The sequence below is a fragment of the Nocardia sp. NPDC058499 genome (genome assembly GCF_042719915.1).
Classification (GTDB): domain Bacteria; phylum Actinomycetota; class Actinomycetes; order Mycobacteriales; family Mycobacteriaceae; genus Nocardia.
The window spans coordinates 680,230-737,900 of sequence record NZ_JBHXMZ010000002.1 but is presented as its reverse complement, the minus strand read 5'-3'; the positions used below and the strand labels follow the sequence as shown (position 1 = coordinate 737,900).

The 57,671-nt window shown below is 68.8% G+C and carries 47 protein-coding genes; 28 read left to right on the top strand and 19 right to left on the bottom strand.

What is annotated here, in order from left to right; genetic code table 11:
- The first annotated feature begins 47 nt into the window (after positions 1 to 47).
- Together ACFWPH_RS08475 and ACFWPH_RS08470 are read left to right on the top strand one after the other, a co-directional pair.
- A complete protein-coding gene (locus tag ACFWPH_RS08475; RefSeq protein WP_378748914.1) occupies positions 48 to 884 on the top strand; it encodes a carbon-nitrogen hydrolase family protein in 837 nt (278 codons plus the stop codon).
- Between the two features lie 359 nt (positions 885 to 1,243).
- Complete coding sequence (locus ACFWPH_RS08470; RefSeq protein WP_378748913.1) at positions 1,244 to 1,882, top strand: phosphoribosyltransferase; 639 nt, start codon at positions 1,244 to 1,246, stop codon at positions 1,880 to 1,882.
- Between the two features lie 266 nt (positions 1,883 to 2,148).
- Here the strand turns inward: ACFWPH_RS08470 and ACFWPH_RS08465 are convergent, their stop codons facing one another.
- Together ACFWPH_RS08465 and ACFWPH_RS08460 are read right to left on the bottom strand one after the other, a co-directional pair.
- A complete protein-coding gene (locus ACFWPH_RS08465) occupies positions 2,149 to 3,270 on the bottom strand; it encodes an acyl-CoA dehydrogenase family protein (RefSeq protein WP_378748912.1) in 1,122 nt (373 codons plus the stop codon).
- Between the two features lie 9 nt (positions 3,271 to 3,279).
- A complete protein-coding gene (locus ACFWPH_RS08460; protein ID WP_378748911.1) occupies positions 3,280 to 4,452 on the bottom strand; it encodes an acyl-CoA dehydrogenase family protein in 1,173 nt (390 codons plus the stop codon).
- Between the two features lie 228 nt (positions 4,453 to 4,680).
- On the opposite strand from ACFWPH_RS08460, the gene ACFWPH_RS08455 reads away from it, so the two are divergent.
- The 5 genes from ACFWPH_RS08455 (at position 4,681) to ACFWPH_RS08435 (ending at position 9,060) form a co-directional block, all read left to right on the top strand.
- Complete coding sequence (locus ACFWPH_RS08455; protein ID WP_378748910.1) at positions 4,681 to 5,436, top strand: hypothetical protein; 756 nt, start codon at positions 4,681 to 4,683, stop codon at positions 5,434 to 5,436.
- A 497-nt stretch (positions 5,437 to 5,933) separates the two neighbouring features.
- Complete coding sequence (locus tag ACFWPH_RS08450) at positions 5,934 to 6,635, top strand: alpha/beta hydrolase (RefSeq protein ID WP_378748909.1); 702 nt, start codon at positions 5,934 to 5,936, stop codon at positions 6,633 to 6,635.
- Positions 6,636 to 6,675: 40 nt separating this feature from the next.
- On the top strand, positions 6,676 to 7,056 hold the full coding sequence (locus tag ACFWPH_RS08445; RefSeq protein WP_378749461.1) for a hypothetical protein: 381 nt from the start codon (positions 6,676 to 6,678) through the stop codon (positions 7,054 to 7,056).
- Complete coding sequence (locus ACFWPH_RS08440) at positions 7,049 to 8,317, top strand: hypothetical protein (RefSeq protein WP_378748908.1); 1,269 nt, start codon at positions 7,049 to 7,051, stop codon at positions 8,315 to 8,317. The genes ACFWPH_RS08445 and ACFWPH_RS08440 overlap by 8 nt, the downstream gene beginning before the upstream one ends.
- Positions 8,314 to 9,060 carry an ESX secretion-associated protein EspG gene (locus ACFWPH_RS08435; RefSeq protein ID WP_378748907.1) on the top strand — a complete coding sequence of 249 codons (747 nt, stop codon included), beginning with the start codon at positions 8,314 to 8,316 and terminating at the stop codon, positions 9,058 to 9,060. Before ACFWPH_RS08440 ends, ACFWPH_RS08435 begins: the two co-directional genes overlap by 4 nt.
- A 33-nt stretch (positions 9,061 to 9,093) precedes the next feature.
- Here the strand turns inward: ACFWPH_RS08435 and ACFWPH_RS08430 are convergent, their stop codons facing one another.
- Positions 9,094 to 9,864 carry a hypothetical protein gene (locus ACFWPH_RS08430; protein WP_378748906.1) on the bottom strand — a complete coding sequence of 257 codons (771 nt, stop codon included), beginning with the start codon at positions 9,862 to 9,864 and terminating at the stop codon, positions 9,094 to 9,096.
- 299 nt (positions 9,865 to 10,163) lie between these two features.
- On the opposite strand from ACFWPH_RS08430, the gene ACFWPH_RS08425 reads away from it, so the two are divergent.
- From ACFWPH_RS08425 to ACFWPH_RS08415, 3 genes are all read left to right on the top strand, one after another.
- Positions 10,164 to 10,457, top strand: a complete 294-nt coding sequence (locus ACFWPH_RS08425) for a hypothetical protein (RefSeq protein WP_378748905.1) — start codon at positions 10,164 to 10,166, stop codon at positions 10,455 to 10,457.
- Between the two features lie 546 nt (positions 10,458 to 11,003).
- Positions 11,004 to 12,089, top strand: a complete 1,086-nt coding sequence (locus ACFWPH_RS08420; protein ID WP_378748904.1) for an S-(hydroxymethyl)mycothiol dehydrogenase — start codon at positions 11,004 to 11,006, stop codon at positions 12,087 to 12,089.
- Complete coding sequence (locus ACFWPH_RS08415) at positions 12,086 to 12,700, top strand: MBL fold metallo-hydrolase (RefSeq protein ID WP_378748903.1); 615 nt, start codon at positions 12,086 to 12,088, stop codon at positions 12,698 to 12,700. Before ACFWPH_RS08420 ends, ACFWPH_RS08415 begins: the two co-directional genes overlap by 4 nt.
- Positions 12,701 to 12,884: 184 nt before the next feature.
- Here the strand turns inward: ACFWPH_RS08415 and ACFWPH_RS08410 are convergent, their stop codons facing one another.
- From ACFWPH_RS08410 to ACFWPH_RS08385, 6 genes are all read right to left on the bottom strand, one after another.
- Positions 12,885 to 13,358: a nitroreductase family deazaflavin-dependent oxidoreductase gene (locus ACFWPH_RS08410; RefSeq protein ID WP_378748902.1), complete on the bottom strand. Its 474-nt coding sequence runs from the start codon at positions 13,356 to 13,358 to the stop codon at positions 12,885 to 12,887.
- A 29-nt stretch (positions 13,359 to 13,387) separates the two neighbouring features.
- Positions 13,388 to 13,966, bottom strand: a complete 579-nt coding sequence (locus ACFWPH_RS08405) for a TetR/AcrR family transcriptional regulator (protein ID WP_280417084.1) — start codon at positions 13,964 to 13,966, stop codon at positions 13,388 to 13,390.
- A gap of 18 nt (positions 13,967 to 13,984) precedes the next feature.
- Positions 13,985 to 15,451, bottom strand: a complete 1,467-nt coding sequence (locus ACFWPH_RS08400) for an FAD-dependent oxidoreductase (protein WP_378748901.1) — start codon at positions 15,449 to 15,451, stop codon at positions 13,985 to 13,987.
- Positions 15,451 to 16,473: an NAD(P)-dependent oxidoreductase gene (locus ACFWPH_RS08395; RefSeq protein WP_378748900.1), complete on the bottom strand. Its 1,023-nt coding sequence runs from the start codon at positions 16,471 to 16,473 to the stop codon at positions 15,451 to 15,453. Before ACFWPH_RS08395 ends, ACFWPH_RS08400 begins: the two co-directional genes overlap by 1 nt.
- Positions 16,473 to 17,222 (bottom strand): SDR family oxidoreductase, encoded by a 750-nt coding sequence (locus ACFWPH_RS08390; RefSeq protein WP_378748899.1) that lies wholly within the window; start codon positions 17,220 to 17,222, stop codon positions 16,473 to 16,475. Before ACFWPH_RS08390 ends, ACFWPH_RS08395 begins: the two co-directional genes overlap by 1 nt.
- A gap of 76 nt (positions 17,223 to 17,298) precedes the next feature.
- The gene (locus tag ACFWPH_RS08385) at positions 17,299 to 18,768 is read right to left on the bottom strand and encodes an aldehyde dehydrogenase (protein WP_378748898.1); all 1,470 of its coding nucleotides are present in this window, start codon (positions 18,766 to 18,768) and stop codon (positions 17,299 to 17,301) included.
- Between the two features lie 197 nt (positions 18,769 to 18,965).
- On the opposite strand from ACFWPH_RS08385, the gene ACFWPH_RS08380 reads away from it, so the two are divergent.
- The 5 genes from ACFWPH_RS08380 (at position 18,966) to ACFWPH_RS08360 (ending at position 24,114) form a co-directional block, all read left to right on the top strand.
- Positions 18,966 to 20,171 (top strand): cytochrome P450, encoded by a 1,206-nt coding sequence (locus ACFWPH_RS08380; RefSeq protein WP_378748897.1) that lies wholly within the window; start codon positions 18,966 to 18,968, stop codon positions 20,169 to 20,171.
- Positions 20,171 to 20,971: an SDR family oxidoreductase gene (locus ACFWPH_RS08375; protein ID WP_378748896.1), complete on the top strand. Its 801-nt coding sequence runs from the start codon at positions 20,171 to 20,173 to the stop codon at positions 20,969 to 20,971. Before ACFWPH_RS08380 ends, ACFWPH_RS08375 begins: the two co-directional genes overlap by 1 nt.
- Positions 20,971 to 22,194, top strand: a complete 1,224-nt coding sequence (locus ACFWPH_RS08370) for a cytochrome P450 (RefSeq protein WP_378748895.1) — start codon at positions 20,971 to 20,973, stop codon at positions 22,192 to 22,194. Before ACFWPH_RS08375 ends, ACFWPH_RS08370 begins: the two co-directional genes overlap by 1 nt.
- A complete protein-coding gene (locus tag ACFWPH_RS08365; protein ID WP_378748894.1) occupies positions 22,191 to 22,676 on the top strand; it encodes a glutathione peroxidase in 486 nt (161 codons plus the stop codon). Before ACFWPH_RS08370 ends, ACFWPH_RS08365 begins: the two co-directional genes overlap by 4 nt.
- Positions 22,677 to 22,989: 313 nt before the next feature.
- Positions 22,990 to 24,114, top strand: a complete 1,125-nt coding sequence (locus tag ACFWPH_RS08360) for an MCE family protein (protein ID WP_378749459.1) — start codon at positions 22,990 to 22,992, stop codon at positions 24,112 to 24,114.
- Between the two features lie 754 nt (positions 24,115 to 24,868).
- Here the strand turns inward: ACFWPH_RS08360 and ACFWPH_RS08355 are convergent.
- On the bottom strand, positions 24,869 to 25,639 hold the full coding sequence (locus ACFWPH_RS08355; protein ID WP_378748893.1) for a deoxyribonuclease IV: 771 nt from the start codon (positions 25,637 to 25,639) through the stop codon (positions 24,869 to 24,871).
- Between the two features lie 111 nt (positions 25,640 to 25,750).
- Here ACFWPH_RS08355 and ACFWPH_RS08350 point away from each other — a divergent pair, with 111 nt between their 5' ends.
- From ACFWPH_RS08350 to ACFWPH_RS08335, 4 genes are all read left to right on the top strand, one after another.
- Positions 25,751 to 27,085 (top strand): serine/threonine-protein kinase, encoded by a 1,335-nt coding sequence (locus ACFWPH_RS08350; protein WP_378748892.1) that lies wholly within the window; start codon positions 25,751 to 25,753, stop codon positions 27,083 to 27,085.
- Positions 27,086 to 27,404: 319 nt separating this feature from the next.
- Complete coding sequence (locus ACFWPH_RS08345) at positions 27,405 to 29,261, top strand: protein kinase (protein WP_378748891.1); 1,857 nt, start codon at positions 27,405 to 27,407, stop codon at positions 29,259 to 29,261.
- Positions 29,262 to 29,864: 603 nt separating this feature from the next.
- Complete coding sequence (locus tag ACFWPH_RS08340; protein WP_378748890.1) at positions 29,865 to 30,635, top strand: ABC transporter ATP-binding protein; 771 nt, start codon at positions 29,865 to 29,867, stop codon at positions 30,633 to 30,635.
- 85 nt (positions 30,636 to 30,720) lie between these two features.
- The gene (locus tag ACFWPH_RS08335; protein WP_378749457.1) at positions 30,721 to 33,234 is read left to right on the top strand and encodes an ABC transporter permease; all 2,514 of its coding nucleotides are present in this window, start codon (positions 30,721 to 30,723) and stop codon (positions 33,232 to 33,234) included.
- A gap of 220 nt (positions 33,235 to 33,454) precedes the next feature.
- Here the strand turns inward: ACFWPH_RS08335 and ACFWPH_RS08330 are convergent, their stop codons facing one another.
- Genes ACFWPH_RS08330 through ACFWPH_RS08315 form a run of 4 tightly spaced genes read right to left on the bottom strand, consistent with a single transcriptional unit; the run spans position 33,455 to position 41,023 of the window.
- A complete protein-coding gene (locus ACFWPH_RS08330; protein WP_378748889.1) occupies positions 33,455 to 34,633 on the bottom strand; it encodes a VWA domain-containing protein in 1,179 nt (392 codons plus the stop codon).
- Entirely contained in the window at positions 34,630 to 37,062 is a 2,433-nt protein-coding gene (locus tag ACFWPH_RS08325) for a DUF5682 family protein (RefSeq protein ID WP_378748888.1), read from the bottom strand. The genes ACFWPH_RS08330 and ACFWPH_RS08325 overlap by 4 nt, the downstream gene beginning before the upstream one ends.
- Positions 37,059 to 38,165, bottom strand: a complete 1,107-nt coding sequence (locus ACFWPH_RS08320; protein WP_378748887.1) for an AAA family ATPase — start codon at positions 38,163 to 38,165, stop codon at positions 37,059 to 37,061. Before ACFWPH_RS08320 ends, ACFWPH_RS08325 begins: the two co-directional genes overlap by 4 nt.
- Complete coding sequence (locus tag ACFWPH_RS08315; protein WP_378748886.1) at positions 38,162 to 41,023, bottom strand: DUF5691 domain-containing protein; 2,862 nt, start codon at positions 41,021 to 41,023, stop codon at positions 38,162 to 38,164. Before ACFWPH_RS08315 ends, ACFWPH_RS08320 begins: the two co-directional genes overlap by 4 nt.
- A 482-nt stretch (positions 41,024 to 41,505) precedes the next feature.
- Between ACFWPH_RS08315 and ACFWPH_RS08310 the strand changes: the two genes are divergently transcribed.
- The 4 genes from ACFWPH_RS08310 (at position 41,506) to ACFWPH_RS08295 (ending at position 45,628) form a co-directional block, all read left to right on the top strand.
- Positions 41,506 to 44,082 carry an AAA family ATPase gene (locus tag ACFWPH_RS08310; protein WP_378748885.1) on the top strand — a complete coding sequence of 859 codons (2,577 nt, stop codon included), beginning with the start codon at positions 41,506 to 41,508 and terminating at the stop codon, positions 44,080 to 44,082.
- A gap of 383 nt (positions 44,083 to 44,465) precedes the next feature.
- Positions 44,466 to 44,822, top strand: coding sequence for a hypothetical protein (locus tag ACFWPH_RS08305; protein WP_378748884.1), 357 nt, complete (start codon positions 44,466 to 44,468; stop codon positions 44,820 to 44,822).
- 59 nt (positions 44,823 to 44,881) lie between these two features.
- A complete protein-coding gene (locus tag ACFWPH_RS08300; protein WP_378748883.1) occupies positions 44,882 to 45,268 on the top strand; it encodes a YchJ family protein in 387 nt (128 codons plus the stop codon).
- A gap of 57 nt (positions 45,269 to 45,325) precedes the next feature.
- Entirely contained in the window at positions 45,326 to 45,628 is a 303-nt protein-coding gene (locus ACFWPH_RS08295) for a SelT/SelW/SelH family protein (RefSeq protein WP_378748882.1), read from the top strand.
- 277 nt (positions 45,629 to 45,905) lie between these two features.
- Here the strand turns inward: ACFWPH_RS08295 and ACFWPH_RS08290 are convergent, their stop codons facing one another.
- Positions 45,906 to 46,127, bottom strand: coding sequence for a zinc ribbon domain-containing protein (locus ACFWPH_RS08290; RefSeq protein WP_378748881.1), 222 nt, complete (start codon positions 46,125 to 46,127; stop codon positions 45,906 to 45,908).
- 115 nt (positions 46,128 to 46,242) lie between these two features.
- Here ACFWPH_RS08290 and ACFWPH_RS08285 point away from each other — a divergent pair, with 115 nt between their 5' ends.
- The gene (locus ACFWPH_RS08285) at positions 46,243 to 47,811 is read left to right on the top strand and encodes a carboxylesterase/lipase family protein (RefSeq protein WP_378748880.1); all 1,569 of its coding nucleotides are present in this window, start codon (positions 46,243 to 46,245) and stop codon (positions 47,809 to 47,811) included.
- A gap of 302 nt (positions 47,812 to 48,113) precedes the next feature.
- Here the strand turns inward: ACFWPH_RS08285 and ACFWPH_RS08280 are convergent, their stop codons facing one another.
- Genes ACFWPH_RS08280 through rfbD form a run of 3 tightly spaced genes read right to left on the bottom strand, consistent with a single transcriptional unit; the run spans position 48,114 to position 51,033 of the window.
- The gene (locus tag ACFWPH_RS08280; protein WP_378748879.1) at positions 48,114 to 49,187 is read right to left on the bottom strand and encodes a sugar phosphate nucleotidyltransferase; all 1,074 of its coding nucleotides are present in this window, start codon (positions 49,185 to 49,187) and stop codon (positions 48,114 to 48,116) included.
- Positions 49,188 to 49,240: 53 nt separating this feature from the next.
- Complete coding sequence (locus ACFWPH_RS08275) at positions 49,241 to 50,152, bottom strand: glycosyltransferase family 2 protein (RefSeq protein WP_378748878.1); 912 nt, start codon at positions 50,150 to 50,152, stop codon at positions 49,241 to 49,243.
- An 11-nt stretch (positions 50,153 to 50,163) separates the two neighbouring features.
- On the bottom strand, positions 50,164 to 51,033 hold the full coding sequence (rfbD, locus tag ACFWPH_RS08270; protein WP_378748877.1) for a dTDP-4-dehydrorhamnose reductase: 870 nt from the start codon (positions 51,031 to 51,033) through the stop codon (positions 50,164 to 50,166).
- Positions 51,034 to 51,182: 149 nt separating this feature from the next.
- Here rfbD and ACFWPH_RS08265 point away from each other — a divergent pair, with 149 nt between their 5' ends.
- From ACFWPH_RS08265 to ACFWPH_RS08250, 4 genes are all read left to right on the top strand, one after another.
- Positions 51,183 to 52,661: an LCP family protein gene (locus ACFWPH_RS08265; protein ID WP_378748876.1), complete on the top strand. Its 1,479-nt coding sequence runs from the start codon at positions 51,183 to 51,185 to the stop codon at positions 52,659 to 52,661.
- 48 nt (positions 52,662 to 52,709) lie between these two features.
- Positions 52,710 to 53,429 (top strand): TIGR03089 family protein, encoded by a 720-nt coding sequence (locus tag ACFWPH_RS08260; protein WP_378748875.1) that lies wholly within the window; start codon positions 52,710 to 52,712, stop codon positions 53,427 to 53,429.
- Between the two features lie 113 nt (positions 53,430 to 53,542).
- Positions 53,543 to 54,838, top strand: a complete 1,296-nt coding sequence (locus tag ACFWPH_RS08255) for a cytochrome P450 (RefSeq protein WP_378748874.1) — start codon at positions 53,543 to 53,545, stop codon at positions 54,836 to 54,838.
- 323 nt (positions 54,839 to 55,161) lie between these two features.
- Positions 55,162 to 56,634 carry a phytoene desaturase family protein gene (locus tag ACFWPH_RS08250; RefSeq protein WP_378748873.1) on the top strand — a complete coding sequence of 491 codons (1,473 nt, stop codon included), beginning with the start codon at positions 55,162 to 55,164 and terminating at the stop codon, positions 56,632 to 56,634.
- Here the strand turns inward: ACFWPH_RS08250 and ACFWPH_RS08245 are convergent.
- Positions 56,631 to 57,557: a cation diffusion facilitator family transporter gene (locus ACFWPH_RS08245; RefSeq protein ID WP_378748872.1), complete on the bottom strand. Its 927-nt coding sequence runs from the start codon at positions 57,555 to 57,557 to the stop codon at positions 56,631 to 56,633. The two genes, ACFWPH_RS08250 and ACFWPH_RS08245, sit on opposite strands and share 4 nt — an antisense overlap.
- Between the last annotated feature and the right edge of the window lie 114 nt (positions 57,558 to 57,671).

Here is a 57,671-nt window from a genome sequence, read left to right as displayed (position 1 = left end):
ACTGGTACGGCCTGGTCGTCCGGGCCACCGGGCCATACGGTGTCAGCATGGATGCCGACCCCGCCGATCAGCCGCGCGCGGACGCGCAGGCTCTGGCTGTGGTGCAGTTCGCACCCCATACCGATATCGACGCCAACCTCGCGGCGCTCACCGAGCGGGTGCGCGCCGCCGCCGACCAGGGCGCGCGCATCGTGGTCGCCCCCGAGTACTCGATGTTCGCCCTCGGGCGGCTCGACGAACGGGTACACGCCGCGGCCCAGCCGCTCGACGGCCCGTTCGTCACCGCCGTCGCGCGCCTCGCCGCCGACACCGGAGTACATCTGGTGGCCGGAGTGGTCGAGACCACCGCGCCGGACGACGGCCGGATCCACAACACCCTGGTGGTGCTGGGACCTGACGGCACGCTGCTCACGCACTACCGCAAAGTGCACCTCTACGACGCTTTCGGTCAGCGCGAATCGGATATCGTCCGCCCCGGCCCGCTCACCGAGCCGGCCGTGTTCACCGCCGCCGGGCTCACCTTCGGCCTGCAAACCTGTTTCGACCTGCGCTTCCCGGAGGGCTTCCGGCGCCTCGCCGCCGCCGGCGCGCAGGTCCTGCTGCTCCCCGCCCAGTGGATTCCGGGCCCGGGGAAGGTCGACCAGTGGACCACCCTGTTGCGGGCCCGGGCCATCGAGAACACGGTCTACCTGGCGGCGGCCGACCACTGCGGGCCGCGGGGTGCGGGCCACTCCATGATCGTCGACCCCGTAGGGCGGATCGTGAGCGAACTGGCCGACGAACCCGGGATCGCACTGGCGCCGCTGGAGCCGGATCTGCTGGACAAGGTGCGCCGAACCAACCCGAGCCTCTCGCTACGCAGATTCACCGTCACGACCCAGTAGGCGAACTGCGGAACCGCGAACCGAGACCCCGGAAATGCGGCACCATTTGCGTCGGGCACTCGCGATGGTCTGCTCGGGGTTGTCCACGACCGCTTCGCTCGGAAAACATGTGCGGTCTCGCCCGGACCGCTGCTGTCGTCGACCGCCCGACGTCGCCTGGCCGATACCGTCGAATCGCCGCTCGGCAAGGCAAAGCCCGAGGTGGCGTCGGTATCCGGCCGGCCGGGGCAGCGGTCGCGACTGTGCGTGTCGGACGCTCCGGACAGGAGCGGTGCCTGACAGACCGGCGGCGGCGATACACGAACGGTGTCGGCGGAGGGCTACGACGGTGGCGCCGGAAGCGGGTAGCGTCGGAGGTGATGCTCTACGCCGATCGGGTAGCTGCCGGACGCGCGCTGGGAAACGAACTGAGGCACCTGCGTGCGGGGGATTCGCTGGCGCCCGGTCCGCTGGTATTGGGCTTGCCGCGTGGGGGTGTGCCGGTGGCGGCGGCGGTCCGCGAGGTGGTCGGCGGGGATCTCGATATTCTGCTGGTTCGCAAACTGGGTGTGCCGTGGCAGCCCGAACTGGCGGCGGGGGCGATCGGGGAACAGGGGGTGCGGGTGATCAACTCGGATGTGGTCCGCCAGACCGGACTCGATACCGCGCGGCTCGATGCGATCGAAGCGGAGGAACGCGCCGAACTGGAGCGGCGCAGCCGGGTATGGCGGGGTGACCGTCCACCGATCCCGCTGCGCGACCGCACAGTGGTGATCGTCGACGACGGTATCGCCACCGGGGCGTCGGTCGTCGTAGCCTGCCGGGTGGCGCGTGCCCAGGAACCGCGACACCTCGTGGTGGCGGTTCCGGTCGCGGCACCGGAGGCGCTTCCGCGGATCCGCGCCGAAGCCGACGAGGTGGTGTGCCCGCACGCCCCGGCCGCGCTGGCCGGGGTGGGTGGCGCGTACCGGGATTTCCATCAGCTCGCCGACGCCGAGGTCACCGAGCTGATCCGGTGAGGCCACGGAGTTACTCGCCCGGCCGGCCAGTCGGCGGGTGCGGTCGTCCGGTGCGGCAGGCGGGTTGTCGCGGTGGGGAGGTGAGTTGTTTCGGTGAGGACGGGTTGCCCGGCGGGCTGGGGCGGTTGGCCGGTGAGTCGATCCGGCGAAGCGGGTGTTCCCGGCGATCGGTGAGTTACCTGGAGCGCATGAGTTGTCCGGTGGGCCGGGGTTGCTCCGGCCGGACGCCCGCCGAACAGTCGACGTGGTCCGGCCGGAGCGGGCGATCACAGCTCCGGCTGGGCGTACTCACTCACGCGGTCGCTGAGGATCCGCAGATGTTCCAGGCGGCCACCCAGTGTGCGCTCGATGGCGGTCAGCCGGGCCACATAGTGACTCACCGGGTATTCGGAGGTGACCCCGATACCGCCGTGCATCTGGATCGCCTCCTGCCCGACATGCCGCGCCGAGCGGCCGACCTGCAGCCGGGCCCGGGACGCGATCACCGGGTCGGCGGAGTCGACCAGGGCCGCGGTGAGGTAGTAGCTCATGCTGCGGGCCAGTTCCAGCGAGACGTACATATCCGCGGCGCGCTGGGTGAGGGTCTGGAACTTCGACAGCGTCACCCCGAACTGTTTGCGGGTCTTCAGGTAGTCCGTGGTCAACCGCAGCGATTCCGCCATCGCCCCGACCGATTCGGCGCACAACCCGGCCTGGGCCGCGACGAGCACCGACTCCACGGTGGCGGTGGCATCGCCGGACCCCAGCAGTTCCGCCGGCGCGGCGGTGAATTCCACCTGGGCGCCCCGCAGGTTGTCGACCGTCTTGTACGGCGTCCGGGTGACTCCGCGGGCATCCGCCGCGACCAGGAACAGGCCGAGACCGCCGCCGGGCAGGGTCGCGCTGACCACCAGTTCGTCGGCGCAGTCGCCGTGCGGTACCGGGTTCTTCACACCGGTCAGCGTGTAAGCGTCGCCGTCGGCGGTGGCGGTCGTCTCCACGGCGTGATCGGGCCAGCGCGTGCCCGGTTCACCGTGTGCGAAGGCGAGCAGTTTCGACCCGGCCGCGACCTCGGGCAGGATCCGCTGCCGCTGATCGGCGCTACCGGCGGCACTGATCAATCCGCCCGGTACGAGCACCGCGTCCAGGAGCGGTTCCGGTGCGAGCCGGCGCCCGAACTCTTCGAGCACAAGCATGGTCTCCACCGGGCCGGCGTCCATACCGCCGTCTTTCTCGGCGAAGCTCAGGCCGAGCACACCCAGTTCGGCGAGCTGACCCCAGACCTCGCGGCTCCAGCCCAGGTCGGTTTCGGTGACAGCCAGTCGCGATTCCGGGGTGTAATGGCGGTTGAGCAGGTCACGCACGGTATCGCGGAGCATGACCTGTTCGTCGGTGAGATCGAAATCCATAACCTGACCTCACAATCCGAGGATCGAGGAGGCGATGATGGTGCGCTGCACCTCGCTGGAACCTCCGTAGATGGTTGTCTTGCGGTAGTTGAGGTAGCTGGGGCCACTGCGCTGCGCCCAGTCGGGCGAGGCGATATCCCCGGCGCCGACCGGCAGGGCATCCGGTCCGGCGATATCGAGCAGGAGTTCGGTGGCCGCCTGCTGCAGTTCCGAACCGCGCATCTTCAGTACCGAGGACGCCGGATTCGGTTTGCCCTCGGTCGAATTCGAGACGACGCGCAGCTGGGTGAGTTCCAGGGCGAGCAGTTCGTTCTCCAGTTCGGCGATCCGCGCCGCGAACAGCGGGTCCTCGAGCAGGGTTCCCGAACCGGATTTGGTGGCCGCGGCGTATTCCTTGGCCACCCCGATCTTCACCTTGGTGCGGCCGACGGCGGTGATACCGGTGCGTTCGTTGCCGAGCAGGAATTTGGCGTAGGTCCAGCCCATGTTCTCCTCGCCGACCAGCTGATCGGCGGGCACCCGCACGTTCTCGAAGAAGACCTCGTTCACCTCGTAGCCGCCGTCGATGAGTTTGATCGGGCGGATGGTGACGCCGGGAGATTTCACATCGAAGAGCAGCATGGAGATCCCGGCCTGCTTCTTCGGGGCGTTCGGGTCGGTGCGGACCAGGCAGAAGATCCAGTCGGCCCACTGGCCGGCCGTGGTCCAGATCTTCTGGCCGTTGACGATGTAGGAGTCGCCGTCGCGGACGGCGGTGGTGCGCAACGAGGCCAGATCGGAGCCGGCATCGGGTTCGGAGAAACCCTGGCACCACCAGATATCGAGGTTGGCGGTGGCAGGCAGGAAGCGCTTCTTCAGTTCTTCGGAACCGAACTGGGCGATGACCGGGCCGATCATCGTGGCATTGAAGGTCAGCGGGTCGGGCACGCTGGCCAGCTGCATCTCGTCCTGCCAGATATGCCGCTGCATGGGCGTCCAGTCCTTGCCGCCCCATTCCACCGGCCAGTTCGGTACTGCCAGGCCGTGCTGGTTGAGGATCTGGTGCGCGGTCACGATGTCCTCGCGGGGCAGCTCGTGACCGTACTTCACGCGTTCACGGATCTCGGCGGGAATCGCGGTGGTGTAGATCTTCCGCAGCTCGTCGCGGAAGGCGACCTCGTCGGGAGACAGAGTTAATTTCATACACATCTCCAAATATGTCTCGATTGTCCCGCATCGAATTTACACCCCTGACCAATCCTGCCGCGTCGAGTGCATCACATACAGCCGCCGCCCGCCGCCGATAACGCGGGCCGAGAGCGGAGTGTGACCCGGCGGTGTCTCGCCGGTGCTGGTAGCTTGCAGCGGTGGGCGGGGGATTGCCGGTGGGTCCGGCCTGCCATCGCCGCGAGCGGATATAGGGAGTCAGCAGTGCACAACAGAATCGTCGCGCGAACCGCGGCCGCAGCGGCCGCCCTCGGTATGGGTGCCGCGCTCACCTTCACCACCCCGGCCGCTGCCGAACCAGCGCCCGCGCCCACTCCCGGCGAAGCCGCGCTGACCGCTCTCACCGAACAGACCGCCGCCGATCCGGCCGTCCGCCCCGGAGTGGACGCGCTGCGCAGCTACCACGACGTCGTCGCCGCCAGCGAGATCAGCAATATCGGCGCCTACGCCCCCTTCGTCTACGCGGCCCCGACCTTCGGCTGCGGCAGCAACGGTGTGATCACCACAACGTTCGCGGCCGCCACCGCCAACGGCCCCAGTATCAACCTGAGTGGCACTCCCGGCACGCTGACCTTCCACGCCACCCCGCGGCATTCCGGTATCCCGCAGGGTTCGGGCCTGGTGGTTGCGTGGATCAATATCAACAACGGCCGCAGCGGGCTGGATACGCTCAGCGATGTCACCGAGTTCGGCACCGCCTCGCTGTCGCGGACCGTCGACAGCGGGCCGGGAACGGTCCTCGCCTCCATGTGGGGAACCGTGAGCTACCCGGGAGCGCTCTGCGTGATGACGCCCACGGTCGGTTTGTTCTCCGTGCCCGATCAGCCGCCGGCCCCCGCCGTTCCCGCGCCGGATGCGGCCGCCCCGCAGGCCCCGGCGGCGGCACCCGCACAGTCGAGCGCCCCGGCACCGGAGGCTCCGCCCGCCCCGGCGCCCCAGCCCGCTCCGGCTCCGGCGTAACCGTCCCGCCGGGCGGTGTTCGCCGCGACGGCTCGCAGCTTCGAAGTCCGCTGGCCTGCCGGAAGTTGTCAGGGCCGCCGGCAACCGCCCGCCGGGCCGGAAATCGGCACCGCGGGCGTAGCCGGGGCCGCGTCGTCGCGCGGTGAGTCCGCCGACTTCCGCGTGGCGCGGTCTCCGGGCGCTGGTGGATCCTTTGCCCCTACGTGAGTTGCCGGGGCCTGGGCCTATCGGGCAAACCACACCTACGGGCGGCTGCTGCCGCCGCGTCCGCGGTCGCGAGGCGGGTGCCCGTTCATCGGCGAGGTCTGCCGTGGTCAACGCGACGCGTAATGGTGACGCCGGTAACCGTACGCAGGGCCGGGAATCGCCACCACGCGCGCCGGGCGCCGGGGGCGGGGCCGGGACCGGGTTCTCTGCGGGGTGGCCCTTGTGGCCGGTGAGACCGGATCGTGCCGCGTGAAATCTGCGAATCCGTGGTTCTTTGCCAGAATTCGGTCATGGGGTTCTTCGACGGCGCGCGTGGCCGGTTGCACTATCGGGATCGGCCGGTCGACGGGGCTGGTGCCGTGTTGGCGTTATTGCCCGGTTCGGGACAGCACAGCGGGCATTATCACGAGTTCGCGCGCCGGCTGAACGATGAGGGGATCGCGGTGTGGACGCTGGACACTGCCGGGCAGGGGCTCAGCGAGGGGGATCCCGATCGGCCGGGCAGCTTGGCCGATCTGGTGGACGATGCGGCGCGCTTCATCGGGCTGGTGCGTGACAGAGTCCCTGATTTGCCATTGACTCTCATGGGTCATTCGCTGGGGGCGATCACGGCGTTGGCCGCGCTCGGCGCCGCGCGCCCCACTCCCGGGCACGGCGCGACACCGCACTCTGCCGACTACCCTCTCGATCCGGTATCGGCCGTCCGCGACCTGGCCGGGCTGGTGCTGTGCGGTACCCCGGAGCGGGCACTCGGCGGCACCCCCGCGCAGGTCGCGCCGCTGCCGCGGGTATTGGCGGTGCACGGGGCCGATGACCGGCGGGCGCCGATCGAGGCGGTGCGCGACTGGGCGCGGCGGCATGATGCGGTGGAGCTGCGCGAGTACCCGGATGCGGGGCACGATCTGCTGCACGAGCGCGTGCGCGGCCGGGTCACGGCGGATATCGTGCAATGGACGCAGGAGATCGTCGCGGGGCCGGTGCGGCGACGATGAGAGCCGCTGGGCGCCGGCGGAAGAGGAAGGGGGTCCGGTGATGCAGCCGAATACGATTGCCGCGCTCGGCTCGGCCGTCGACGACGGAGAGCTGTGGATCGATGGAGTTCTGGTCGCCGAGGGCGCGCCGGAGCGGTGCGCGCTGCGCTACGAGCAGCTGGCCGACCAGGTGGATGCCCAGATCGAAACCCTGAGCGGAGCTCTCACCATGCCGGGGTTCGGTGGATTCGAGTCCGGTGCCGCCCTGCGCGGTGGTTTCGAAGGCAAAGCGGGTGACGCGATAGTGGCGCTGCGCGATTACGCGAGCGCGGCGCGGCAGCTCGCGCATACCTTCCGGAGCGCGGCGGCGGCCTATCAGCACACCGATTCCGAGGTCGCGGCCGCGCTCGGCGCCACGCAGGCGGGGGTGCCCGGTGCGTGAGCTACCGCGAACGGGGCTGCGGGGCGCCCACAATCGAGTGGATCCCGATTACGCGCCGACGGTCGAGGTTTTCGACAATCTGACCCACGAGCAGATCCACGCCGGGGTATCGCTGCTGGACCCGTCGGCCCTGCAGACCGGCGGACAACTGTGGCACGGCGCGGCAAACGGCCTGAACGACGCTGTGACACAGGCGCATACCGAGATCCGCGGCGCAATCTCCGACGGCTGGCGTGGCGCCGCGGCGGGACTCGCAGGCGCTGCGGTCCGGGATTTCGAGGCCGCCGGCCGGCAGCTCGCCGATGTGCTGACCACGGTGGGGCAGCGTCTGGGGCAGGCGGGTGATGCCGCCGAAACGCTCCGTACCGGAATCGGCGAACCATCCGGAGTCCGGCCGGATTTGCCGGCGGCACTCCTGGATCCCCATGCGGCGACGGGCAATATCGCCGGCCAGCAGGCGGCCGAGAGTGAACGCGCGGACGCGGTACGGGTGATGGAGAGCGTCTACCTCGGCGCTTTCATCCCCGCTGGATCCCAGGTACCTGCCTTTCCCGACCTGCCCGGCCCGGGTCAGGGTGAACCCGGCGCGCCGACCTCGGCTACTGCGCCCGCCGTTTCCGCGACAGGCGTGAGTTCGCCGGTAGGAAAGGTTGTTACGGCCGCATCGGATGCCTCTGGGGCGCCGAGCGCGCCGGTTCCTCCGCAGGCTGCCGCAGACGGTACGCCGGCCGCCGGGAGCCCCGCACTCATCGGCGCACCTGCTGCCGCGGCTGCCGCAACTCCCGCCCCGGCGGATCAGCCACCGGCCACCACCACTGCGGGAACGCAGCAGCCGACTCTCGCGACTGCGGCCACCACCCCGGCGGCTGTATCCGGCGGCAGTGCGCCCGTGGCGCCGGCGAGCACACCGGGTGCACCCGTGTTCGCGGTCCCGGTCCGCCCCGCCGGGTCGGGAGCCGATAGTGAACGCGATCGTGATCGCGAGGAGCAGCAGCGTAATTCGGGTGGTGACGCGATCACCGGAATGGGTGCGGGTGCGATCGGCGGCATGATGGGCGGTGCGATGGCGGCCGATACCGTGCGCTCGAATTCGCCGGTGGCGCCGGTGCGTACCGAACGGTCGGCCGACGAGGACGACGACCTGCATTTCGGCGACGAGGAGCTCACCTTCCTGGAAGAAGCCGAGCCCGGCGGGCAGCTGATCGGCACCCTCGAGCCCACCACCCCGCCGGTCCTGGGTGAGTGGACCGAAGCCGAGTGAATTGGATCCTCACCCCGGACCAGTTGGCGCTGGCCTGGGAACAGACTGTGGGCGATCGCCTCCCCTACCCGCTGGCGGTGCGGTTGTCCGCGCGGGATTCCGCCGAGCGGATCGCCCAGCTGCCCGCGTTGCGGCATTGGTGCGACACCACTCTCGACGCCGATCTGGAAGCAGCCCTGCGGGTGCTGGCCGCTCCGGAAGTGAGTGTGTCGGCATTCGGACAGGACGGCGCGGGCAGTTCCGCCACGCGGGTGCTCGGTGCGTCGGCCGGACATATCGGGGTCGTGGCCACACAGCGCCCGGGCACCGAACCGGATCGAGGCGGCGATATCCGGATCATGGCCGGGGCCGCCACCTCCCTGCCCGTACGCGTTGTCGCCGCGTTACCGGCCGCCCCTGTCGGTAACGGTGCGCGGTTGCGTGCGCCGCGAGCAGAGGTCGTACGCGACGGCCGGGACCGGGTGACCGTGCCGGTCGCAGGTCCCGCCGTGGCGACCCGGATCCGGCAGCGGCTGAATCAGCCACGCGACGGTATCGGCCAGCTCGTGGTCTCCGTGCACCGGCCGGCCAGGACCGACCCGTTCGGTGTGCTGTGCTGGATCGATATCGCCGGGGACGGCCGCTATGCGATCCACACCGGCACGATGGTCGATATCGCCGCTGTCGACGCCGAGCGTTTCACGAATTCGCTGCGGCCCATGGTGACCGGTGCCCAGCGGGCGATCGCCTACGCCGAGCTCTGACGGCGACGGTTTCGCGGCACCGCGCGGAGTCCGTCAGCCGCCGAAACGGGGTGGGATGGCCGGTGCGATCGTGATGGTCGGGACGAGTGCGCCGGATTCCGGCGCACCGGGCTCGGTGGTTTCGGTGGGCAGCCCGAACGGTGTGGATTGTTCGGATTCCGGTGCGGGCGGAGCCGGGGTGGTACGTGCCGCCTCGGTGCCCGGAGTGGGCTCGCCACCCAGCGTCTCGGTGGTCGACGGTGACTCGGGTGCGACCGGGATATCGGAGGCGCCCGGTGCCTCGATCATCGTGGTCGGGACCGGAACGACAGGGGCCGGCGGGGTGAATTCGGTGCCGGTTGGGGCGGGTGGCGGAACCGGCGATTCACTGTGTGCGGGTTCGATTTCCGTGGCGGGCGACGATGTCGCGGCAGAGTCCTGTCCCGGTGTGGGGGACTCACCGGGGGTGGCCGAAAGTGTGGCGCGCCTGGTGGTCTCGTCGCTGTCGGTGGTCTCGCCGGAGTCGGTCGACGCGGCGGCCGATGAGGTGACCGAGATCTGGTATTCGGGCGGTAGCGTGCGCCGCGGCGGCGGTTCGGGAGCCATCCGCCAGCTGGGGGACGGCGGGATCAGTACCTGGGCCACCGTGGTGGCGGTCGCCTCCGCGTAGCGCGCCTGTTCGACCGCCTGCGGCCCGGAGTGGATCGGTGGCGGCGGTACGTAGGTGTCTTCCTGACCGACCCCGCAGGCGCCGATGAATACCAGCCCGAGGGATACCGCACCGGCGGCGGCCAGAGGTCCGGCGACCTTCGTTTTGCTGTCCATCGGTGACGCTCCTGTGATAAGTCAGTGGCCTCACCTTAATCCAGGGTGCTCGGTGGAACTACCCCCCGCCCTGCCGATTCCGCTGGTTACCGTGTGTAAGGTCCGGTCGCGGCGGGTATATCAGGTATCGAATTGATATCGGCCGCGTGTCGCGTGCTTGTGTTGCGTAACAATCGTCGGGTTGTGGCCTTAGCGTATGTTGCGGAAGTGACGCATGGGACACCGGAGTCCGCGGTGCCGATGCACCGCAGTGGTAGGCGCTACACGATTTCCGGATCGGCGCCATCGAGGAGTAGATGATGGGAGACCAGACCACCACCGATCTGCCTGGCGCGGCAGAGGTGCCCGAGACGCGGAAGGCGGATGCGGAGCCGGTGCTATCCGGTTCGTCCGGTTCCGGGGCGACGGTGGGTAGAGTTCTCGGCTGGCTGGTTTTCGCCGGGGGGCTGGGAGCGGCGGTCTACGGAATCGCCACGCTGCATGTCGTGATCAGTGTTGTCGGTCTCATTCTCGCCTGTACCGCGGGGTTGACGCTGCTCAAATTGCGGGCGGACGGCCCGGGGCCCGAGCCCGGGGTGCGGATCGCCGGCTGATCGGCCCGGCTCGGTGGCCCGGTTCCGTCGATCGTTCATCGAACGGCCGGTGACGCCCGCATCCGCGAACCCTTTCGCACATTTTCGTACCGGCTTTGCGCACTGAGTGGGACACGTGTCCGGTCAATATTCCGGACACGTGAGCGCACGGTTTCCGGTCGATTTCTGCTTGGTCCGAGCTGTCGAGCCGGGTAATCGGACGTTTGCCCGACTCGACAGCCGTCGGTATTTTGGGCTCCGGTCGGGACGGATCAGGAGGAAAACAGAAGATGATCGAAACCGGGTCCGCGGCCCTGAATCTGGCGAATCTCGTCACGAACATTGCCGCCAATGTGACCTATATCCTGCAGGCCTGGGGAGTTATCTGAGGGTTTGCCAGTAGTACGGCGGGGCGTCCGATGGGCGCCCCGCCGCACTGCGTCCGGGCTGCCCGCGACCTCCCGCGGGTGCTCATTCGGATACCCCGGACCCGCGCGGCGGCACTGTATGGCGGATAACGTATGCGGCATCGTGCATCACCGCATGACCGCCCCGAGAGGAGACACAGTGCCCCAGCAGGTTCGAGGTGTTATCGCCCGCAGTCCCGGCGCCCCGGTCGAGCTCGTCCCGATTGTCCTGCCCGACCCCGGGCCGCGCGATGTGGTGGTGAAAATCCAGGCCTGCGGCGTATGCCATACCGATCTCACCTATCGCGAAGGCGGGATCAACGACGAATTCCCGTTCCTGCTCGGCCACGAGGCCGCCGGTGTGGTGGAGACCGTGGGTTCGGCGGTCACCCATGTCGAGCCGGGCGATTTCGTGATCCTGAACTGGCGCGCGGTCTGCGGACAGTGCCGGGCCTGTAAACGCGGGCGCCCCTGGTACTGCTTCGATACCTTCAACGCGAGTGTGCCGATGACACTGGAGGACGGTACCGAACTCACTCCCGCGCTCGGCATCGGTGCGTTCGCCGATAAGACGCTGGTGCACGAGGGCCAGTGCACCAAGGTGGACCCGGAGACCGATCCCGCGGTCGCCGGGCTGCTGGGCTGCGGTGTGATGGCCGGGCTGGGCGCCGCCGTGAACACCGGCAATGTCGGCCGGGGTGATTCGGTCGCGGTGCTGGGTTGCGGTGGTGTCGGTGATGCCGCGATCGCCGGTGCCCGGCTGGCCGGCGCCGGCACCATCATCGCCGTGGACACCGACGCCCGGAAGTTCGACTGGGCGCGCGAACTCGGCGCGACACATACCGTCGACGCGTCCGCCACGGATGCGGTCGAGGCGATCCAGGAGCTCACGGGCGGCTTCGGGGCCGATGTGGTGATCGACGCAGTCGGCCGGCCCGAAACCTGGAAGCAGGCCTTCTATGCCCGCGACCTGGCCGGCACCGTCGTTCTGGTCGGTGTCCCGACACCCGATATGAAGCTCGAGATGCCGCTGATCGATTTCTTCAGCCACGGCGGATCGCTGAAATCGTCCTGGTACGGCGACTGCCTGCCCGAACGCGATTTCCCGATGCTGATCGACCTGTATCGCCAGGGCCGGCTCCCGCTGGAGAAGTTCGTCACCGAGCGGATCGGCCTGGACGCCGTCGACCAGGCCTTCACCACCATGCACGGCGGTGCCGTGCTGCGTTCGGTGGTGGTCCTGTGACAGCGCGGGTGGAGCGGATCGTCACCGAAGGCCAGTTCTGCCTGGACGGCGGATGCTGGGATGTGGCGAACAATATCTGGCTGGTCGGTGACGACAGCGAGGTGGTGATCATCGATGCGGCGCACGACGCCCAGCCGATCCTCGACGCGGTAGCGGGTCGCCGGGTCACCGCCATCATCTGCACCCACGCCCACAACGATCACGTGACGGTGGCTCCCACGCTGTCGGCGGCCACCGGCGCCCCGATCCACCTGCACTCCGCCGACGATGTGCTGTGGCAGCAGACGCATCCCGGTGTCGAATATCGCGCGCTGGCCGACGGCGAGGTCTTCGTGGTCGCCGGTGCCCAGCTGCGGGTACTGAACACGCCGGGTCATTCGCCGGGCTCATGCTGTCTGCACCTGCCGGACGAGGGCGTGGTTTTCAGCGGAGATACGCTGTTCGAGGGCGGCCCGGGGGCGACCGGGCGGTCGTATTCGGACTACCCGACCATCCTGGCGTCCATCAACGATGTGCTGTTCGCGCTACCGGACGAAACGGTCGTGCACACCGGCCACGGGCCGGATACCACCCTCGGCGCCGAACGCGCGAACGTCCCGGCGGCCCCCTAGGTGCGTCGTGCAGGCCGGCGGGCAGCGGGATCGCCGGGCCGCAGAGGTAGGCCGCGTTACCGTCGCGACTCGGAACGGCGCTGCCCGCCCGGGGGCGCTGGGACGACCTGGGGCGGACGGATACGCGCTGTAAGCCCGGACGCAACAGGTGAGCAGGCAGCGGTCGCAGTACGGGGCCGGCGTGTCACTTGCGGGGTTCCAGAATGAAGATGGGGATTTTACGGTCCGTCCAGGACTGGTAGTCGGCGAAGTCCTCGTACAGTTCGAGCAGTTTCGGCCACAGCCGGTCGCGTTCGGCGTCGTCGGCGAGGCGGGCGCGGACCGGGATCCGATCCTTACCGATCTGGATCGCGGTATCCGGCTGTGCGACCAGGTTGTAGTACCACTGCGGGTTTTTCGGCAGTCCGCCCTGTGAGGCGACGATGACGGTATTCGCGCCGTCGCGCAGGTACAGCAGCGGGATCGTGAACTGCTTGCCGGATTTGCGCCCGGTGTGGTCGAGCAGCAGTGTCGGTACCGGTTTGCGGAACCCCGCCCCCACGCGCCAGTTCCCGCCGATACGTCCGCCGGTCCGCTTGTACGCCCACGTGTTGACCCTGGACATGTACTTGATGAAGGTCGGAACCAGGGACGAGTCGAGTTGTTTGGGTCGGTCCATCAGTTTTACCGAAGCTTCCTTTTCACTGCTCAGCGCAGGATCAACAGGGCCGATTTCTCGATGAGGTCGGCGATATCGGCGTAGGACGCATACCCCATACCGGCCCGCACCAGCGCGCCCGCGTAGACGAGTTCGAGGGAGACCACGATCTCCGGATCGGCGCCGGGGCCGAGGGCACGTTCGATCCTGGTGCGGATTTCCAGGCCGATCCGGGCCCGGAGATGCGCCACGTCGGGGTCGCGGCCCAGCAGTGCGCTGGTGACCGCCCCGGCGACCTCTTGATCGTCGGCGACGAGCAGGGCGATGGAACGCAGTTCGGCCACCACCCGGACCGTGGGGTCGGGATCCTCGCTGACCGGGGAATCCGCCGCCACCAGCCGCCGCCAGAAGATCTCGGCGACGAGGTGTTCCTTCGACGAGAAATAGGTGTACGCGGTGGCGGTACCCACACCGGCCGCGGCGGCGACCATGCGAATGGTCATCCCCGCGAAACCTTCGCGGGTGAGTACCTCCACCGCTGCCTTCGTCAGTTTGTCGACCGTATCGGCCTGTTTCGCGGACAGGCGGCGACGGGTCGCTTCGACGACGAGAGGTTCACCTTCGGACATGTGTCTGAATGTACCGTTTCACGCTTTCGCGGCCGCAATCCCGGCCCGGCGGCCGTAGAAGCTGCCGTCGCCCAGGGAGGTTCCGCTGGCGTAGCCGCCCGCGCAGACACCGGAGGTGCAGCGTCCCGCGGCGAACAGTCCGGCGATCGGCCGGCCGTCGACATGCAGGACCCGCGAATCCAGGTCGGTGCGCAACCCGCCCAGGGTGAATCCCGCGGTGAAACCGCGCATATCGAAGGCCGCGAACGGGCCCTCGAGCGGTTTGGTCCATTCGGGTTTCTTGCCGAGCAGCGGGTCCTGGCCGTTCGCGGCGTACTTGTTGTAGAGCTCGACGGTGCTCTGCAGCGCGAGTTCGGGCAGGCCCATATCGGATTCGAGTTCGGCGATGGTTTCCGCCGCCCAGGTGGGCGGCTGCCGGAAGAACGGTGTGGAGGTTTCGGTGGTGAGCGATTCCTCGTAGGCGGCCTCGCCGATGATCAGATACGCCTGGTTCTCCTGATGGAACAGCGTCATCTGCCCGATCCGGCCCGGATAGGTGTCCTCCGGGACGTACCGCTGCCCGCGGCCGTTGACCATGATGCCGCGCGCCATCATCTGCGGGTCACCGAAGAACGCGACCTCCGTGGCGTCCATATGCGCCAGATCGGCGCCGAGTGCCTGGGCCAGCCGGATGGCGATACCGTCGTGTTCCTCGATGGCGGCGCCCGGGCGGCCGATGAGCCGCGGGGCGAAACCTTCGATCATCTGCTCGTGATAGGCGAAACTGCCGGTGGCCAGGACGACCCCGCGTTCGGCCCGGATGGTCAGCTCCTTGCCGTACTGTTTGGCGACCACGCCGACCACCCGGTCGCCGTCCACGATCAGCCGCTGGATCCGGGTGTCGTATTCGGCGGTGACGCCCATTTTTTCGGCGGCTTCGGCGAGCGGTTTCATCAGCATGTAGCCGCCGCCCTTGGAACCGGTCCGCTTGTTCGACATCTGCGGAACGTGGCCGCGGGGCGCCGGATCGGCGACGGTGTTGAACGGCGCGGAGTTTTCGCCACCGGTGTACATGAGGCCTTCGTCGTGCGGGGGTTCCCAGCCGGGCTCGCCCCAGAATTCCTCTTTGAAGGGCACGCCGTTGGCGACCAGCCATTCGTAGTGTTCGACACTGCCGCGGCAGTAGTCGGCGATCTTTTCCTTGTCGACACCCGGTCCCAGTGCGGCGACCATGAATTTCTCCATGTTCTCCGGACTGTCGTCGAAGCCGAGCGCACGCTGTAGCGGTGTGCCGCCGCCGAGGTAGATGAATCCGCCGGCCAGCGCCGCCGCCCCGCCCCAGCCGCTGGTGCGTTCCAGGATGAGCACCTGCGCCCCGGCCCGCGCGGCCTCGAGCGAGGCGCAGACGCCGGCGATCCCGTAGCCGGCGACCACCACATCGGTGGTGCGGTCCCATTCGGTGACCTCGGTGGCGGACAGCGGTCGGATGGTGGTGGCGTCGGCCATTATTCGGATTCCTTACTGTCGTTCTGCGCCGTGGGGCCGGCATCCTGCCGCCCGGCAGCGGTGCCCTCCTGCCCGGCGATGCTGCCACGGGAAGCCTGCTCCGTGCCCGGACTGTCTCGCTGAGCGGGGGCAGCGGATTCCCACGTGGCCGAGATCTCGCCCTGCCCGACGCCGAGACCGTCGCCGAAACGCGCCAGCGCAAGGGCTGCCAGTGGCAGTTCGGTGCCCACCCGGCCGCCGAGTCCCAGCGCCAGGGACAGGTCTTTTTCGCCGAGTTCGCGGACGTGGGTGAGGATGGGCAGCCAGAAATCGCCCTCTTCGATGGGCGCGGTGGTATCGCGCAGCATGATCGATCCGGCGCCGCCGGTCACCGCATCCGAGTGGCGGACCACCTTGCCGAGCGCGGTGATATCGAGCCCGGCGGCCTCGGCCAGGCGCTGCGCCTCGGTGGCGGCGGTGAACGAGATGAAATGCAGCAGGTTGCGGGCCAGTTTCATGCGGGTGCCGGCCCCGACGGCACCGGCGTGCACCACCAGGTCGGCGAAGCAGCCGAAGGGTTCCCGGACCGCGGCCACGGCGCTTTCGCTACCGCCGGCCATCACCGCGAGCCGGCCGCTGTTCGCGCCCGCAGCGCCGCCGCTGATCGGGGCGTCGACCAACTCCACGCCGCGTTCGGCGCACAGCCGGGCGAATTCGACGGCCGATTCGTCGCCGATCGTGGAATGCACAGCCACCACGGTTCCCGGCGCGGCGGCGCTCAGTACGCCGTTCTCTCCGGTCAGCACGGTGCGGACCTGCTGATCGTTCACCACCGCGATACAGATGACACCGCATTTCGCGGCGAGTTCGGCCGGGCTGCCGGCGGCCTCGGCACCGGCGTCGGTGAAGGGTTGCACGGCTTCGGGCCGGGTATCGCATACGGTGAGCCCGCCGGACCAGTCCAGCAGCTTCTTCGCCATCGGCGCGCCCATATCGCCCAGGCCGATGAAACCGACCCTGGTGCCGCCGCCGTCGCCGCTCATCAGCGGATCACCTGACCGCCGTCGACGCAGAAGATCTGCCCGGTGACCCATTTCGCATCGTCGGACAGCAGGTACAGCAGGGCGCCGGCCATATCCTCCGGGGTGCCCATCCGCTTGAGCGGCAGGCGGCTCACCATTTCCTTGACGATGCTCTCGGGCGTGGTGGTCTTGGTGGCCTCGGTATCGGTGGGGCCGGGGGCGATCGCGTTGATCCGGATATTCGACCCGCCGAGTTCGGTGGCCAGCTGCTGGGTGAGACCGTTGATGCCGACCTTGGCCAGGCCGTAGAAACCGCTGTATACGTAGGCGGCCGTCGACGATTGGTTCACGATCGAGCCGCCGCCATTGGCCGCCATGTTCTCCCAGACCGCGCGGGTCATCACCAGCGCGCCGTCCAGGTTCACCGACATGAACTTCTGGTAGTAGTCCCACGGCACGGTGAGCAGCAGATCCAGTTTCATCCCGCCGTAGATGGCGGCGTTGTTGACCAGATGGTCGATCTTGCCGTACTTCTCGACGGTGAAATCGGCCAGCGCCTTGGCCGATTCCGGATCGGAGACGTCGACCGGATGGAACGATGCGGTGCCGCCGTCGGCCACGATCTTCTCGGCGACGGCCGTACCGCCCTCGGCGTTCAGGTCCGCGACGACGACGGATGCGCCTTCGGCGGCCAGCGCCTGCGCGTAGACCTCGCCGATACCGCGGGCGGCGCCGGTGACGATGGCGGTGCGACCGGTGAAACGAGCCATGGGATCGAGCTCCTCGCTGCTGTGGAAAGCCTGGTGGGGAAGAAGTTTCGGGTTGTTGCGCGGCTGTGTGCCGCGGCTACTGTGCGGTCGCGACGAGCTTGGTCTCGAGGTACTCCTCGAATCCGGCGACCCCCATCTCGCGGCCGATACCGGACTGTTTGTAACCGCCGAACGGGGCGTCGGCGCTGTACCACATACCGCCGTTGACGCCGAGGGTTCCGGTGCGCACCCCGTCGGTGACCCGCCGGATCCGCTCGGGGTCCTTGCCCCAGACGGCGCCGGACAGGCCGTACGGGGAATCGTTGGCGATCCGGACGGCCTCGTCGTCGCCGTCGTAGGGGAGCACCACCAGGACGGGACCGAAGATCTCCTCCTGGGCGGCCTTCGCACTGTTGTCGAGATCGGCGATCACGGTGGGTTCGACGAAGAAACCGCGCTCGTGTTCGGCCGGGCGTCCGCCACCGGTGACGATGCGGCCGCCGTCGGCGCGGGCGCTGTCGATATACCCGAGCACCCGGGAACGCTGCCGGTCGGAGATCACCGGACCGCAGACGGTGCCGGGGGAGGTGGGGTCGCCGGGGCGGATTCCGCTCATGGTGGCCGCTACGGCCTCGACCGCCTCGTCGTACCGGGCCCGCGGCACCAGCAGCCGGGTGGTGAGGGCGCAGCCCTGGCCGGCGTGGACGCACAGCGAGAAACCGGCGTAGCTCACGGCGGTGGCCAGGTCGGCGTCGTCGAGCACGATGAAGGCCGATTTGCCGCCCAGCTCGAGGAAGGTTTTCTTGAGATTCTGCGCGGCCGAGGCCATGACGGCGCGCCCGGTACCGGTGGAGCCGGTGAAGCTGATCAGGTCGACCCGGGGATCGCCGGAGAGCTGGGCGCCGAGGCCGTGATCGGAGGAGGTGACGATATTGACCACACCGGGCGGGATATCGGTTTCCTCGGTGATGATCGAACCGAGCGCCGCCGCGCACCAGGGGGTGTCGGGAGCCGGTTTGAGGACGATGGTGTTGCCCGCCGCCAGGGCCGGGCCCAGTTTCGCGAAGTTGATCTGATGCGGGAAGTTCCACGGCGTGATCGCGCCGACCACGCCGACCGCTTCGCGCCGGACCACACGGTGGGTGCTGATGCCCATCGGTGCCGAGATCCCGAGTTCGGTTTCCCATTCGTAGTTCGCGGCGAGTTGGGTGGCGAAGCTCAGATCCTCGATCGGGCCCTCCAGCTGCGGGCCGCTGGTGAACATGATCGGGGCGCCCACCTCGGCGATGGTGATCTCGCGCAGTTCTTCCGCATGTGCTTTCAGTGCCGCCTGCAGCTGTTCCAGGCAGCGCACCCGGAAGGCGTGGTCGCGGGACCAGTCGGTCTCGTCGAAGGCGGTGCGGGCGGCGGCGATGGCGGCGTTCATATCGGCCGCGTCTGCGTCGGCCGCGGTGCCGATGACCTCTTCGGTCGCCGGGTTCACATTGTCGAACACGCCGTTGCCGCCGGCGACGAGGCTACCGCCGATCAGCAGCCGGGAGCTGTCGCCGGGCAGAAGACTGTTCATTAAAGACCCCAATGCTGTCTGGACAGGTGTATGGAATATAGTCCGGACTCTTCTGGTAGTGCAAGAACCGGTTCTAGTTATTGTCGCGGCGGCGTGCCGCTGGTACCGTCCAGACACATGTCCAGCTATGTGTCTCTCCCCGGCGGGCGTACCGCCCGGCCCGGCGAGAACTCGTTATCGAAACAGAGGTGGGTCCGATGACGGCAGCATCGTTGGAGCCGGTGACGTTCGATCCGTACGACTACGCCTTCCACGAGGACCCGTACCCGACGTACGCCCGGCTGCGCGCGGAGGCGCCGCTCTATTACAACGCGGAACTCGATTTCTACGCGCTGTCCCGGCACAGCGACGTCACGAACGGTTTCCGCCTCGCTACGCAGCTGTCCAATGCCAACGGCGTCTCCCTCGACCCCGCCGCATGGGGCCCCGACGCCCACCGCACCATGTCGTTCCTCGCCATGGACGATCCCCGGCATATGCGGATGCGGCGCCTGGTGTTCAAGGGCTTCACGCCGAAACGGGTCGCCGATATGGAAGCCCGCATCCACGAGCTCACCCTCGAATACCTCGTCCCGGCTCTCGAACGCGGCGAATTCGACTGGATCGAGGAAGTCGCCGGCAAACTGCCGATGGACGTCATCTCCGAGATGATGGGTGTACCGGCCGCCGACCGCGCCGAGATCCGCCGGATGGCCGATATGGTCATGCACCGCGAGGACGGCGTCACCGATGTCCCGGATTCGGCGATCGAGGCCTCGCTGAACCTGGTCGTCTACTACGCGAACATGGTCGCCGAACGCCGCGAGAACCGCACCGACGATCTCACCTCCGCACTGCTGGACGCCGAGATCGACGGCGATTCGCTCACCGACGACGAAATCATCGGCTTCATGTTCCTGATGGTCGTCGCCGGTAACGAGACCACCACCAAACTGCTCGGCAACGCCCTGTACTGGGCGTCTCGCAACCCGGAGCAGTACGCCAAGGTCGCCGACGATACGGAACGCGTCTCGGACTGGGTCGAGGAAACCCTGCGCTACGACACGTCCAGCCAGATGGTCGCGCGGACCGCCACCGAGGATCTCGAATACCACGGCAAAGTGATCCCGGCCGGCGCCAAAGTTCTGCTGCTGATCGGTTCGGCCAACCGGGACGCGGAAGTGTTCGACGACGGCGACAGCTTCGATCTCGACCGCGCCGAAAAGGGCAACCTCGCCAGCTTCGGCGCCGGCGTGCACTTCTGCCTCGGCGCCCATCTGGCCCGGCTGGAAGCCACCGTCGCCCTGCGTGAATTCGCTTCGCGCGTCAAGTCCTACCAGGTGCGCGAGGACGGTACCGAACGCGTGCACTCGAGCAATGTCCGGGGCTTCGCCAAGCTCCCGATCACCGTGGAGGTGCGGTAATGCCCCGGTTCGAACCCCATCCCGAGAAGCGGCCGGCCATCGTCGCCGGTGCGTCGTCCGGTATCGGCGCGGCCACCGCGCTGGAACTGGCCGCCCAGGGGCATCCGGTGGCGCTGGGCGCACGCCGGGTGGAGATCCTCGAGGATCTGGCCGGCAAGATCCGCGCCGACGGCGGGACCGCGTTCGCGCACCGCCTCGATGTCACCGACCAGTCCTGCGTGGACGATTTCGTGGCCGCGGCCGAGGAAGCGATCGGACCCACCGAGATCCTGGTTTCCGGGGCCGGCGATATCGAATTCGGTCTCATCCAGGACATGGATCCCGGTGATTTCGCGCATCAGGTGCAGATCCATCTGATCGGCGCACACCGGATGGCGCATGCGGTGCTGCCCGGTATGACGCAGCGCCGCCGCGGCGATGTGGTGCTCATCAGCTCCGACTGCGCGCCGCATCCGCGACCGTGGAACGGCGCCTACAGCGCGGCCAAGGCCGGGGTCGAGGCCATGGTGCAGCAGCTGCGAATGGAACTCGAGGGCACCGGTATCCGCGCCTCGCTGGTGCGGCCGGGTCCGACGGTGACCGGTATGGGGATGAACGCCAAACCCGAGGTCGTGGGCCCGCTGCTGGAATCCTGGCAGTCGTGGGGGCTCGCCCGGCATCCGTACATGCTGCGCGCGAGCGATCTGGCGCGCGCGGTCTCGGCGGTCGTGGGCACCCCGCGCGGGGCGCATCTGGTGCTGGTCGAGGTGCAACCGGAGGCGCCGCTGCGGCCGCTGCCGGAAGAAGGAAAGGAATCCTGATGACAACCGCACTGCCTCCGGGTTTCGATTTCACCGACCCCGGCCTGTGGGAACAACGTAGCCCGGTCGAGGAATTCGCGATGCTGCGGCGCACCGCCCCGGTGTGGTGGAACGCCCAGACCGACGAAGCCTCGGGCGGTTTCAACGACGGCGGGTACTGGGTGGTCAGCACCCTCGAGGACGTCAAGGAACTGTCCCGCAACCCGGAGCTGTACTCGTCGCAGCAGAAGGGTTCGATCGTCCGGCTGCCGGGCGATATCACCCCGGACCAGATGGCGCTGACCGGGGCGCTGCTGGTGAATATGGACCCGCCCAAGCATTCCAAGGTGCGCCGGATCGTCTCGAAGGGTTTCACCCCGCGTGCGGTGGAGGGGCTGCGCGACGCTCTCACCGAGCGGGCGCACAAGATCGTGCACGAGGCGAAGAAGACCGGCGGCGGTGATTTCGTCACCCAGGTCGCCTGTGAACTGCCCCTGCAGGCGATCGCCGAACTGCTCGGGGTACCGCAGGACGACCGGCGCAAGGTGTTCGACTGGTCGAACCAGATGCTCAACTACGACGATCCCGAATACGGCGACCCCACCGTCGCCTCCGCGGAGATCCTGGGCTACGCCTGGAATATGGCCGAGCAGCGCCGGGGTTGTCCGGCCGAGGATATCGTCACCCAGTTGGTCAACGCCGATGTCGACGGTGAGGGCCTGGCCTCCGACGAGTTCGGTTTCTTCGTCATCCTGCTCGCCGTCGCCGGGAACGAGACCACCCGAAATGCCATCACGCACGGTATGAAAGCGTTCGTGGACAACCCGGAACAGTGGCAGCTGTACCGGGAGCAACGCCCGCGCACCGCGCCGGACGAGATCGTGCGCTGGGCCACCCCGGTGACGGCGTTCCAGCGCACCGCCACCGAAGATCATGTGCTCGGCGGGCAGGAGATCAAGAAGGGTCAGCGCCTGGGATTGTTCTACAGCTCAGCGAATTTCGACGAGGCCGGCTTCGAGGAGCCGTTCTCCTTCGATATTCTGCGCGACCCCAATCCGCATGTCGGATTCGGTGGTACCGGCACCCACTACTGCGTCGGCGCCAACCTCGCCCGCCTGGAAATCGACCTGATGTTCAACGCGATCGCCGACGCCATGCCCGACCTGAAATCGGTCTCCGATCCGGTACGGTTGCGTTCGGGGTGGATCAACGGGATCAAGAGTTGGCAGGTGCGCTACGAATGAACATCCGAGATATTCCGGTGAACACGCTGTCCGGTTCGGCGACCACGCTCGGGGAGCTGGTGGGTGACCGGGCGGTACTGCTGGTCAATGTCGCGTCGAAATGCGGTCTGACCCCGCAGTACAGCGGTCTGGTCGAATTGCAGAAAACTTACGGCGATCGCGGTTTCAGCGTCGTCGGCTTCCCGTGCAACCAGTTCATGGGCCAGGAGCCGGGGACCGCCGAGGAGATCGAACAGTTCTGCTCGACCACCTACGGGGTCGATTTCCCGCTGCTCGAGAAGGCCGATGTGAACGGTGACGGCCGCCACCCGCTGTACCGCGAGATTGTCGAGACCCCTGACGCCGAAGGCGCCGCCGGCGATGTGCAGTGGAACTTCGAAAAGTTCCTGATCAGCCGCGACGGGGCCGTGGCGGGCCGATTCCGGCCGACCACCGCACCGGATGCGGACACGCTGATCGCGGCGATCGAGAAAACGCTGTAACCGATGCCGTAACGGCTTATGATCGAGGCCCGTTCACCCCAGTGGTGAGCGGGCCTTTTTCACTTTCTACCTGCATAAATACCGAGTCGCGGCAGAATTCGGGCGCAATCGGCGAAAACCGTACCGGCTGGGTCGAATGGCCCATAACATGCACAACTGTCTGGACGCCAATCCGGTTCAGTTCGGCGCAACGGGGTGCCGAACATCGCAAGGCAGGTGAGTGGTGGTACCCGTACACACCCAGTCCGATCGGCACACGACGACACGGCGCAAGATCTGGAACGCCGTGCAGTACAAGCTCGCGGCGCTGGCCATGATGCTGGTGCTCGTCCTTATCGTGGTGGTCTCGCTGACGATGTTCCTCGGGGGCTTCACCCCGGAAAAACACGTTGCCGTGGTGGTCCCGCGCAGCGGGCTCGTCATGGACCCCGACGCCAAGGTGAAATTCCGCGGTGCGGAAGTGGGCCGGGTGGGCACGGTCGAAAACGAGAACGGGGAGGTCCGCCTCGAACTCGATATGAACCCCGATCTCATGGGCCTGGTCCCCGCCAACGCGCTCGTGGATATCCGATCCACCACGGTGTTCGGTGCCAAATACGTGAACTTCGTCGAACCCGCCGAGCCCGCGGGCCGGCTCCGCCCGGGGCAGGTACTACGCGGTGAATCGGTAACCGTCGAATTCAACACCCTGTTCGAACGGCTCACCGAAGTGCTGGAGATGGTGGAACCGGCGAAACTCAACGCCACCCTCACCGCGCTCGGCACCGCCCTGCAAGGCCGCGGCGAACGACTCGGTGACCTCCTGGTGAACGCCGACCGGCTGCTCCGCGAGCTCAACCCGAGCCTGCCCGCGCTCCGCCACGACTTCCAGGCCGGCGCCCACGTGACCAACCTCTACGCGGATACCGCCCCTGACCTGCTCCGCACCGTCGACAACGCCACCACCCTCAGCAACACCCTCACCGAGAACGAACAGAACTTCGACACTCTGCTGCTGGAAACGATCGGCCTGGCCGATACCACCGGTGCCGTGCTGGCCGAGAACGAACAGAATCTGGGCACCGCACTGGACCTGCTCCTGCCCACCACCGACCTGCTGGACACCTACCGGCCCGCGCTGGACTGCACGATCCGCGGGCTGGCCACGGCGATGCCGCTGGCCGAGGACCTGGTCGGCGGCCGCGTTCCCGGTGCGTCCTTCAACGCCGGCTTCATGTACGGCGCCGAGGCCTACAAGTACCCCGAAGACCTGCCCAAGGTGAACGCGACCGGTGGGCCGCGCTGCGACGGGGTGCTGGACCGGGTACCCGGCAGCCACGCCGACTACGTGGTCACCGACACCTCCGAGGTGCACCCGTACATACCGTCGACCCGCATCTATCAGAACCACCCGACGGTGTTCCAGGTGCTGTTCGGGGGTCTGCCAGGCGTGCGCTGACCGGACTGCCCACCGGTACGGTGCGAGCGACCACGACGGGAAATTATTTGCGAGTCAGGACTGCTCTTCCGGTCGCCCGGGACCCGGCCGGACGCACATCACGCCGCCACACGGCTTATCCGTAAGTGCCGCGGGATTGGGATTGACGGTGGGCCGGCGATGGGCCGGAGCGCGTAGCTCGTCACGCCGGCGACCCCGTGGACCGCGACCGGTGCGATGCCGCCTCACCATGCGGCTCCGGCCCGGTACCCCGGACGACCGGGTGCTGCCGCAGCCCGGTGGCGGATAGCCGGGGTGAGAGAAGAGCCGGAGCGGGCCACCGGATCGAACGGTGTCTCGACGGGCCTATCGGTCGGTGGCCGGTAATGCATAGGTCATAGTGTCGCTCATCGTGCACCCGGTAGGTACGACCGGGTTTGCCCGGAAGGATGCAGATCACGCCGCGCCGGTCCCGTCGACGGCCTCGAACCGGGCGAGGCGTCTCCGGGCACGGCCCGGCGCGGTCGATCGCCGACGCCGCCGGCCGCCGGCGGCGCGGAGGTACGGCATGGCGGCCATGGGTGTGATGCTCGACGGATGGCGCGGAGGCACGCGGGCGGCTGTCTGTGCAGTCCGACGGTGGCGACGGGTCCACGGAGTGGACGGTGCGGACCCGACCTGCTTCGTCCGAGGGCGCAGGACCGTACGCGCGGCGAAACACCGGCCACGGACTCGACACGCGCAGTCGGTCGCTACCCCGTGGGCGGATGCTCCGTTACCCGATGTGCTCGCGGAGATAGGCGAGATCGTCGGCCATACCTTCGGCGGGGGTTTCCAGCACGACGGGTGCGTCGGCGGTGCGGCACACCTCCGCGAGCAGTTCCGGGTCGATGGTGCCGGAGGCGAAATTGGCATGCCGGTCGGCGCCGGAATCGAAGGCATCGCGCGAGGAGTTCAGATGCACCAGATCGATCCGGCCGGTGATCGCGCGGATCCGTTCCACCACGCCCACCAGCTCTTCGCCGCCCGCCCAGGCGTGGCACGTGTCCAGGCAGAACCCGGCGCCGTAGTCGCCGACCGCGTCCCACAGGCGGGCGATCGTATCGAAATGCCGGGCCATGGCATGGTTTCCGCCGGCCGTGTTCTCGATCAGGATCGGCACCGCGAAACCGCCCTTGTCCTGCTGGCGTTCGAACAATTTGCGCCAGTTGACGAACCCGGCCTCCATCTCCTCGCCGGACCGCACATGACCACCGTGCACGACCAGACCGAACGCGCCGATATCGGCGGCGGCCTGCGCCTGTAGAGCCACCGCGTTGCGCGACGGCATCCGCAGCCGGTTGTTGGTACTGGCCACATTGATCTGATATGAGGAGTGCACCACCACATCGATCGGGCTGGCGAGGATCTGTTCGGTGGCGGGATGGGGTACGGGTTTGTCCCAGCTCTGCGGATCCACCACGAACAGTTGTACGACATCGGCCCCGAGTTGCTCGCCGTACCCGATCGGGTCGCTGTCCATCCGGACGTGTGCTCCAATGCGCATACCGTCAGACTATCGGCCGGCACCGACACCACGCCCTCGCCTTGCGCCGGGGCGGTGCGGGAAGATACACCGGTAGAATCGTGCACGACCCGACGAGGGGGAAATTCGGCGATGCTCCAGCCTGGTGAGGACTTCGCGGGCTATCTCATCCGACGGCGCCTGGGGGTCGGCGGAATGGGCATGGTCTTCCTCGCCAGACATCCGCGGCTGCCCCGGCTGGTGGCCCTCAAACTGCTCAACCCGGACCTGTACTCGGACAGGGAGATCCGGCTACGTTTCGAACGCGAATCAGAACTCGCCGGCCGGCTCGAGCACCCCAATATCGTCACCGTCTACGACCGCGGTGCCGAGGGAAAACAGCTGTGGATCTCGATGCAGTACGTGCCCGGATCCGATGCCTCGCTGGTGGACCTGCAGGTCCTGGACCCGCGCCGGGCGGTGCAGATCATCGGCGATACCGGGGTCGCCCTGGACTTCGCCCACGCCAACGGGGTGCTGCACCGGGATGTGAAACCGGGCAATATCCTGCTCGCCAAACCGCCCATCGGGCAGCCGGAACGGGTGCTGCTCACCGATTTCGGGATCGCCGGGGTCCGCGACGCCGAAACCACCATCGCCGCGGCCGATACCATCACCGCGACCCTGGCCTACGCGGCGCCCGAACAACTCACGGGGGCCAAACTGGATCATCGCGGCGACCAGTATTCGCTGGCCTGCACTCTGTTCTGGCTGCTCACCGGATCCGGCCCGTACCCGGGCAGCAACCCGGCCGAACTCATCCAGGCGCATCTCACCGCGCCGGTCCCGCGGCTGAGCCGGATCCGGCCCGGGCTGCCTCCGGCGCTGGACGCGGTCATGGCGCGTGCCCTCGCCAAGAACCCGGGCGAGCGGTTCCTGAGCTGCACCGAATTCGCCGCCGCCGCGCAGCTGGCGCTGCGGCCGCCGGGTCCGCGGGGCGGGCGCCCCCCTGGGCAGGGGGTGCGTTTGCGTCCCGGACCCCGGCACGGCCCCGGCGGCCCCGGCTACGGTTCGGGGGAATTCGGGCAACCGGGCGGGCGGGGTGCGCCGCCGTACCGGTCCACCGAATACCGCCAGGCCGGTGTGGTTCCACCGCGGTACGCGTCCAGCGAATACCGGCATCCGGGTCCGGCGGTACCACCGCACGGATCCAGCGAATTCCGCCACCCGCACGGTGCCGGCCCGCAGCCCGGGGGAGCCGGTAATCGCCCGCCGCCGAATGCCGGAGTGCCCCCGCCCGCCCCGAACGAATTCCGGCCACCCGGCCCCGGAACCCGCGGTCCCGGCGACCTCCCACGGCCGGTCGACCGGCCCCGCGCCGAACCCGCCGACCCGGCGGTCATCGATCTGCCCCGCTTCCGCCGTCGCCCGGGCGCGGACCCGCCCGAGACGGGCAGTCCGCCGCCGCGCCCCGGCGCTACTCCCTGACCCGGTACCAGCGCAGTCCATCGTCCGACGGCGCCCGCCGGAACGTGCCTCGTCGAGGTGGAGTCCGTAGCCGATCCGGCCACGGCCGACGCGGCGGTATGCACGGGCGGGCCCGACCGGGCGGAGCCGATCCCCGCGCCGGGCGCGGCGGGCGTCTCGCGTGCTGGTTTGCCCGTCGGCGAGAGCCGTCGGCGGAGCATCGACTCCTGCTATGGTTTCGATGATTTCGCGTGACCGAACCGCTGCGGTCCGGTCACGCTTTTCGTCTACGCAGGTGCTGCCGGTGGGTCCCGGTGGTGTGGCGGGAATTGGAGCGGACATGCTGGCCAACGGCGATGTTTTCGCCGGCTATGTCATCGACCGGCAACTCGGCCGGGGTGGGATGGGCTCGGTCTACCTGGCGAAACATCCGCGACTGCCGCGGATGACGGCGCTGAAACTACTGAATCGGGAGATGTTCTTCGATAAGGAGGTGCGCGCCAGATTCGAACGGGAGGCCGATCTGGTCGCCCGCCTGGACCATCCCAATATCGTGACGGTGTACGACCGCGGGCTCGAGGACGAGCAGCTGTGGATCTCCATGCAGTACATCGACGGTATCGACGCCGCGTCGGTCGATCCGCAGAAACTGCCGCCGGAACGGGCCGTGCAGATCATCGCCGAAACCGCCTCCGCGCTGGACTATGCGCACGGTATGGGGGTGATGCACCGCGACGTCAAACCGGCCAACATCCTGCTGGCACGGTCCACCGGCGGCCGCGGCGAACGGGTCTACCTCACCGATTTCGGTATCGCGCGGTTGCGCGACGACACCGGGCATCTCACCCAGACCGGCACTTTCACGGCCACGCTGGCCTATGCGTCACCCGAACAGCTCACCGGTGCCGATCTGGACCACCGCTCGGACCAGTACTCGCTGGCGTGTTCGCTGTACTGGCTGCTCACCGGCAACGGTCCGTTCACCTCCACCAACCCGGCCGGGGTGATCCAGGGGCATCTGCAATCGCCGCCGCCGTCGCTGAACGCGGCCCGGCCGGAACTGCCGCCGTCGCTGGACGTGGTGCTGGCCAAGGCGATGGCCAAACGCCCCGACGACCGCTTCGCCTCGTGCAGCGAGTTCGCCGAGGCCGCGAAGCAGGCGCTGACCTCTCCGGGTGCACCCCTTATCGGGTCGGGGCCGCCCACCGCGGTCGCGGCGACATATCAGCCACCGAACGTCCCGTACAGCAGCGGCGCCAATCCATATCCGAGCACCGCCGCGCCGCAGCCCTATGCCAGCGGCACCCAGGCGCAGCCGTACGGCGGTGGTGTCCAGCAGCAACCCCCGCCGTACGTCAGCGGCGCCCAGCAGGGGCAGCAACCGCAGTACGCCGGCGGTTTCCAGCAGCAGCCGGTCGATATGGGACGTCCCGGCGGGGATATGCAGCACCAGCAGCCCTACGGGAGCGGACCGGGATATCCGAACCCCGGCCAGCCGTACGGCGGTGGATCGGGTGCCTACACCCAGCCCACCAGCTATCCGCAGCCGATGGGACAGATGCCGCAGGGCGCGCCGCCGCCGGCCAAATCGAACACCGGACTCATCGCCGCCATCTGCATCGGACTCGTGGTGCTGATCGGAGTAGTCATCGGTGTCGTGGCCCTCGCCACCGGCGGCGACGACGGCGGCAACGGGAACCAAGCCGGCGCCGCCACCAGCACCCAGACCACCGTCGCCCCCGTCCCGGCCAACTCGGATTCGATCAGCAAAGAATTCCCCCGGATGGTGCCCGCGACCAAAGACGAGGAAATCGGCTACGACGGCGCGAAATGCTGGGAAACCGATGACGGCTACACGCCCACCCCGGACGACGGCGAACCCGATTTCGGGAAATGGGCCTGGCAATGGCGCTGCTACGGCGGCGGCAACAACGAAGACCCGTTCTACCGGATCTACGTCTACGACTCCGCCACCGCGGTGGACTCGGTGGTGAAGGGCCTGCCCGCCACGGCCGAGAAATCCAGCGATACCAACGGCAACCGCACGTACACCAACTACAAATGGGACAGCGACGGCCCGAAAATGATCACGGTGTTCACCAACCATCCGGAGCGGGCGCAGTACCTGATGTACACCGACGGCATCGTCGGCACCATCCCCGAGATGGTGACCTGGTGGAAGTCGGCGCCGCTGTAATATTGGCGGCTGTATCTATTGGCGCCGCCTGCGGCGGCGCGGGTTTTGGCCCCCTTGGTCCCTGCTGTCAGCGCTCGATGCTCGCGGCTGCGCCGCATTGCCTCGAGCACTGACAGCAGGGACGGGCCAAAACCTTTCAGGGCCTCGTAAGACTCGGCGCCGCCGTTGGTTGCGTTGGGGTTCTTTCCGGGGGGCTTGCTCGGGTTCGGCGCCGCCGTTGGTTGCGTTGGGGTTCCTCCCGGGGGGCTTGCTGGGTTCGGCGTCGCTGTTGGTTGCGTTGGGGGTCTTTCCGGGGGCTTGCTGGGTTCGGCCTCGCTGCTGATTGCGTTGGGTTCTTCCGTGCCTCGCTGGACTCGGTGACGCCGCTGGGCATGTGGGGATAGGTGGTGGGGGTTGCCATCGAAAACCAGGGCGACGGCGACGATGAGAATGGTGCTGGTCAACACCATCTTCAGGGCACCAAGGAGTGACGCAGGCGCCTGGTGGTTCGGCTCCTCGAAGGCGTCGGGTGATACACCCCGCTACCAGAGGACGACGGTGCGGGGTCCGGGGTCAGGGGTATCCCGGATGGCGCGGCGGCGCGTGGCCCGACAGACTGGACCCATGACTGCTCATGCTGTCGATACGGAGTCGGCCGGTCCCGGGTCCGCTGTCGCTGCCGGTGCCCTCGAACTCACGAAGGTCTACGGGTCCGGGGAAACCCGGGTCACGGCGTTGGACGCGGTATCGGTCGATCTCACCCGCGGGGAATTCACCGCCATCATGGGGCCGTCGGGTTCGGGAAAATCCACCCTCATGCACTGTCTGGCCGGGTTGGATGCGGCGAGTTCGGGGCAGGTGCGGATCGGCGATACCGAGCTCACCGACCTCTCCGACAAGGAGATGACGGCCCTGCGGCGGGACCGGATCGGCTTCGTCTTCCAGGCGTTCAACCTGGTCCCGACGCTGACCGCGCTGGAGAACATCACCCTGCCCCTCGATATCGCCGGTCGCGCGCCCGAAGCGGAATGGCTCGCGACCGTACTGAAGCGGCTCGGCCTGGAGGACCGGCTGGGGCACCGGCCCAGCGAACTGTCCGGTGGGCAGCAGCAACGGGTCGCGTGTGCGCGGGCGCTGGCGGGCAAACCGGAGATCATCTTCGGTGACGAACCGACCGGCAACCTGGATTCCCGGTCCTCCGGTGAGGTGCTCTCGATCCTGCGCGCCGCGGTGGACGAATTCGGCCAGACGGTAGTCATCGTCACCCACGAACCGGCGGCTGCCGCGTACGCGGACCGGGTGATCTTCCTGGCCGACGGTCGTATCGTCGACGAGATGCGCGATCCGACGGCCGAGACCGTGCTGGACCGGATGAAGGCGCTGGAAGCCCGGTGAACCCTCGCACCGCCATGCACCGGACCGACCGGGGTGCGGGGGCTCCCCGCACGACACAGGAGACCCGATAGTGGCCGCACACCCGATGCGCACGGTGGCCCTGCGCAATCTCGCCGCGCACAAGGTCCGGCTGGCGCTCACGCTGCTGTCCGTCGTGCTCGGGACAGCGTTCATCGCGGGCTCTTTTGTCTTCACCGATACTCTGCAACGCACCTTCGACGGGATCTTCGCCAATGAAGCCGCCGGGGTGGACGTCCGGTTGAGTCCCGAGGAACGGCAGTCTCCCGGTATCCCGCAGGAGGTGGCCGACGATGTGGCCGCCATGGACGGGGTCCGGACCGTCGCGCCCGGTATCGAGGGCTCCGTGGTGCTGCTCGACCCGGCCGGCGACAAAGCCGTGCAGACCGGCGGGGCACCGAGCTTCGGTCTGGCCTACCTGCCGCCCGAGCGATCGGTCGCCCAGCCGGACCCGTTCGTCGCAGGCGTACCTCCGGCCGAACCGGGCCAGGTCGCGCTCAACACCGGCGCCGCCGAAACCGCGGGGCTCGCGGTGGGTGATCGCACCAAGGTGCTGGTGCCCTCCCACCCCGGCCCGATCGATGTCACCGTCACCGGGCTCTACGCCCCGGCCGCCGATACCGGCGGTTTCATCGGAGTGCAGTTCACCGAGGCCCAGGCCCGGGAACTGTTCACCGACGGTGCGCATATCGCTTATCTCGATATCGCCGCCGAGGGAATCCCCGGCGATACGCTGCGCGACCGGCTGTCCATGCTCTACCCGGACTACAAGGCGCAGAACGGGGATCAGGTCCGCGCGGAGATGAAGGCCGAGATCTCCGAGGCACTGAACTTCCTGAACTACTTCCTGCTCGCATTCGGCGCCATCGCGCTGATCGTCGGCACCTTCATCATCTACAACACCTTCTCCATGCTGGTGGCGCAGCGACTGCGGGAGCTGGCACTGTTGCGCGCCGTGGGTGCCGGTCGCGGACAGGTCGGCCGCTCGGTGGTGGCCGAAGCATTGATCGTCGGTGTCATCGGCAGCCTGCTCGGGCTGCTCGCGGGTATCGCGCTCGCCTACGGATTGGCCGCGGTGCTGAACGCCTTCGACCTCGGCCTGCCGACGGGAACCATGGCCGTTCTGCCCCGCACAGTGCTGGTGGCCTTCGCGGTCGGGTTGCTGGTGACCGTGGTGAGCGCGTACGCACCGGCCCGGCGTGCCTCCCGGATTCCGCCGGTGCAGGCGATGCGCGAGGAGTTCGCCTCCGCCGGCGACTCGCTGCGGGGCCGCACGATCGCGGGCGCGGTTCTCGCCGTCGCGGGTGTGGTGCTGGTGGTGCTCGGTGCACGCAACACCGGGGGTGGTGCCGCGGCGGTCGTCGGGGTCGGCGCACTGGGGCTGATCCTCGCCGTACTGTTCGCCGCCCCAGCATTGTCGCGGCCGGTGCTGGCCGGGCTCGGCTGGCTGATCCGGCCGTTCGGCCCGATCGGGCAGATGGCGCGTAACAACGCGGTCCGCAATCCGCGGCGCACCGCGGCCACCGCATTCGCGCTGACCCTCGGACTGATGCTGGTCACCGCGATCGGGATGCTGGGCGAATCGGCGAAGGTCAGCATCTCCCGGCTCGTCGATCAAGGCGTGGAAGCCGATTATGTCCTCGCCGGACCGCCGATGATGGGTGTACCGGCCGGCGCGAGCGACGCGGTCCGGGAAAAGGTGCCTGCGGCCGCTGACGTCGTCGGACTACGCGGGGTAGCGCTGAAAATCGGCGACGACGACGAATTCGGCACCTCGCCGGACGGCCCCCTCGAACAGGTCGTGAATATCGAAATACTCAGTGGCGCAGCATCACTGGGGGATTCGGAAATTCTGCTCAGCGAGGACGAGGCGACCGAGCACGGGGTCGGCGCCGGCGAACAGCTGGTGATCAACACCCTGGGCGGTGCCGAAATCCCGCTGACCGTATCCGGTGTGTACGCGGATTCGCAGGTACTGGGGCCGCTGATCGTACCGTCCGCGGTCTACGAGAAAGCGATGCCGGTATCCATGCGGACCGAAGCCGCGGTACTGATCAAAGCGGCACCCGATGCCGATCTGGCGGCCATGCGGACCGACCTGGAACGGGCCACCGAGGAATTCGTGATCGTCCAGGTGCAGGACCGCGAGCAATTCAAGGGCGAGAACGCGAAGCAGATCAACAATATGCTGGCGATCCTGTACGGCCTGCTCGCCCTGGCGGTGGTGATCGCCGTGCTCGGGATCGTCAATACGCTCGCGCTGTCGGTGGTGGAACGGCGACGCGAAATCGGTATGTTGCGCGCGGTCGGTACCCAGCGGTCGCAGGTCCGGCGCACCATCTATCTGGAATCCATGCTCATCGCGGTCTTCGGCGCACTCGTCGGTGCGGTCCTGGGGCTGGGGCTCGGCGTCGGATTCCTGCGCACCCTGCGCGATCTCGGCCTGGACCAGATCGCGGTTCCGTGGGATCAGCTGGTGTACATGCTGATCGGTTCCGCGGTGGTGGGAGTGCTGGCCGCGCTGTGGCCGGCGGTGCGTGCCGCCCGCACACCACCGCTGGCCGCCATCGCCGATATGTGAGCTGTGTCTATGGCGCCGCCCCCGGCGGCGCGGGGTTCGGGGCCCTATGGGTCTCGTTCTTCACTCCTCCGCTCCTCCGCTTCGCTCCCCCGCTCCGTCGCTCCAGAACGAGACGGGCCCCGAACCATGGAGGTTGACCATTCGGGGTGCACGGGGTCGAGGGGCTCCTGAGTGGGGGCGGGGGTGCCTGGTGTTTGTGCCGGCTGGTCGTGCGGTCGAGTTACGTCCGGTCGGTGTCCCAGTGGCGGAGGTCGCCGCGGTTGAGGGCTTCGGCCAGGAGGTCCGGGAAACGGTCCGGGGTGCAGGCGAACGCGGGAACGCCGAGTGCGGCCAGTGCGGCGGCGTTCTCGCGATCGTAGGAGGGGGCGCCGTCGTCGGAGAGCGCCAGCAGCACCACTACCTGCACCCCGGCTTCCTTCATCGCGTTGATCCGGCGCAGCATCTCCTCGCGGACGCCGCCCTCGTAGAGATCCGAGATCAGGAAGAACAAGCTGTCGGTGGGGCGCGTGATGAGTGACTGGCAGTAGGCGATGGCCCGATTGATATAGGTGCCGCCGCCGAGCTGGGTACCGAACAGCACATCGACCGGATCGCTGAGTTTATCGGTGAGATCGACGACCTCGGTATCGAAGACCACCAGCGAGGTGCGCAGCGCACGCATGGAGGCCAGGACCGCGCCGAACACCGAGGAGTACACGACGCTGGAAGCCATCGACCCGGACTGATCGATGGCCAGGATCACGTCCCGGTGCACCGCCTGCGACCGGCGGCCGTATCCGACCAGATGTTCGGCGATGATGGTGCGCTGCTCGGGCAGATAGTTGGCGAGGTTCTTGCGGATGGTGCGATCGAAGTCGATATCGCGGGGTTTGGGCCGGATGGTGCGGGTGGCCCGGTTGAGTGCCCCGCTCACCGCGGCGACGGTACGGGCGGCGATCCGCTCCTCGATTTCCTTGACGACTTTGCCGACCACCATCCGGGCGGTCGATTTGGTGGTCTCCGGGATCGCCCGGTTCAGGCTGAGCAGTGTGCCGACCAGATGAACGTCGGGTTCGACTGCCTCCATGAGTTCGGGCTCCAGCAGCAACTGCGTGAGGCCCAGTCGCTCTACCGCATCCCGCTGCATCACCTCGACCACGGTCGACGGAAAATAGGTGCGGATATCGCCGAGCCAGCGCGCCACCCGCGGTGCCGATCCACCGAGGCCGGCGGATCGGTCACCGCCCGGACGGCCGGCCCCGCGATTCGCGTCGTACACGGCGCCCAGCGCCTTGTCGACGGCCGCATCGTCTGCTCCGGTGAGCTCGCCGAGCGCGGGACCGGCCGCGCCGCCCAAGACGAGGCGCCACCGGCGCAGCCGCTCCTCGTCCGAGGCCGGGTGCGGTGCGGTGCTGTTCATGCCGGTACCCCCAAAATGTCTGCGACAGCGCGCAATACGAGTGCGCCACGTCCGGAATCGATATCGGTGTGCGCCGCCGGTACCTCTTGCCCGGTATCGCGGACGGCCGATCCGATGGCCCGGCGTTCCCCGGACTCGAAGGCACCGAAGGTACGCCGCAGCAGCGGCACCACTTCCATGAACTGCTCGCCGGTGAGCCCGGCGAGCCAGTCGTCGACCAGACGCAGCAGGGCCCGGTCGTGAACCAGCACCAGCCCCCGCCCGCCGACGAAACCGTCCACCCATGCGGCCTTCGCGGCCGCGGTATTGCCGATCGACAGCGCGGCGGCCAGCCTGCGGGAGGCCTCGTCCGATTCGAACCGGCCGGCATCGCAGAGCAGCCGGACCACCCGGCCGGTGAGCATCCCGTGGATATCCGTGCGGTCCGCCATCCGCCCCAGTGCCGCCAGCCAGCGTTCGGTGGACTCGGGGTCGTCGCGGGTGTGTATCGCGGTGTTCAACCCATCGAGCTGTGCGCGCAGGGCGGCGGCGGTATCGTCGCCGAGCCCCGTGACCGCCGCCGGGAGACCGGCACAGATCCGAACGAGCATGCTGTCGGCGACCTGGGCCAGAGCCGAGGTATCGGTGCCGCGCACATCGCCGTAGCGCAGGGTGCGCAGCACACCCGGGAGCGCGGCGAGCAGGTGGGTGATGTCGTGGTCGATCGCGGCCGCGGAACCGAGCCGCCGGATCAGGCCGTCGAGAGCACCCGGTAGCTCGGCCAGCAGCGCGAATTCCAGGGCGTCGGTCAATTCGGCCACAGCGCTGCCGTCCCGGCCCGCCGTATCGAGGATCTTCGCCTCGGCGGCCGCCTGCACCGTGGTACCCCAGCGGGCCGCCTCGATCACCCGGACCGCGAATTCGGGTTCCCAGCGCAGTTCCCAGGATTCCCGGAATGTTCCGGTGGATCCGGCCGTCCCGGCCGCGGGAATACCCCAGTGCACGCCCAGCAGTCGCAGCCGATGCAGCAGCCGTGATTTGGCGATATCGCGGTCCTTGCGCAGATCCAGGTCCAGCGTCCGGGACAGGGCCTCCTGTTTCAGTCGCAGCGTGCGCGCCTGTGCACGGAGATCGGCCGCCAGCGGCACGGTGGGGGTTTCGGCCGGGACGGCGCCGAGCGCCTCACCCACCACGAGCTCGGCACCGACCAGCCGCAACACCGTATCGTCACCCTCGCACAACACCGCCCGGGTCGCCTCGGTGACCTCGGACAGTCCCGCCAGTGGCCGTGAGCGCAGGGCAGCAAGGGTTTCCGCCAGCCGGACGGCCTCGATGATATGGGCACTGGACACCGGCAGATCATGATCGCGCAGCAGCCGTGCGACCTTGGTGAGCCAGGAGACGATCGGATGCTCGGTGACGGTGAACAGATGGTGGTACCAACCGGGGGAAGTGACGCCCGCACCGTAGCCGGAGGCCGCGGCGAGGAGGGAATGCGTCCACGGCACCCAGGTCAACTTCGCCTTCACCTTCGGAAGGCCCTTCAGCAGATGTCGATCGGCGTTCGCCGGGCCGAGTGGATCGCACAGCGCGGGCGCATGCCACGCGCCACAGACGACAGCGATCCGCCGGGCACCGTCCTTACGGGCCTGCCGCAGCACCTGCCGCATATGCGCCTCACGGACAAGCGTGTGCCGATCGAGAACCAGCGGATCCGGGCCTGCCTCGCCGTGGGCGCCGGCGCCGGTCTCTCCCGCGATGTCGCGCGTGGCCTGCGATCGGCTCGGCAGCAAGTCGGCGGATACGTCAGCCGCCTTGCCCGGCCGGTACGAACCGCGAGATCGCGGATCGCCGGGTTCGGTCGATGCGGTGCCCAGGTGCAATTCTGGTGCGCTGCGGCCGGCTGTCGAGTCGGCCGCAGGGACATCGGAAGGCAACTCGGTGCGGGCGTGGTCGCGCAGAGCCGCCATGGCCTCGGTGATGGCGGGGAAAGTTCCGGCGTCGGTGCTCGATTCGACCACAGCATCCCACCAGCGCTCCGCGTCGTCATAGCCGCCCGCGGCGGCCAATTCGGCGAGGGCGTCGCGGCCGCCACCGCTGTCTTCGACGGCCAGCGCCGCCGACGCGGGTAGGTCGCAGAACCGCACCGCTATACCGTTTCCGACGGCGTAGCGCAGTGCCTGCCACTCCGGGGAGAACACCGCGTACGGCCAGAACGCCGCGCGCGCCGGTTCGTCGGCAACGTAACCGAGTAGCGCTACCGGCGGTTCCATCGCATCGGCGGCTATGTGGGGGACCAGTGGGTCCGCATCTGCCGGCCCCTCGATCAGGACCATATCCGGCCGGAACTCTTCGAGCGCCGAGCGCAGCGATCGAGCCGAACCGGGCCCGTGGTGCCGTATTCCGTAGACCCGGGTCTCGCCCGGCTCCTCCGGGCCGGACTCACTCATCCGGTGATCTCCCGGCAGGCACGGTAGAAATCGGACCATTCGTCGCGTTCGCGGACCACGGCCTCGAGGTACTCCGTCCACACCACCGAATCCGCGACCGGATCCTTGATCACCGAACCGATTACCGCGCCCGCGATATCCGCGGCCCGCAGGACGCCGTCACCGAAATGCGCCGACAGCGCCATTCCGTTGGTGATCACCGAGATGGCTTCGGCGGTCGACAGCGTTCCGGACGGTGATTTGAGTTTGGTCCGGCCGTCGGCCGTGATACCGGCGCGCAACTCCCGGAAGATCCGCACCACCCGGCGCACCTCCTCGGCGGCCGCCGGAACCTCGGGCAACTCCAGTGCCGACCCCAATTGCGCGACCCGGCGGGTGACGATATCGATCTCTTCGGCCTCGCTGCCGGGAAGCGGCAGGACCACCGTATTGAAGCGGCGGCGCAGGGCCGAGGACAGTTCGTTCACGCCGCGGTCGCGATCGTTGGCGGTGGCGATGATGTTGAACCCCTTGGCGGCCTGTACTTCTGTCCCGAGTTCCGGGATCGGCAGGGTTTTCTCGGACAGGATGGTGATCAGCGCATCCTGCACATCGGAGGGGATCCGGGTCAGTTCCTCGAGCCGCGCGATGGCACCCGTGCGCATCGCGGTGAGGATCGGTGAGGCCACCAGGGCGGCGTCGGTGGGACCCTCGGCGAGCAGCCTGGCGTAGTTCCAGCCGTACCGGACGGCCTCCTCGGCGGTGCCCGAGGTGCCCTGGACCAGTAGCGTGGACGATCCGCTCACCGCCGCCGAAAGATGTTCGGAAACCCAGGTCTTCGCGGTACCGGGAACGCCGAGCAGCAGGAGGGCGCGATCGGTGGCGAGGGTGGCGACCGCGACCTCCATCAGCCGGCGCGGGCCGACGTATTTGGGGGTGATCACCGTTGCGTCGTCGAGGGTGCCGCCGAGCAGGTAGGTCACCACCGCCCAGGGCGAAAGCTTCCACGACGGTGGGCGGGGCCGGTCGTCGGCGGCGGCGAGTGCGCTCAGTTCGGCGGCGAATGCCTGTTCCGCGTGCGGGCGCAGCAGCGGTGCGGGCGGGGCGGTTTCGGTGGTGGTCAATTCAGCTCCTCGAGCATGACGGATCGTTGGTGGAGTTCATGACCGAGCAGGAGGAGGGCCATCGTCCACTCCTTGTCGGTGCAGCGGTTCGCCATCGTGACGGCTGCCTGTTCGCAGTCGGGTGGCATATGGCGGGCGGCGGTGTGCAGCAGTGAACGGTGCGCGGTCGGCGGGGTTCCCGGTGCACCCGGGCGGCGTTCCGCGGTCCGGGCCCGCTCGGCGAACAGATGCAGCAGATGCCCGGCCACTTCGGGCGGCCACGGCTGGGCCACGGCCGGTAACAGCGATTCGATTTCGGACAGCCATGAGGCATCCAAACGGGCCAGGTGGCGCGCCTGGTCGGCGGCCGGGATCAGGGCGAACAACTCCCGGCGCCGCAGGATCGCCGCATTCGAGGGAGTGCCCGCGGCGAACAGGGCGGCGGCCCATCCGGGATCACGCTGGGTGAGTGCCGCGTCCATCCAGCCGTCGAACAGCGGCTGCCGGAACCGGTCGTCGATGCGGGTCGCTACTGCTCGGTCCGGGGGGCCCAGGGTGGTGGTCCACTGAGCGAGCGGGAGATTGGCTACGAGCCTGCGCAGCCGGGCGGCAGTCAGGTCGGGCTGTCCGTTCCAGCGGTAGCCGGATGCCACGGCGTTATCGGTGAAACCGTCGCGCACCGTGTCGGAGTCCAGGGTTTCCGGGATGTCCACTACCAGCTCCGCGGTCTGCTCCGGCCCACCGGCTCCGTACTTCAGCCAAGTTGCGGCCCGTGCGGACATCCGGCCGGCCAAGGCCGAATCGGGTAGCCGGGCCAGTAGTCCGGCGGCCGTGCGGCGCACATCGCCGCGGCGATCACGCAGGGCACGTTCGAGCAGGGCCTCGTCCGCCGGCCCCAGTCCGTCGGACAGAACAGCCAGCAGTTCGGCCTTCGGTTCGCCCGATTCACGTGGCCAGGCCGCCTCGAGGGCTTCGCGCGCGGCGGCCGGGTCGCGGTGGCGCAGCCCGGCCAGCCACCGGATCCGTTCCGGTGGCAGGCCAAGCCGCCAGGTGTCGGCGTCCGGTTCGGGGTCTGCGGTATCGCGCCGAACGAGACTGTGCCAGCGGGGAATGGATTCCGCGAGCCAGCGGCCCCGGGTGCCGGCGAGCCGCAGGGCAGCTTCCCGGAGGCCGGTATCGCGTGCGGCGAAGTCGAGCAGTTGCCCGGCCAGTCGATCCGGTGCGCGGTAGTCGTGCGGTGCGGCGGCGGCGAACCATTCCGGGAGGAATTCCGGCCGGGATTCGATCAGCACGGCCAGGCGGTCGGCCGCGGCCGGGGGCAGTACCGGCCGCAAATCCTCGGCGGCGGGCTCCGCGGGCAATTCGGCGTGCACCGGTACATATCCGCCACGCAACCAGGCCATTTCCAGCGCTGTGGCGTCCAGTAGCCGGCAGGCCGCGTCCGTACCGGGCAATGCCGCGGCGGCCGCGCCGACCGGGCCGGGAAGCGCCGGGAGTGCGGCGGCGCCCCGGGCGGTGCCGAGTAAGGCGATCGAAGCTGCCTCCGGGCCGGCGGCGAAGGCGGTATGGGCGGTATCGGCAACGGGACCGGCGTCGTGGAACTCCCCACCGGCGAGCACCGATACGGCTTCCAGCGCCCGCCCCGTCCAGAGGCCGAAAACGGCGACCGGCCGCCCTCCGGACAAGGCCAGGAGCCGCCACGGTTCGGCGGGTTCCACCAGGGGTATCGCGGTGCCGTCGGGTTCGGCGAGCAGCCAATCGCCGGCCCGCTCGACCGGGACGACCGTGCGCAGCAGCACCGGCCAGGACTCCAGCCACGGGTCGGCCGCGGCGGCCGTGGCGAATTCACCCAACGCGTCGGCGATCGTGCCGGACCCGGACATGGCCGCGATTGCGCCGGTATCCGGCATGGGCGCGGCCGAATCGGAGCCGGCCACGGCACGCAGCGGTGCGGCCGCCGGATAGAAGTGCAGGCCCGCTTCCGCCACCAGGCCGATCGGTGGGACCTCGGTGTCGAACGCCGGCGAACCGTGGGAATGGTCGATCAGCATTGCCCGGCGGCGGGTGCGCACCCCGTACAACCAGCTGCGACGGGTGTGGAGCCCTTCTTGTTCGCCGGTGCGTATTCCCAGCGTGACCCACCGGTCACGCACTCCCGGTTCGGCGAGAACGGTATCCGTCGTCGTCGGATAGCCGATATGGGTGCGAACGGTCGCGGCCGAGGGCGCCGCCGACGTATCCAGTGTCGCGTGGGCCACCAGCAGTAGCCGCAGCCAGGCGAACCGGCCCAGTACCACTTCGGGCCAGTTGGACCGCCCGACCACCGCCGCCGGTAATCGGCGCAGCGCGGCGGCGATACCGGGTGCCTGCGCATCGACCATGCGTGCGGCCACGGCTTCGAACGCGGCAGGGGAGCGGTCCGTCTGGGCCAGCCCCGTGCGGATCTGGTCGGTCAGCCAGGTTTCGAGTTCGGCCAAGCCCGCCGTGACCCGCTCGTGCCGCTGCTGCGCCGCGGCCGTGCTCGGCACGCGTTTCTTCTTCGGTGCGGCGGCGGCCGCCGCCCGGCGGCCGATCCACTCGGCGGCGAAATCGGCCGTTTCGCCGGTTTCCTCGACCGTCCCGCCGGACCACAGCAGTAGTAACGACAACGCATGTTTGCAGGGAAATTTCCGGCTCGGGCACGAGCACCGGAACGCCGGCCCGGACAGATCGACGATCGTCTGGTAGGGCGTCCGGCCGCTGCCTTTGCACAATCCCCACAGTGTGGTTCCGCACCAGCCGGTGCCCGACCATTTCCCGGCGAGTTTGCGCGCGGCGGTGAGTGAACTCGTATCCGGCGCGAGTGCTGTCACCTGGTTCTCCGACCACTGCGGCGTCATCCGGTGAGTCCGTATCGTTCGATCATCATGCCCCCGTTTCCTCGGTCCGAAGAGTTGTATCGCACCGCACCGACACAAACGTGTCACCGCCGCTGGGATGTGGAAGAGGTTGTCGCCGAGAGGTATTCGCGTACGCCTGCGGTTGCGCAATCCGGATACCTCTGGCATCCTGTCCTGTTCGGCAAGACCGAGCCACCCCTGGTGGGTGACACCAACGAGCTGCCCGACGGGGTTGGCGAGGGGTGGCCATCGGCCGGAGTCGGATCGGCCGATGACCAGATCCCATCCCCGCGGGCAGGTTCGCCTCTCCATCCCTCGCGTATTCGGTCCGGAAACGCCACTGTCGCACCGTCCCGGACGCGTGCCCTCCCTTCCCCACTGCACTATCGGGCCGTTATCCGGTAGCGTTCGGCACAGCTTTCGATCGTTCGATCACGCCCGGGGCCGGGGAGCGCGTGTGGTCCCGAGGGGGTGGAGAAGTCGTGGAATCTGTGTGTGAGCAATCCGAGCGAGTCCCGATCCGGCCGGGGGAGCTGGTCTTTCGGCAGCTCGAGGCGGAACCCGGACTGCCGCCCGAGGTCGCCGAGATCGTCCGGGCCGCTCTCGCCGCCGCGGCGACGGCCGCCGCCCCGCCGCTGCCCGCGGAGGGCAGCGCCTTCGATTTCAGCGGGATGTTCCTGCGCGCCATCCGGGTCGAGGGGTTCCGGGGTATCGGCCGCGAAACCGTGCTGGAATTACCGCCCGGGCCCGGGCTCACCCTGGTCACCGGCCGCAACGGTAGCGGTAAATCCAGTTTCGCCGAGGCCGCCGAATTGGCGCTCACCGGGGCGAATCGACGCTGGGACGGTCGTTCCGCCGCGTGGCGGGAAGGGTGGCGCAACCTGCATCACCCCGGTCCGGTCCGGATCGAATTGGAATTGCGAACCGACGGACCCGCGCCGGCGCTGACCATCGCCCGGGCGTGGCCCGGCGGCGAACCGCTCACCGGAGGCGAGTGGGTGCAGCGCCGGGCCGGCGCACCCGAGACCGCGTTCCCCGCCGGTCGGTGGGCGCCGACGATGGAGTTGTATCGGCCTTTCCTGTCCTACAGCGAACTCGGCGCCTTGGTCGACGGGAAGCCCAGTGAGTTGTTCGACGCGCTGCACCAGTTGCTCGGTATGGACGATCTCATCGCCGCGCACGAACACATCCGGTCCGCACGCTTGGAAATGGAGAGCGCGGCCCGGACCGCCCGCCGGGAACGGCAGCTGTTAATGGCCGAGCTGCCCGCCATCACCGACCGGCGGGCCGCGCGCGCCGAACGGATCCTGCGCCGGCCCGAACCCGACTTCGCCGCGCTGGAAATCCTGCTGTCCGATACCGCCGGCGGACCGGAACCGGCCGCCTTGCGCGCGATTCTGGCCCTCGAACTGCCCCCTCCAGCTCGGATCGAGAATCTGCTCACCCGGCTCCGCGCCGCCCGGACAGCGGTGGCGGCGGTGACCTCCCCCGAATCGGCAGCCGATCTGCGCATTCTCGATCTGCTGCGAATCGCCTATTCCCATGTGGCCGAGCAGACCGCCGGCGCGCACCCGGAACACCGGACCCCGGGCGAGGGCACCGGCGGTCCCGGTGCGGCAACAGCGGGGGCCCAGGACCCGGGACACAGCTCTCTCGGCGGAATATCCGACCCTGTGACCGAGACCGGCAGCACCAGCCCGGACAGCGGGTGCCCCTGCCCCGTATGCGGCCGGGGGAGCCTGGACGCGCGGTGGCTGTCCGAAACCGCCGCTGCCGTCGACGAACTCTCCGACCGAACCGCCGGCCTGGTCCGCGCACGCGCCGAATCGAGCGATGTGCTGGCCGAACTGCGCGCCGCGATCGGGGAGGTACCCACGGAACTCACGACGGCGGGTCCCGCCTACCTCGATACCGCGGTCGTGGCCGCAACCTGGACGCAGTGGCGCACGCTGACCGACTGCCACGACCCGGACCCGGACACGCTCGGCGCCGTCCACGACCGGTTGTCCGGTGAACTCGGTTTCTTGCGGCAGAGTGCAGCGAAGGAGCTGGACCGTCTCGAACAGGCGTGGACACCGTTGGTCCCGCGCCTGCGCAGCTGGCTCGGACTCGCCCGCACCGTGCACGCGCGGGCGGCGGAACTGCAGACCGCGCGGGCCGCCGAGGTCTGGTTGAAATCGGCCACCGCCCACGTGCGCGACGAGCGGCTCGCCCCGCTGGCCGGCACCGCGCGGTGGGTGTGGCAGAGCCTGCGCCAGCAGAGCAATGTCGAACTCGGCGGAATCCGGCTACAGGGCAACGCGAACTCCGCCCGCCGAGTGCAGCTCGATGTCACCGTGGACGAGGTCGACGGGGCAGCCCTCGGGGTGATGAGTCAGGGGGAACTGCATGCCCTCGGCCTGGCCCTGTTCCTGCCCCGGGCCACCGTGGCCGCCAGCCCTTTCCGTTTCGTCGTGATCGACGATCCCGTGCAGGCAATGGATCCGGCGAAGGTGGACGGCCTGGCCCGCGTTCTCGCGACCGTGGCATGGGATCGGCAGGTGGTGGTTTTCACCCACGACGACCGGCTCGCCGAGGCGGTGCGCCGGATGCAGATCGACGCCCGGATCCTGGAAGTGCAGCGCCGGGAACGGTCGGTGGTGGAGATCCGGCTGTCCAGCGATCCGGTGCACCGCTACCTCGACGACGCCCGCGCCCTGCTGCGCACCCCCCAGCTGCCGCAGGCCATATCCGACGAGCTGGTCGCCAGCTGCTGCCGCTCGGCGCTCGAGGCGGCCAGCCTGGCGCGTGCGAAACGGATCCTGCTCGCCGAGGGCATGGATCATCGTGAGGTGCAGCGACGCATCGATACCGCTCAATCCACCCGCGCCATGGTCACTCTCGCGGTCCTGGGACCCGGCCGCCGGATCGAGGACCTGAACAAACGGCTGGCGAAAGAGGGCCGATGGGCGGTCGAGGTCGTCCGCGACGCCACCGCCGGCGCACATATCCCGATCGCACGCGACCTGTCCGAGCTGATCGCCGATACCGAACGTTTCGTGGACTGGCTGGCCCGATGACCCCGGGCGACGCCGACGATCACGGGACCGACCGGATCGCCGCCGGACCGCCGCCCATGGCAGAGCGGGCATTGCCTCCGGCGGGCGGCGGGTCCCCCCAGGCGGGCGGCGGGTTGCTGCCCCCGGCAGATGGAGGGGTGTCCCCGGCGGGTTCAGCAAGCCGGGGGATGTCCTGGTCGGGTCCCGCAGCGCCTACCGCCCCCGATGGGGCGCTCGGTTCCGGCGGCGGGCCGGTGGCGCCGGAGAACGGATCAGAATCAGTGGGACGTGCGTCACGGCGACGGGTCCGGAAGCGGGATCGGCGCGAGGCGACGACGGAGCCCCGCCGATCGGGCCGTTCATCGAGCCGGCGAGCCGCCGGAGCACGCGTCCCGCGGCCCACGGTGGCCGAGCGGCTGGTCGTGGTCGACCGGTTGCTCCACGGTTCGGTGCCCGCCGCCGGGGCGGTGTGGTCCCGGGCGACCGCGTGGATTCTGCGGATCGCGCTCGAACAATCGGTGGACGAGCTGTGGGCCCGAACCGAACCCGACCTCGCGCGCTGTCCGATGCGCGCGCAGCTGCTGGCCCTGCGGGTCGTCGCCGGCCCGCCCGTCGCGGCGCGGACCGCCGCACTGTGGACCGCCCTGTCCCATGCCGCCCATCACCACGACACCGAGCTGGCGCCGGGTGTCTCCGAGCTGCGCCGGTGGCGGGAGGACACCGCGCGTATCGCCGGTGAACTGGCCGCGGTCCGCCGCTGAACCCGCTGAGGCCCGGCCCGGCGACCCCGGCCGTCGCGGACCGCGCAGAATCGTCAGCCGTGGACGATTCGAAACCGTGCCCCTGTCGCCGCGGCGAGGTGTTCGCCGCATGCTGCGGTCCGCTGCTGGCCGGCCGCCCGGCCCCGAGTGCCGAAGCGCTGATGCGTTCCCGGTTCACCGCCTTCGCCCTCGGTGACACTGCCTACCTGCGTCGCTCCTGGCATCCGGGCACCCGGCCCGAGCGGCTGGACCTCGATCCCGACCGGCGCTGGCTGTTCCTGGAGATTCAGGCGGTTACCGGTGGCGGCCCGTTCGAGCAATCCGGAACGGTGGAATTCACCGCCCACTACCGCGATCCCGGCGGTCGCGGCCGGTTGCACGAGATCAGCCGATTCACTCGCGTCGACGGAGCCTGGTGCTATGTCGACGGCGATATCGCGGAATGAGCCGCGACCGCGGAACGCGAACCGCTCCCGCGTTCGGCCGCCGGTAGTGTGCACGCCATGCCGCGTATCGCCATCGAATACTGCACCCAGTGCCGTTGGCTGCTCCGGGCGAGCTGGATGGCGCAGGAACTCCTGACCACCTTCGGCACCGATATCGGCGAGGTTGCCTTGGTCCCCGGCGAGGGCGGGGTCTTCCGGATCACCGTCGACGGCGACCAAGTGTGGGAGCGCAAAACCGACGGTGGTTTTCCCGATATCGCAGTACTCAAGCAGCGCGTCCGTGATCGCATTGACCCGGCGCGCGATCTGGGCCATATCGATCGGGGGCACGGCGGGACTCCGGAAACTCCGGGCGGCTGAACCGGGGCGGCCGGTAGTCGACCGCCGGTTGTCGGGAGTACCCGACGACAGCGACAAGGCCGGCGTGGGCGGCGGTGGCCTTGTCGCCAGGTACGTGTCGCCGGGGGCTGGAGCCCGGGAACCGCGTCGCAGCGGATCGGATCGTCACGGGCGTAGGAGGCTGTGGCGCCCTCGATGATCTGCGGCGCCGCACTGCCGCCGGTGAGTCACGAGCGGCCGGCGGATTTCCGTATCCGCACACAACTCTGAGCTGGGCCCGGAGCGCTCCGATTCCGCATCAGGCGCAACAGCCCCCACCACAGCATCCGCCGCCCGCAGCGGGAGCGGGCGCTGCCACCGCCGGCGCCGCGGCCCGCCCGGTCGTCGCGAAGGTCGTGAGCAGTTTCACGGTGTCGTCGTGGCCACCCGGGCAGACGGCCGGATCCGACGCCTGCGCCATCGGACGGTTCACCTCGAACGTATTGCCGCAGCTGCGGCACCGGAATTCGTAACTCGGCATACCGGAATTCTAGAGATGTCGCGGACCGGTTTTTCCGGCGCAACGCGATAATTCTGGAACCTAGTTGTAACCAGTTCGGTCGTACCCTCGAATGCACAGGTAGAGGAGGTCTGTGATGAATGTCCAGTGCTTCGAGGTAACGCCTGGCGTGGACGGGCCCGCCCCGGTGGCCCGGACCGAGTTCGGCGCGGTCCGCGGGTCTCGCGAGGGTGCGGTATCGGTGTGGCGGGGGATCCCCTACGCTGCCGCGCCCGCCGGTCCGCGCCGGTTCCGGCCGCCGCGGGCGCCGCAACGCTGGGACGGGATCCGCGATTGCGTCGCCTTCGGCCAGGTCGCCCCGCAGGATATGGACAACACCGTCCCGATGGACCGTTCGCTGTCGATGGGCGAGGACTGCCTATGGCTGAACGTCTGGGCGCCCGCCGCGACCGCCGAGGAACCGCGGCCGGTGCTGGTGTGGTTGCACGGCGGTGCCTACTGCCTGGGTTCGGCCGCACAGGCCGTCTACGACGGCGGCAATCTGGCCGCGGCCGGTGATGTCGTGGTCGTCACGGTGAACTACCGAGTCGGCGCTTTCGGCTTCCTGGACCTGTCCTCGCTGCACGACGACTTCGCACCCAACCTGGGATTACTCGACCAACTCGCCGCCCTGGAATGGGTCCGCGACAATATCGCCGGCTTCGGCGGCGACCCCGGCAACGTGACCCTGTTCGGGGAATCCTCCGGCGCCGGCTGTGTCACCGCATTGCTCACCGCGCCCCGGGCCGCGGGCCTGTTCCAGCGCGCCATCGCGCAGAGCCCGCCCGCGACCGCTGTCTACGGCCGGGAACGCGCGGCCGGGGTGGCGCAACGCTTCCTGGAACTGACAGAATTGCCGAGGTCACGCGCGGCGGAACTGCTGACCTGCCCGATCGAACGGATCGTGCAGGCGGCCGCGGTGCTGATCGACGAGGTCCCGCTGCAGGCCCCCGGTACGCTCGCCGCGGCGCCGGTGGTGGACGAGGATCTGCTCCCCGGTTACCCCACCGACCGGTTTCGCGACGGCCGCTCGCATCGGGTACCGCTCATCATCGGCACCAACAAGGACGAGGCCTCGCTGTTCCGGCTGTTCCGCTCGCCGATCATGCCGGTGACCCCGGAGGCAGTGAACACCATGCTCGAGCAGGTCCAGACCGGCCATCCCGACCTGTCCGCGGAACGTATCGCGGAGATCACCCGCGTATACCCCGACCTCGCGAAGCCACGCGGTGCCCTGGCCATGTCCACCGATGCCGCGTTCCGGATGCCCGCGCTCTGGGTGGCCGACGGCCATGCCCAGCATTCCCGCACCTGGATGTACCGCTTCGACCACGCGACCCCCATGCTGCGCGCCGCCCGCGTCGGCGCCGGGCACGCCACGGAACTGCCGTACATCTTCGGCAACTTCGGCACCTTCGACCACGACCCCACCTTCTGGCTGGGCGGCCGCCGGCAGGCCGCCGAGGTCTCGGGCCGCATGATGCGCCGCTGGCTGGCCTTCGCCGCACACGGGGTCCCCGCCGCGCTCGACGGTTCCAAACACTGGCCGCCCTACCATCCGGAAACCCGGGAAACCCTGCTCATCGACACCGTCGACCGGGTGGTCCCGGACCCGGAAGGTGAACTACTCACCGCCTGGGGCGAACGCGCCGTGGGCTTTGCCTGAGCTGTATCTTTGGCGCCGCCTTCGGCGGCGCGGGGTTTCGGCCCTTCAGGTCCATGCTTTCCGCCCGCGATACTCGCGGCTGCGCCGCATTGTCTCGCGGGCGGAAAGCATGGACGGGCCGAAACCCTTCGAGGGCCTCGCTGGACTCGGCGGTGTGCTGGTTGCGGTCGGGAATGTGCTGGTTGCGTTCGGATCGGTGTGTGGCCGGACCGGATATCGCCCACGCATCTCGATGTTCACCTGCCGGGACGTTCCCCGGGAGAGCGCAATGAATCGAGTGCCGCCCGGCCCCGAAAAACCCGCTACACGTCCGTGGAGTACCGGATGCCTCCGTCGGGGATCTCCACTCCCGGCCACACCCGGGCCCCACGTAGCAGTTCGCACCGTGCACCGATACTGGCACCGTCGCCGATCACCCCGTCGCGGATCAGTGCACGTGGCCCGATGCGGGCGCCGAATCCGATGATCGAGCGTTCCACCGTGGCGCCCGCTTCCACTTTGGCGCCGTCGAACAGGATCGCGCCGTCCAAGCGGGCACCGGCACCGACCTCCGCGCCGCGACCGACGACCGTGCCGCCGATCAGCAATGCTCCCGGCGCCACCCCCGCGCCTTCGTGGACGAGCGATTCACCGCGTTGCCCGGGCAGGATCGGCGAGGGGGCGATACCGCGCACCAGGTCGGCCGAGCCGCGGACGAAATCTTCCGGGGTCCCCATATCGCGCCAGTAGGAGGTGTCGACGTGGCCCTGCACCCGGGCGCCCTCGGTGAGCAGCGCCGGGAAAACCTCCCGCTCGACCGAGACCGGACGCCCGGCCGGGATCTTCTCGATGTACTCGCGCCGGAACACGTAGCAACCGGCGTTGATCTGGTCGGTCGGCGGGTCCTGGGTTTTCTCCAGGAACGCGGTGACCCGGCCGTCCGCATCGGTGGGGACGCAGCCGAACGCGCGGGGGTCGCTGACCCGCACCAGGTGCAGGGTGACATCGGCCTGGGTGGTTTCGTGGGTTTCCAGGATGGCCCGCAGATCGGTGCCGCCCAGCACATCACCGTTGAACACCATGATGTTGTCGGCGGTGAGCCGGGGCAGCACATTGCGGATACCGCCGCCGGTGCCCAGCGGTTCGGTTTCGGTGACGTATTCGATCTGCAGGCCGAGATCGGCCCCGTCACCGAAATGCTCCTCGAAGACTTCCGCCTTGTAGGACGTGCCGAGCACCACATGGGTGATTCCGGCCGCGGCGATACGGGACAGCAGATGGGTCAGGAACGGCACCCCCGCGGTCGGCAGCATCGGTTTCGGCGCCGACAGAGTGAGCGGCCGTAACCGCGTACCCTTCCCGCCGACCAGGATGACCGCGTCTGCTTGTGATGCCATGGAGCTCCCTTGTTCCATCAGTTCCTCGCGCCCCGGGCCGGTGGCCGGTCCGGTCAGCCGGCGAGTTCCTGCTGCCGGGTACGCAGTGCGGATCGAACCGCAATGCGGCAGCGGATCGCAAGTCCGGCCCGTAACGCCCAGCGCAGCGGGGCCTGCCACCAGTGTGGATGCCGGTCGGCCTGGAAGCGGTAGGCGCTGGCATGGTGGGCGGGCAGCATCTTCTCGGGGTTGCGGCCGGCGGCGTGCCCCTTGGCGTGGGTGACCTCGGCGTCCGGGACGAAAACGTTGTGCCAGCCGGCCTTGCCCATGCGGTCGCCGAAGTCGACGTCCTCCATGTACATGAAGTAGCGGGAGTCGAATCCGTCGATGGAGTCGAACGCCTCCCGGCGGACCAGTAGGCACGATCCGGACAGCCAGCCCACCGCGCGTTCGGAGATCTCCTCGTTTTCCTGCCGGTAGCGGCGGGTCCACGGGTTGGTTTTCCAGATCGCGCCCAAGATCGCGTGACCGGCGCCGTCGAGCAGGCCGGGAACCGATCGGGCGGAGGGGTAGACGCTGCCGTCCGGCTCCAGGACCCGCGGGCCGATGGCACCCGCGCGGGGCCAGCGCCGGGCGGCTTCGAGCATGCGGTCGATGGAGTCGTTGCCCCAGCGGATATCGGGGTTGGCGATCAGCACGAATTCGAGGTCGGGATCGAGTTCGGCGACGGCCCGGTTGATGGCGCCGCCGTATCCGATGTTCCCGCCGGTCGATAGGAACCGCACATGGGCGTTGGCCTCGGCGACCAGTTCCGGGACACCGTCGGTCGAACCGTTGTCGGCCAGGATGACCTGCGGTTTATCCGCGGTCGCCGTGTTCAGGGTGCTGATGAAATGCTCGAGATGTTCGCCCGGTGAATACGTGACCGTGACCACGGCCAGTCGTGGCCGGTCATGCGGTTGACCCGGGGTATCGGAAGCGCTCACAGCGCCCCACCCTAACGGGCGGTCCTGGTCAATGCCTCGGTGAGCGCGGATTCCCAGGGGCGCAATGGCGTCAGGCCGGCATCGCGCCAGGCGGTGCCGGACAGCACGGAGAAGGCGGGCCGGGGCGCGGGCCGGGGGAATTCGGCGGATGTGCAGGGCCGCACGCGATCGGGGTCGGCGCCGATACCGGCGAAAACGGCGCGCGCCACCTCGAACCAGCTCGCCCGGCCCGCATTCGTGGCGTGCAGCACAGCGGGCGCTGCGGGGCGGCCGGCGAGTTCGAGCAGGCCGGCGGCGAGATCGGCGGCGTAGGTCGGGGAGCCGACCTGGTCGGTTACCACGTTCACCGTGTCGCGTTCCTGTTCGAGCCGTCGCATGGTGGCGACGAAATCGCTGTCGGCGCCGCGGTACACCCAGGCCGTGCGGACGATATGGGCATCCGGGCAGTTCTCGCGCACGGCGCGTTCTCCGGCGAGTTTGGAGCGGCCGTAGACGGTAGCGGGTCCGGTCAGGTCGCCGGGTTCGTACGGTGTGGTCGCGGTGCCGGGGAACACATAGTCGGTGGAGAGGTGAACGATCCGCGCGCCCACCCGGGTACAGGCGGCCGCCAGGACGGCGGGGCCGGTGGCGTTTCCCGCGAAGGCCGCGCCGGGATCCGATTCGGCCCCGTCCACCGCGGTGTACGCGGCACAATTGACGACGATATCGCCCGGGCGCAGTACCGATTCCACGGCCGCCGGGTCGGTGATGTCGAGCCGGGAGCGGGTGTAGGCGCGGGCGGTGGGGGCCAGCCGGAGCAGTTCCCGGCCGACCTGGCCGCCGGCTCCGGTGACCACGAGCCGGTCGCTGAGTTCGGTTCCGGGTGGCACGACATCGTTCACCGGCCCAGTCTGGCACGCCGTCGATGGGCCGAATCGATGTCACCCGGGCTGCCGTTGGTTAGCCTGCGTGGAGCGGAAGGTGTTTCGACGGCGTACGCGAAGTGGATCGGGGTCCTCGACCGGTCCGAACGGGGAGAGGAAGTTCAAAGGTGGCGCAGCGTGGGGAGCCGACGTTGTGGAGTCCGGCGCGGGTGTTCGTCGCGTCGGTTGCTCTGATTGTGCTGGTGGGTACCGGCTTCGCCTGGCGGGGCGTCGATTCGCTGGTGTCCAATATCGAGCGCATCAGTGATCTCGGGCTCGGCGGGCAGCGCGACGGCGCCGTGGACATCCTGTTGGTGGGCGTGGATTCGCGTACCGATGCGAAAGGTAATCCGCTCACCGAGGCCGAACGCGCGATGCTGCACGCGGGTGACGAGATCGGCACGAATACCGACACCATCGTGCTGGTGCGGGTGCCCAACGACGGCAGTTCGGCCACGGCGATCTCGATTCCGCGCGATGCCTATGTCGATATCCCGGGGCTCGGCAAGGGCAAGATCAACTCGGCGTACGGGATCACCAAACAGACGGCGCAGGACGATATGCTCGCCGACGGTGCCACACCGGAAGCCGCCGAGGAGAAATCCACGCAGCGCGGCCGGCAGGCACTGATCGGCTCGGTGGCCGGGCTCACCGGTATCACCGTCGATCACTACGCCGAGGTCAGTCTGCTCGGGTTCGTGCTGCTCACCGATGCGGTAGGCGGTGTGGACGTCTGCCTGCGCCACCCGGTGGACGAACCGCTGTCCGGTGCGTATTTTCCCGCCGGCCGCCAGAAACTGGACGGCCCGCAGGCCCTCAGCTTCGTCCGGCAGCGGCACAATCTCGAACGCGGCGACCTGGACCGGATCGTGCGCCAGCAGGTGTTCATGGCTCAGCTCGTCCACCAGGTGATCAGCACCGATACCCTGAGCAACCCCACCCGGTTACGCGAACTCAGCGACGCGGTGGGCCGCACCATCGTGCTCGACGAAAACTGGGATCTGCTGGCGTTCCTGAACCAGCTCCAGGATCTGTCCGCCGGCAAGGTGACCTTCGAGACCATCCCGGTCGCCGATCTCAACGGCACCACCTCGACCGGGGAGTCGGTGGTGCGGGTCGAACCCGGCGATGTCCAGGATTATGTCGCGGGACTGGTCGGCGAGGAATCCGGCAGCGCCGACCCGGGCACCACCACATCCCCGGCGCCGGCTGCGGACCCGGGAACAGTGCAGGTGGACGTCTTCAACTCGACATCGGTCTCCGGGCTGGCCGGTTCGGTATCGCAGGAACTCACCACACTCGGTTATCTCCCCGGCGAGGTGGGTAACTATTCGGACGGGACGGCTTGGCAAAGCCAGGTGCTCGCCGCCTCCGACACCGATCGTGGGGCGGCAGCCGTGGCCGCGGCGCTCGGCGGTATCCCGGTCGTCGCGGACGCCTCGCTGGCACCGGGGACGGTGAGCGTGGTGCTGGCAAGCGACTACGCTGGCCCCGGATCCGGCAGCGAGGGCGTGATCGATTTCGGCGATACGTCGACATCGGCGACCCCGGTGCCCCCCGCACCGCCGATCGCGGCGGCCGAGGACGGACCCACCTGTGTGAATTGACCGCCGGTGTGAATCGGACGCCGAAGAATTGGACGCAGAAAGCAGACGATGCGTGACGTAGAGCAGGCCACGACCCTCCCCGAAGCGGTACTCGAGCCGATTCTGGAACGCGAACCGGCCGCGCCCCGGATCACCTGGTACGACGATGCGACGGGCGCGCGTATCGAACTGTCCGCGGTCACCCTGGCCAACTGGGCGGCCAAAACCGCCAACCTGATCCGCGACGAGTTCGGCCTCACCCCGGGCGCCCGGGTGGCGGTACTCCTACCCGCGCATTGGCAGACCGCGGCCGTCCTGCTCGGCTGCTGGTGGGCCGGGACCGAGGTGGTGCTGCAACCGGACCCGGATGCGGAACTCGTTTTCGCCGCCGCCGGTCGTCTCGGCGAAACCGAGGACGCCCCCGAGGTCGCGGCGCTGTCGCTCGACCCGATGGGCGCGCCGGTACGTGATCTGCCGCTCGGCGTCACCGACTACGCGACAGCGGTCCGCGTCCACGGTGACCAGTTCCGTCCCGGCGGGACCGGCGCCGCGCTGGACGGTATGCCGGTACCGGAGGTACTCACGCTGGCCCGCAAATCCGCGGCCCGGCAGGGGCTCTCGGAAACCGACCGGGTGCTGTCGACCGGCAGCTGGGATACCGCCGAGGAGCTGATCGACCGGTACCTCGCGGTGCTCGTCGCGGGCGCCTCGCTGGTGCAGGTGGCCAATCCGGATCCGTCGCTGCGGGAACGGCGTATCGAGACCGAACGGGTCACCCAGGTCCTCTGAGCCGGAGTCCTACCACGGTAGGTGCCGGAATCCGACTCCGGCAGGTGCCGCCGGGACTGTGTTCTGCGTAACGTCGGGAGGGGATGCGACGGAGCAGTGACGGAGGGGTTCGGATGAAACCGCAGTACCTGTATCGGTGGGTCAACCATCACGGGCTGGTCCGGGCGGCCAAGAAGGTCAAGCTCCGGCAAGGTGATCTCTTCACCCGGCTCAACGGCGGCCCGGAAGGGATCGAGAACCCGTACGCGCTGATCGAGGAGATGCGCGGTGCGGGCGGATTGCACCGGGTCACCGCTGCGTGGATCACCTTCGACCACGATCTGTGCCGGGAGATACTGCGGGACAATCGTTTCGGCACCGGAATGCCCGAACTCCTCCCCCTTCCGGACCGGGCGCGGGCACTGCTGCAGCGCCGGCCGGTTCCGCCCAACCCCGTGGACCCGCCGTCCATGCTGATGATCGACCAGCCCGAGCACACCCGCATGCGCAAACCCGTCGCCGCCGCCTTCACCCCGCGCGCGGTCACCCGGCTGGGCGACCGGATCGCGAGCGTGACCGAGGAACTGCTCGCCGCCCTGCCCGACGACGGGCCCACCGATCTGGTGACCCGGTTCGCCTCCCAGGTGCCGATCGCCATCATCTCCGAAATGCTCGGATTCCCCGATTCGGATCGCGAGATGTTCCTGGAGTGGGGTGACGATATAAGCCCGCTGCTCGACCTCGGGATCTCCTGGCAGACGCACAGCAGGGCGATGAAGGCCTCCGAACGGGTGCAGGCCTATCTGCTCGACCATATCGAGCGGCTCCGCGCCGAACCCGGCGACGATATCCTCAGCAGCCTGGTCACGGCGGGCGACCTGACTGATCACGAACTGTGCACCTCGGCCACCCTGCTCATGGGCGCGGGTTTCGAGACCACGGTCAACCTCATCGGCAAAGGTATCGTCTGGCTGCTCGAACATCCGGACCAGCTGGACCGGCTCCGCGCCGAACCGGAACTCTGGCCCAACGCGGTCGAGGAGGTCCTGCGGATCGACGCACCGGTGCAGACCACCGCCCGTGTCGCACGTACCGATCTCGAAATCGCCGGCCGCCGGTTGCGCCCGGGCTCGACGGTGGTGCTGTCCCTGGCCGGCGCCAACCGTGACCCCGCCGTCTTCCCCGACCCCGCCCGATTCGATATCACCCGGGAAAACGCCAAGAACCATCTCGGCTTCAGCAGCGGAATCCACGTCTGCCTCGGTGCCGGCCTCGCCCGGATGGAAGCCACCCACGCCCTGCGCGCCCTCACCGAAACCTTCCCCGACCTGCGACTCACCGATCTCCCGACCCGCCGGCCCCTGTACACCCTCCACGGCTACTCTCACCTGCCCGCCCACACCGGCGCCCGAGCCCGCACCCGGGTCTGATCGGTACCGCGACGCAAGCGTGCACGGCGCCACCCCGCCCACGCACCGGCAGCAGCAGTACCGAGCTCAGCGAGCCCCCGAAAGCTCCAACTCCGCGCAGCGGTGGGGCGAGCCCAGCGAGCCCCGGCAAAGGCCCATACGACCCCAGCGCGACCACCAGCGGTGCCGAGTCTTACGAGGCCCTGAAAGGTTTCGGCCCGTCCCTGCTTTCCGCACTCGATGCAATGCGGCGCAGCCGCGAGCATCGAGTGCGGAAAGCAGGGACCAAGGGGGCCGAAACCCGCGGCGCCGCAGGCGCCGCAAAATAAACATAGACTCGGGTCATGGCTGATGTCGTCGTGGTGGGGGCCGGACCCAACGGGCTTGCGGCGGCGGTGATCCTGGCCGGTGCCGGGCTCGGCGTCGAGGTGTACGAGGCGGGGGAGACCGTCGGGGGCGGTTGCCGGACCGCCGAGGTCACCCTGCCCGGCTTCCGGCACGATATCTGCGCCGGCGCGCACCCCATGGCGTATGCGTCGCCGTTCTTCCGGGCCTTCGACCTGGCCGCGCACGGAGTGGAACTGCTCACCCCGGCCGCCTCGTATGCGCATCCGCTCGATTCCGGGGTCGCGGGGGTGGCATGGCGGGATCTGGACCGCACCGTGGACGAACTGGGGCGCGACGGAAAAGCCTGGCAGGGCCTGTTCGGGCCGCTGGTCGAGGACTGGCCGGCCGTGGTGGATACCGCGATGTCGAATATGCGGCGGGTACCGCTGTCTCCGGCGGCGGTCCGGTTCGGTCTGCGCATGTTCGAGCAGGGGTCGCCGTTCTGGAACATCCGATTCGCCGGGGAGATCGCGCCGGCGCTGTTCACCGGGGTCGCCGCGCATGCGGTCCGGCCGCCGCGGGCGCTACCAGCCGTCGGCGCCGGGCTACTCCTGGCGACCCTGGCGCATGTCGGCGGCTGGCCCGTACCGCGCGGCGGCAGCCAGGCGATCGTGGACGCGCTCGCTACGGAACTGCGCCGCCGAGGTGGCCGGGTGATCACCGGCCATCGAGTGGATTCGCTGGCGGAATTCAGTTCGGCCCGGGCAGTCCTGTGCGATACCTCGCCGGCCGAACTCGTGCGTATCGGCGGTGACCGGCTGCCCGCCGGATACCGCCGCCTGCTCGGCAACGTGCGCTACGGCCCGGGCTCCTGCAAGGTCGATTTCGCCCTGTCCGGTCCGGTGCCGTGGCAGGCACCGGAGTGCGCCGAAGCGGGCACCCTGCACCTGGTGGGCAGCCGGGCCGAGGCCATGGCCGCCGAACACGCGGTCGCCGCCGGTATGCACACCGACCGGCCGTACACGCTGGTCATCCAGCCCGGTGTCGTGGACCCCGGGCGGGCCCCGGCGGGACAGCAGACCCTGTACACCTACGCGCACGTCCCGAACGGATCGGATCGCGATATCAGCGAGCAGATCATCGGCCAGATCGAGCGGTTCGCCCCCGGCTTCCGGGACTTGATCCTGGCAAAACACGTCTACACGGCCGCTGAGCTGCCCGTCTACAACGCCAACTATGTGGGCGGCGATATCGGTGCCGGTGCGATGACTCTCATGCAGACGGTGTTCCGCCCGGTACCCCGCTGGAATCCGCACACCACGGGCCTGCCCGGTGTCTACCTGTGCTCGTCGGCCACTCCACCGGGCGGCGGCGTGCACGGAATGGCCGGTACACATGCCGCCGCGCATGCGTTGCGCACCGTTTTCGGTATCCGCACCGACCCGCTGGAGCTGGCCGGCGCGAACGCGGCCACCACCCCGGGCAGTTAGGCCTTACCGGCGGGCTCCCGGTACAGATCGGGCTCCAGGTAGATGATCCGCGCCGTCGGCACCGCGGCCCGGATCCGGCTCTCGGCCTCGTCGATACCCGCCGCGATCTGCGTGATATCCAGTCCGGGCGCCACCGCCACCTTGGCCGCCACCAGCAACTCTTCCGGGCCGATGTATTGGGTCTTCATATGGATGAGCCGATCGATAGTCGTACCGTCGGCGATACTGTCGCGGATCGCGCGGTCCTCGGCGGCCGTCGCACCCTCACCGATCAGCAGGCTGTGCATCTCGATGATCAGGATGACCGCGATAATTCCCAGCAGCGCGCCGATGCACAGGGTTCCGACACCGTCCCAGACCGGATCGCCCGTCAGCATGGTCAGCCCGACACCGCCCAGCGCCAGCACCAGGCCGATCAGCGCGCCGGTATCCTCCAGCAGCACCACCGGCAGTTCCGGGCTGCGCGAATTACGGATGAACTGCCACCAGCTCGCCCGGCCCTTGAGCGGTTTGGATTCCCGGACCGCGGTCGTAAAACTGTAGACCTCCAGCCCGATGGCTATCACCAGGATCACCACGGCCACCATGGGCGAGCTGAGTTCCTCGGGATGCTGGATCTTGTGCACACCCTCGTACAGGGCATACACCGAACCCAGCGTGAACAAGACCAGGGCCACCACGAACGAATAGAAGTAGCGACTGCGCCCGTACCCGAATGGATGCAGCTCGTCGGCCTCCTGCTGCGCCCGGTTCTGCCCGAACAGCAGCAGCCCCTGATTGGCGGTATCGGCCACCGAGTGCACCCCCTCGGCCAGCATCGACGCCGACCCGGTGATCCCCGCACCCACGAACTTCGCCGCCGCGATCCCGGCATTCGCCGTCAACGCGGCAAGAATCGCCTTCTTACTTCCACCAGCCGACATCCGCCACCTGTGATTTCTTGCGGCGCCTGCGGCGCCGCGGGGTTGAGGCCTTCAGGCGTTCTGGGGGTGTGACCCCCCTAGCGCCTCCGTCACCCCCCCCGAAAGGGGGGGACC

Coding starts and splice junctions, on each gene's coding strand:
- ACFWPH_RS08365 (WP_378748894.1), top strand. CDS start 22,191: ATGAACATCCGAGATATTCCGGTGAACACGCTGTCCGGTTCGGCGACC.
- ACFWPH_RS08390 (WP_378748899.1), bottom strand. CDS start 17,222: ATGGCTCGTTTCACCGGTCGCACCGCCATCGTCACCGGCGCCGCCCGC.
- ACFWPH_RS08360 (WP_378749459.1), top strand. CDS start 22,990: ATGATGCTGGTGCTCGTCCTTATCGTGGTGGTCTCGCTGACGATGTTC.
- ACFWPH_RS08315 (WP_378748886.1), bottom strand. CDS start 41,023: ATGACGCCGCAGTGGTCGGAGAACCAGGTGACAGCACTCGCGCCGGAT.
- ACFWPH_RS08255 (WP_378748874.1), top strand. CDS start 53,543: ATGAAACCGCAGTACCTGTATCGGTGGGTCAACCATCACGGGCTGGTC.
- ACFWPH_RS08380 (WP_378748897.1), top strand. CDS start 18,966: ATGACGGCAGCATCGTTGGAGCCGGTGACGTTCGATCCGTACGACTAC.
- ACFWPH_RS08465 (WP_378748912.1), bottom strand. CDS start 3,270: ATGGATTTCGATCTCACCGACGAACAGGTCATGCTCCGCGATACCGTG.
- ACFWPH_RS08475 (WP_378748914.1), top strand. CDS start 48: ATGGATGCCGACCCCGCCGATCAGCCGCGCGCGGACGCGCAGGCTCTG.
- ACFWPH_RS08285 (WP_378748880.1), top strand. CDS start 46,243: ATGAATGTCCAGTGCTTCGAGGTAACGCCTGGCGTGGACGGGCCCGCC.
- ACFWPH_RS08280 (WP_378748879.1), bottom strand. CDS start 49,187: ATGGCATCACAAGCAGACGCGGTCATCCTGGTCGGCGGGAAGGGTACG.
- ACFWPH_RS08385 (WP_378748898.1), bottom strand. CDS start 18,768: ATGAACAGTCTTCTGCCCGGCGACAGCTCCCGGCTGCTGATCGGCGGT.
- ACFWPH_RS08330 (WP_378748889.1), bottom strand. CDS start 34,633: ATGAACAGCACCGCACCGCACCCGGCCTCGGACGAGGAGCGGCTGCGC.
- ACFWPH_RS08460 (WP_378748911.1), bottom strand. CDS start 4,452: ATGAAATTAACTCTGTCTCCCGACGAGGTCGCCTTCCGCGACGAGCTG.
- ACFWPH_RS08445 (WP_378749461.1), top strand. CDS start 6,676: ATGCAGCCGAATACGATTGCCGCGCTCGGCTCGGCCGTCGACGACGGA.
- ACFWPH_RS08345 (WP_378748891.1), top strand. CDS start 27,405: ATGCTGGCCAACGGCGATGTTTTCGCCGGCTATGTCATCGACCGGCAA.
- ACFWPH_RS08430 (WP_378748906.1), bottom strand. CDS start 9,864: ATGGACAGCAAAACGAAGGTCGCCGGACCTCTGGCCGCCGCCGGTGCG.
- ACFWPH_RS08245 (WP_378748872.1), bottom strand. CDS start 57,557: ATGTCGGCTGGTGGAAGTAAGAAGGCGATTCTTGCCGCGTTGACGGCG.
- ACFWPH_RS08355 (WP_378748893.1), bottom strand. CDS start 25,639: ATGCGCATTGGAGCACACGTCCGGATGGACAGCGACCCGATCGGGTAC.
- ACFWPH_RS08410 (WP_378748902.1), bottom strand. CDS start 13,358: ATGGACCGACCCAAACAACTCGACTCGTCCCTGGTTCCGACCTTCATC.
- ACFWPH_RS08425 (WP_378748905.1), top strand. CDS start 10,164: ATGGGAGACCAGACCACCACCGATCTGCCTGGCGCGGCAGAGGTGCCC.
- ACFWPH_RS08350 (WP_378748892.1), top strand. CDS start 25,751: ATGCTCCAGCCTGGTGAGGACTTCGCGGGCTATCTCATCCGACGGCGC.
- ACFWPH_RS08395 (WP_378748900.1), bottom strand. CDS start 16,473: ATGAGCGGCGACGGCGGCGGCACCAGGGTCGGTTTCATCGGCCTGGGC.
- ACFWPH_RS08450 (WP_378748909.1), top strand. CDS start 5,934: ATGGGGTTCTTCGACGGCGCGCGTGGCCGGTTGCACTATCGGGATCGG.
- ACFWPH_RS08405 (WP_280417084.1), bottom strand. CDS start 13,966: ATGTCCGAAGGTGAACCTCTCGTCGTCGAAGCGACCCGTCGCCGCCTG.
- ACFWPH_RS08370 (WP_378748895.1), top strand. CDS start 20,971: ATGACAACCGCACTGCCTCCGGGTTTCGATTTCACCGACCCCGGCCTG.
- ACFWPH_RS08375 (WP_378748896.1), top strand. CDS start 20,171: ATGCCCCGGTTCGAACCCCATCCCGAGAAGCGGCCGGCCATCGTCGCC.
- ACFWPH_RS08470 (WP_378748913.1), top strand. CDS start 1,244: ATGCTCTACGCCGATCGGGTAGCTGCCGGACGCGCGCTGGGAAACGAA.
- ACFWPH_RS08340 (WP_378748890.1), top strand. CDS start 29,865: ATGACTGCTCATGCTGTCGATACGGAGTCGGCCGGTCCCGGGTCCGCT.
- ACFWPH_RS08260 (WP_378748875.1), top strand. CDS start 52,710: ATGCGTGACGTAGAGCAGGCCACGACCCTCCCCGAAGCGGTACTCGAG.
- ACFWPH_RS08325 (WP_378748888.1), bottom strand. CDS start 37,062: ATGAGTGAGTCCGGCCCGGAGGAGCCGGGCGAGACCCGGGTCTACGGA.
- ACFWPH_RS08290 (WP_378748881.1), bottom strand. CDS start 46,127: ATGCCGAGTTACGAATTCCGGTGCCGCAGCTGCGGCAATACGTTCGAG.
- ACFWPH_RS08335 (WP_378749457.1), top strand. CDS start 30,721: ATGCGCACGGTGGCCCTGCGCAATCTCGCCGCGCACAAGGTCCGGCTG.
- ACFWPH_RS08295 (WP_378748882.1), top strand. CDS start 45,326: ATGCCGCGTATCGCCATCGAATACTGCACCCAGTGCCGTTGGCTGCTC.
- ACFWPH_RS08250 (WP_378748873.1), top strand. CDS start 55,162: ATGGCTGATGTCGTCGTGGTGGGGGCCGGACCCAACGGGCTTGCGGCG.
- ACFWPH_RS08400 (WP_378748901.1), bottom strand. CDS start 15,451: ATGGCCGACGCCACCACCATCCGACCGCTGTCCGCCACCGAGGTCACC.